Source organism: Legionella hackeliae (genome assembly GCF_000953655.1).
Taxonomy (GTDB): domain Bacteria; phylum Pseudomonadota; class Gammaproteobacteria; order Legionellales; family Legionellaceae; genus Tatlockia; species Tatlockia hackeliae.
The window spans coordinates 57672-115342 of the sequence record NZ_LN681225.1 but is presented as its reverse complement, the minus strand read 5'-3'; the positions used below and the strand labels follow the sequence as shown (position 1 = coordinate 115342).

Genomic DNA, 57671 nt, shown 5'->3' with positions numbered 1-57671 from the left:
TATATCAATAAAAAACAACAGCGCGGAGGTGTCTATGCCTAATCGTCGTTTATCAGAGCGCTTAAATAAAGAGTTAGATGTGATCGGAGTGCCCTCACTTTTATCAGAGCGGGTAAAAGCCTGCACTAAAATATTTAATCTACCTTCGGTTAAAACAGAAGCGGTTTTAAATGGAATTGAAGTTGACCCCAACGCGATGCAAACAATTGCTCAAGAATTGGAAGTCAGTGTGGATTGGCTTTTAGGTCGAAAAAATGAGAAAGGGAAAAACCACTAGAAGAAAGTCTTCTAGTGGTAAAAAATTAGCGTTTAGTGCCTGAACCTGAATGGCCACCTTTTTCACCTTGAGTTTGGCCCGGTTGTTGATTTTGCTTTTGACCACTTTGACCTGGAGCTTGTTTCCGTTCGTCGTTTTGCCCCATTCTTTGACCATTTTGATTAGCTGGTTGAGCGCGTTTGTCGTCATCCCTGTTCATTATGTTCTCCTTAAAATTGAGTTTACATAATGAGTATAGACCACTCAAATTTACTACTTTTACTATATTTTACAGGGAGTATTACTAAACTTTGGTGCTAACTATTTTGATTATTAGTATTATTTTTAGCGCACGTTTTTTCGATTTACCAAATCTTGCCGAAACCATCTTTTCTTTATTTTTACAGAAAACGACCTTCCAACAAGCACCCTACCTATATATCCGCCTACTTATGATATTGACTAATCATTCGATCTAAATGATTTGAGAAACTTTGAATTTCTTTAGCGCTTAGTTTGTCTAATCCCCCGCGGATCATACCGGTTTCCCTGAGTGACTCATTTAGATTACGTAGGCTAACTATCTGTTTTATATTATTTTCTGAATATAAACTGCCTCGTGGATTAAGTGCGAAGGCTTCTTTTGCAATCACGTGTTCGGCTAGCAGAATGTCTGCGGTAATGACCAGATCATGGAGTTGCAGTTGAGAGACAATGTAGGCATCTGCTCTGTCAAAACCTGCTTCCACCATCACGCGTTTAATGAAAGGGGACGGAGGAATTGCGACGAAGTGGTTTGCAACGATGAACACAGGAACACTACGCTTTGTGGCCGCACGAAAAATGATTTGTTTAATTGCCTTGGGGCAGGCATCGCCATCAATCCAAATATTCATTACTATTATTCAACATCAACCTATATAAAAAATTGTTATAACTTATATATAAACATTCAATTTTTAAACCCCAATTTCAGATCATATAATGAACTTCCTGAACACATTTTAATCATTTCTTGAGGGTTTAATCATGCATTTTAACTTAAAATTACCTAGAAATAATAATTTAGTAAAACCATTCACTACTCTTCCTTTTGGTATTTCTTTGCTTAACGTCAGTAATAATCAATTGGGAACAAGAGATTGTAGCGAATTACCGCAAGCGTTAGAGCGTGTACCATTAAGCGTTCATTCACTGAATTTTAATAATAATGGAATAGGACTTCTCTCTGGAGCTCTTCTTGTGACTTCGTTTGCGCGTCTACATCGTCGAGTAACCGTACTTAGTTTGGGAGGGAATCTCTTAGGCATGCAAACTGGTGCCATTTTAAGTCAACTTTTTGCTGGATTTAATCCTGCTTTAGCTGCTCTTAGTTTAGCGAATAATCGGTTATCGCGAAAAAAAGCGTCTGAATTAGCTGAAGCATTTAGTTTACTCCCAGCCAGCTTACAGAAGCTCGATTTAAGTAGAAACCTTTTAGGCAATCTTGATGATTCTGATTTTAGTCGTATCTTTGCAGCCCTGCCTAAAGAATTAATTGCACTGAATTTAGCGACTAACAGACTAGGTCGTAAAACTGTTGCTGAATTAAAAGAGGCCTTTGCCGCTATGCCCGGAAACATTAAGTTTCTTAATTTGGGTTGGAATGAATTCGGTCAAAAAAGTAGTGCCGAACTTGCAGAAATTCTTTCCGCTATTCCTGCCAACGTGACTTCACTTGATTTATCCGGTAATGGTTTGCACCTTAAAAGCGATGCTGAATTAGCCGAAATCTTTGCTGCTATTCCAAGAGGCGTAAATACGTTAAATCTATCGCATACTCGATTTAACCTAATGAATAGTGCAGATTTAGCCCGCGCTTTTGTTGCCCTTCCTAAGACCGTTACTGTTCTTGATTTGCGTTCTACAGGTATTGAACAACTCTCAATAGAAAATTTAGCGCAACTTAAAGACTCCTTAAAGCATGTACGAGTCCTTGCTTTAGAATACAAATCACTTAAAGCGATGTCGCAAGAACAGCGTCAGGCTTTGAAAGCCGCATTGCCTAATTTAGAAAAATATGCCTTTTTTGATGCAAAAGGACAACCCATTGATTTTTCTAAAACAGTAGAGTCAAGTAATCGGATTAGAAAATTTGGTTGTGATTCAGAGGTGCCGTCCTTACTCAACCAATCGGTTCAATTTTTCAAGAGGCGAAGAATTGAGACTCCAAATATACCGGTGGAATTAGAAGAGCGTATTCGATCTTTCAGATCGCCTCAAATTGACTAATCCCTATGAACTTGCTAAATGGGGTTGCAGTTTGCAACCCTGTTTTATATCAACCTCGCATGAGTTAATTTTATTCACACCGCTTTTTTGTTAAGCTGCCAAATAATTCAATATTAAACATACCTTATGAGAGATTGGCTGAAACGCTTTTCTGATGATAAATCTGCGACTTGCTTACTATTGCGATATCCACTGCGAAACTCGACTTGGTACAACAAGACTATCATCATCCCGCAAATTTTTTACACGTTCAAATATGCTAGCTTAATTGGAAGCTATTATTACTTTCATCAACAGTTAAATCAAACTTCACCTTTCCAGTATTATCATTGTCTTTAAAAAAATAATGAGAGTTCCTTTCTTCACACTGACTTTTTATAAAGGTATGTATACTAGAGAAGAATGCTTCCGGCACATCTGATTCCATAGAGTGATCCGCATGGGGAAATACAATAAAATGATTGTCTGGTATCTTGCCAGCCATGAATTCAGAATGTATTTTATCAGTAATCCAATCCTCTTCACCTACAAGGATTAGCGTTTTGCATGTTATTTCATGCAACCGCTCTTCATAATTGAATGTTCGTAAAAATCCTCTAAATCCCTGATTTAGAGGCTCGTAAGCAAACACATATTCTGGGGCCGGTCGAATTACAGGGATACCCTGTCTTTTTTTCCAGGAATACATGGAATCCATGACATCAAAGAAATTGTTCATTCCTCATGGTTTTTGAAACTTCCTTCCCATAATTGTTCACAAATTTTTTGTTGCTCGAGAGTACCTCTTTTTTCAACATTAAGGCGTGCAGTCTCAATATTTTTATAGCTTGGGGACCCTGCTGCCAGAACAAGACTAGAAACATGCTCTGGATAGGACAAAGTATATCCTAATGCGCACATTGCTCCGTAAGATTTACCCAATAATGTAATTTGCTCCAAATTGAGATATTTTCGAAGTGCATCAACATCTTCAATATAATTTTCCATTGTATAAAACGAAGGATCGTGTTTACTACTTAATCCGCATCCTCTGGGATCGATGAATACTATATTCCCTGCCGTACGTAGGCATTCATAATCTTTAGACTGTGAGTGGTTCGCACCAGGGCCGCCAGGAAGCATAAAAATATAGGGCCTTTTTTGGAGACTGTCTTCATTTTCACTCACTATTCTTATATGTAATCTGGCTTCTGGCGCATTATCTCGTGCAGGAATATCAATAAATTAATCCTTATAAAACACTATATCACTCCTGATTCATACTGCTTTATTGAGAAATTATATTTTTCTGGGTCAGTCGATTTTAGATATCTAATTAATTTTATGCAATACAACTAAAAGGTGGTATGTATTAGGAAATTCTAGAAGATTACCGTAAGTGGTGTTAGATATTTATTTGATAACCTGGATTGATATCAACACAGGTTATCTTGCTTCTATTAGAGCCAGTAGACAAAAATGAATAGGAAGAGCCAAACTACGTCTACAAAGTGCCAGTACCAAGCGACAGCTTCAAAACCAAAGTGACGCTCTGGTGTGAAATGTCCACGAATACAGCGGATTAGAATAACAATTAACATGATGGTACCAATTGTTACGTGTAATCCATGGAAACCTGTAAGCATGAAGAAGGTCGTTCCATAGATACCAGCATCAAGCGTTAAACCCATTTCAGTATAGGCTTCATGATACTCGAAAGACTGTAGAGTCAAGAAGAGCACGCCAAGCGCAATGGTGAAAAGCATGCCAACAGTCAGTTGTCTGCGCTTGTTTAACTTTAATGCCCAATGCGCCCACGTGATGGTGACCCCTGACGTTAATAAGATTAGGGTATTGATGGCTGCTAATCCCCAGGCTTCCATAGCTTTATGTGCACCCACAAATATTTGGTTATTAGGATTAATCAATAATGGCCAGTGAGCCTGAAAATCATTCCATAGGACAATATGAGTTATTGGGTGAATTTCACCTGCCAGTATTGGAATAGACCACCATCGCGTGAAGAAAAGAGCACCAAAAAACGCACCGAAAAAACATACTTCAGAGAAAATGAACCAGCACATTCCCCAGCGAAATGACCGGTCAACCTGCAAATCGTAGAGTCCTTTTTCGTTTTCATAGATGACTTGGCCGAACCAACCAAACATCATAAACACGAGGATTCCTAAACCGATTGTAAAAATGTAAGGTCCATACCAATCATGATGTAACCAAGAGGCCGCACCAACCAGAGTAGTGGTCAAGCCAATTGATCCCACTAAAGGCCAATGGCTGGGTTTGGGTATGTAATAAGCGCCATGTGCTCCCATTGTATACAATTCTCCTATCTTTTATCTCACAATACTGGGTTAGTGAGTTAATTAATTATTTTATCAGTTACATCAAACAGTGTGTAAGCCAAAGTAATTGTTTTAACATTTTCTGGCAAATCGGTATCTAGATGAAATAATAGCGGCATATCCATCGCTTCGTGCCCATTCAATGTTTGCTGAGTAAAACAAAAACACTCTGTTTTTTTCAGATACTTAGCAGCTATACCTGGTGTCACACTAGGAACAGCCTGCACCGTCATACGGTGATTTGATTTATTTTCTGCATAAAAAGCCAATTTGGCGATTTCCCCTGGATGAATCCTTACTCTCGTTGTCTTTGGATAAAATGCCCAAGGTAAATTACCATTATTTGTTGCCACAAATTCGACAATAATTTCTCTGTCGCTCACAATTTTGGCTGTCTTACTATTATAGTTAGACGCTTCCATACTTACTTTGCCATTGATTCCCAATGCTTTACAAAGACTGTTATAAATGGGCACTAGAGCGAAACCAAAAACAAACATTCCCAGAACCAGTCCAGCCAGAATAGCGATTAATTTTGTATGACTTTTCTGAGCCATCTTACTTCTCTCTCTCAAAAATTGTCATCTCATGTTCTGGATAACGATTAAAGCATTAAGCCTGAGAAGGCTTAATGCTAACTACTACTAATGAATTTCAGGCGGTGTTGTAAAACTGTGATAGGGAGGTGGTGATGACAAGGTCCACTCTAGACCATGAGCACCTTCCCAAACCTGTGCACTCGCCTTCTTACCACCACGAACAGTTGCAATCACATTGTAAAGGAATAACAACTGCGAAAGCCCGAAAATAAACGCACCAATGGTAATGACCATATTAAAATTGGTAAATTGTAAAGCATAATCAGGGATTCGACGCGGCATACCCGCAAGACCTAAGAAATGCATAGGGAAGAATGTCACATTCACTGAAATGACAGACAACCAGAAATGCCATTTACCCAAACGCTCGTTATACATATGGCCCGTCCACTTGGGTAGCCAGTAATACGTAGCTCCCTGGAGTGCGAAAATAACGCCAGGTACTAATACATAGTGGAAATGGCCAACAACGAAATAAGTGTCCTGATACTGATAATCAGCAGGAACCAAGGATAACATCAGACCAGTGAAGCCACCAATAGTAAATAGGAATACGAAAGCCACTGCAAAAAGCATGGGGGTTTCAAAAGTCATTGCCCCTTTAAACATCGTACTAACCCAGTTAAATACTTTCACGCCAGTAGGAACAGCGATAAGCATAGTGGTGTACATAAAGAATAATTCACCACCTAAAGGTATCCCTGTAGTGAACATGTGGTGCGCCCAAACAATGAATGATAAAAAGGCGATACTAACAGTCGCATAGACCATGAAATGATAACCGAATAGTGGTTTACGACTGAAGGTTGGGATGATTTCTGAAATCACACCAAACGCAGGAAGTATCAATACATAAACTTCAGGGTGACCAAAGAACCAAAATACGTGTTGGAATAACACAGGATCTCCGCCCCCAGCTGCTGTGAAAAAGCTTGTACCAAAATGCCTGTCTGCCAGCATCATGGTTACCGCTCCAGCAAGCACCGGCATAATGGCAATCAACAAAAATGCCGTTATTAACCAAGTCCAAACGAACATTGGCATTTTCATGAGCGTCATACCAGGCGCACGCATATTAAGAATAGTAGCGATAATATTGATTGACCCCATAATGGATGAGATTCCCATCATGTGAATGGCAAAAATCATAAAATCTGTGCTGGGTGGTGCGAACTTCGTTGACAGTGGCGCATACATTGTCCAACCAAAGTTAGGGCCACCGCCACTGTGAAACATTGTTGAACCTAATAATGCAAAAGCAAAAGGCAATATCCAGAAACTCCAGTTGTTTAAACGAGGTAAAGCCATATCAGGCGCCCCGATCATCATTGGAATTTGCCAGTTAGCCATACCGGTAAATGCGGGCATGACCACCCCGAACAACATGATTAAGCCGTGCAGCGTTGTCATCTGGTTGAAAAAATTCGGATCAACGAAACGATGACCAGGTTGAAAAAGCTCTGCTCGAATAACAAGAGCCATCGAACCTGCTACAAAGAAGCTTAACATAGCCAGCCATAGATATAGCGTGCCGATATCTTTATGGTTAGTTGTAAATAGCCATCTTTTAATAAAGCCGATTACGCCTTTACCTTGTTCAGGGCCATGATCGTGGGCGTCATGATCTAGATCGTGAGTTATCACTTGACTCATCGCAAACCTCCAGCTTGAGCTTTATTCACCTTAGTCGGTTGTTGATTATCGCCTTGACGTACTTTCGCAACATCAGCAGGCTGTACTTCATCATTGGTATTGTTTTCCCAGGCATTACGCTCATAGGTTGCAATTGCTGCTGTCTCAGCATCTGTTAATTGATCTTTAAATGCCTGCATTGCAGTGCCAGGTACACCATTTAAAATAATGCTAATATGACGCTCGATAGGTTTACCAACAGCGACAGAGCTTCCTTTTAAAGGTGGGTACATCGGCGGTAACCCTTTACCGTCTGGACGATGACAAGCCGCGCAAATTTGATCGTATTTTTGTTTTCCTAAAGTCATCAATTCAGTACGCGTCATTTTTGCTTGATCTTGAGGTTTTGCTTCAGTTTCTGAATATTGATCTCGCGCTTTAGTTTGCGTTGAAACCCATTGATCAAATTCTTCTTCAGTAACTGCCTTCACAACAATCGGCATGTAACCATGGTTAAGGCCACAAAGTTCCGCGCATTGTCCACGGTATACACCTGGCTTTTCGATGCGTGCCCAAGCTTCATGCATAAAACCTGGCATTGCATCACGCTTAACGCCAATCTCAGGTACCCACCAAGAGTGAATAACATCATTTGACGTCACCAGGAAGCGAATTTTCTTGTGTACTGGAACAATTACTGGATTATCAACTTCTAATAGATACCATTGACCCTTGGCTTCCTGGTTTTGAATTTGAGCAAAAGGAGTTGAGAGATTACTAAAAAAACTAATCCCTTGATCAAGGTATTGGTATTGCCATTTCCATTGATAACCGACCACTTTGATAGTGACATCTGATTCACTACTGTCTTCCAGTCGCATCAATACTTTCGTGGCAGGGATAGCAAGCCCGACAAGAATGAGGAACGGAATAATTGACCATATTATTTCTACACGCATGTTGTCGTGGAAACTGGCCGGTTTATATCCTCTTGATTTGCGATGATGTACTAAGGAGTAAATCATCACACCAAAAACTACAATTCCGATAATGCCACAAATAACCATAGCAATCATATGCAAATCATACATGTCCTTACTCAGAGGCGTTACCCCCTTATGCATATTCATTTGCCAATTATCTGCACCAGCCTTTGCAGCCTGGGCTAATCCCAGTCCCATCGCGCTAGCAAGCACCTTGCCTAGCTTAAACCCATTTCGCATCCCCATATCACCTCTTCAAATGGTCAGGTTTATTTAAGAATCATCTTGCTATCTACAAGATCATTCGGATGACAACCGTGACTGATCATCAATTAATTTTTGTAATAAATTCGAGTTCCAAGTATTACCACAATGAGTAATTTCCTTCAGATTTCGATTGGCTAACCATGTACTTAATTGCCTCGAGTATTTCACCAGTGGTGCACTCTTTACAGCCACCATTTTTAGGATGGTACGCTCCTGTCATTGTGTTCTCGACGAGTACATCGATATTTTTCTCGATAATTGGTGCCCATACTGCTTTGTCACCCAGTTTAGGCGCACCTTGCTTACCATCGTTATGGCACATCGCACAGTTCTCATTGTAAATATCCTTACCATTTGCAGGATATTTTGAAGCCCCGCCAGTTTCCAGATCTTGCCATTGAGAACGAGATAATGATGCATTCAAAATGTAATCCACTGCAGAGATAACGTCATTGTCCGAGCAAGTTACACAAGCCCCTCTCACCGGCATACTGTTAAAACCGTTAATTGCGTGGCGATAGAGACCCGTTAAGCCACGGGCTTTTAAGCGTTCATACCAACCTGCACCATTTCCAATGAGTGGTGCTCCCATTTCTCCGCGTTGATGGCAGATAATACATGCATTCACATACACTTGCTTACCGCGCTTAATGGTAGGCTGACTCTCTGATGCAGGAACACCAAGCGGTTCGTCACTGGTTACTGTTTTCAGATAAGTAGCAATTGCTAATCTATCCTCATCGGTCAGGTAGCTTAGGCTATTGTGGTTTACTTCCGCCATAGGGCCTGCAACAGGACCTGCGCGGTTAATCAATTGACCATGAGCAAATACATCAGCAACTTCATAGCGACTCACTGAACGCAAACCATATTTTGTGATATTGGGAGCCCAGTAACCATCAATAAAAGTACCTGTTAAATAGAAGCGACCTTTGGGGGCGCCAAATATATTCAGTGGTGTATGGCACATACTGCAATGGCCTAAGCTATCGACGATATATTTACCACGATTCCAAAGCGGTGATTTATCAGCCTCATAGACTACGGCGTTATCATCGGGAAAGAAGAACAGTAAATTCCATCCCCACAATGCAAAGCGAGACCCTGGCACATTGAATGGGAAAGGTAATGATTTATTTTTCTGATTTACAGGAGGAATGCTCATAAAATAAGCGTAAAGAGCACGCGCATCATCATCTGTCATTTTAGAAAAATAGATATAAGGAAATACTGGAAAATAATTACGTCCATGAGGATCACGTCCTTCTTTCAAAGCACGAATAAAATCTTCCTCTGTCCAGTTACCAATTCCAGTTTCTTTATCAGGCGTAATATTAGGACTATAAAACGTACCAAAGGGTGTGTTAATTGGCAAACCACCCGCAAAAGCAGGTGTACCTGCTTTAACATCAGTATGACAAGCAATACAATCACCCATCTTCGCCAGATACTCACCACGAGCTACTACCTCAGGATGAAAACCTGACACGGGTTTAGTGGGTGGATAAGCTGGGTAGTAACCATCAATTAATGGCTCAACCGGTCTGTTACTACTATCTACTGCTTTTAAGGTCGTAGGCTCTGTCGTAGTAGCGGGTGTCGTTGTTGTACTTGATACCGGAGTAACTGCAGTTGTTGTGCTGGTTGCTGCAGGGGCGGCAGTAGCGTTATTAGTTGCATTGCTACTTGCTGCACTGGTATTCGTAGTATCGGCTTTATCTGAAGTAGTTGCCGTGCCAGCTTGTTTAGTTTCGGGAGTTGTTTTCGGTGCGGAAACAGTATTAGTTTCCGAGCTAGTCTTCGCAGGGGTAGAGACTTTCGATTGCTTGGTTGTCTGCGACTTTTGAGTAGATTCTGTCTTGCTCGCAGCAATGGCAAAACCTGAAAACATGCTGTAGGTCAGCAAAAAAGCAGCAACAATTGCGTTTTTTTTCAACAAAGAGCCCACGCTCCCTCCTTTAACTTATTACCTGAGGTAATTTACACTGGCAGGAAAAATAATTTCGGCATTTTATACCCCTCTCCACGCAACTTCAACGTTGATCATGGAGAGAATTTACTAAAAATATACGAAGCTGGCTGACAACCTAAATCGGCACTGCTATTATGCGCCTTTCAATACAACTAGGACTGTTATGGTTTGGAAAATAGCTCTCGATTTAGCGAAACTTCAAGAAGCAGAACGCGAAACCCTAGTCATCGATAACCATAAGATCTTATTTATATGGCACAAAGAACAAGTTCACGCTATACAAGCGCAATGTTCTCACTTTAAGTTACCGCTTAGCAAAGGCAAAATCAATGATGATTGTGCTATCATTTGCCCTTTTCACAAAAGTGAATTTGATTTGACCACAGGAACTGTAAAATGCTGGACACCCTGGCCTAAAGCAATAGGGAATTTATTAGGGAAAGTTGTCAAACCTAAAAACCTGAAAATTTATCCAACGCGGATTGCTGAAGGCATGATCGAGGTTGAAATAGCTTAACCTCATAATAGGAAATGTTTAGCCCCCTGCTCTACTTTTTTAATAAACTGTTGGTATTGTTTGGCTGGCAATTGCCAATAATGCCAATACAGTGCCATTTGCCATCGCATATCTGGGAAGAGTTCTTGCAATTGGCCATTTTCCAATTCATTCGTGATATCTAAGCTCGGAATCCAACCATATCCATAACCTTGTAATGCAAATTGCTTGTAGGCTTGTACTGAAGGCACCCTATGATAGTGCCTGAGTTGAAGTGTTTTTTTAAAGAAATGATTAAGAAAATGTTCAGGTAATCGATCACGATTATCAAACACAATCGATGGTGCGCGCAGCAAATTCTCTTCTACAGTTCTTTTGTTGTTAAAATGACGATTAATAAAATCCGGTGACGCCACTAATAAGTAGGTCATATGTCCAAGTAAACTACATTCGCACCCAGGTAAAGCTCTGTCATAAGTCGTTACACAAGCCGATACCGATCCTTTACGGAAATAATCAATCGTGACCTCTTGATCATCGGTAATAATGTCAATGTTAATTTTTTCCAGAAAACCAAGTTTCGCTAACAAGCGGGTAAACCAGGTTTCCAAACTATCTCTGTTTAAAGCCACAGAAAGACGTGAAGGCAATTCTTGATGAATTTCTTGTAATAAATGTTCTTCTAACAGACGAGTACGACGCAATAAGCTCAATAACTTTTCACCTAAAGGAGTAGCCTGATAAGGCAAATGACGAATCAACAGGGGTTGTCCAAATTGATTTTCCATTTGCTTGATGCGTTGTGTCACCGCAGGCTGGGTAATAAATAATTGCTTGGCCGCCGCAGCGAAACTTTGTGTTTGAATAACTGCATCCAGAGCTTGTAATCCGCGTTGATCGATTCTCATAAGCAAAATTTATCAATCATAAAAATTATTAATTTTAATTATAATTTAAAATGATCAATAATTGCCACTCCTTAGTAAAGAGTGAGCAATATCATGACGGTATATTTCAATGGCTTGATATTAGGATTATCCTTGATTACAGCACTTGGCCCACAAAACGTATTTTTAATTCGCCAAGGTGCCATGCGTAAGCATGCCGTGCTTTCAGCAGCCATTTGTTTCCTATGTGATATTGTTTTAGTTTGTGCCAGTGTCGCAGGTCTTCATCATGTACTTGAACTGCATCCGACTTTACAAATTTGGATAACCTGGTTTGGCGTGGCATTTCTTTTTTATTATGGAGCTCATGCCTTAAAACGAGCCTTCACCCAGAAAACAGGTGAGGAGAATGCTGCACCTAATGTGAGTAACCGCTGGCAAATTGTTATGTTGGCTCTTGGTTTTAGCTTACTTAATCCTCATGCTATCATTGATAGCCTGGTTATTATTGGCGGTGGTAGTAGTCAATTTCCTGGTCATCAGCAAGTATTTTTGATGGGGGTAATTACATCAAGCCTCTTTTGGTTTTCATCCCTTACCTTTACCACCCACTATTTTTCAGAGGTTTTATCACGCGCCACCGTTTGGCGGCGCATTGAATTTGCAAGTGGTATGCTCATGATTTTTTTAAGCGTGAAACTTGCGCTTAGCTAATTTGGCTCAACTTACTTTCATCTTTTGATAGGCCTCAACCACTCGTGGAACACATTTTTGCACGGCACCTACTGCTAGTTCCTTAAGATAAGCGTTTGCAGCAGGGATTAAATTATCATTACCACCCTCACCATATACAGAAAACCAAATGCTTTGGGTTTGCTCTCCTTTTTCAAATTCTTTTAACTTGGCTTTGAAGTCCTTAGTTGGTTCCAGCGCTCGTGAAGCAAGAGTAGCACCGGCCAAATCACTATCTTCCCAAATAACAATAGTTTCTTTTTTTACCCATGGACCTAAGGTTAGAATCATCTCTTGAATACTTGGAACACCTATTTTGTACCAGGTATTGGTTTTACTGCCCATCGACCATGAATAAGCTTCAATTAAATCAGTTAATGCTTTGCGGTAAGACGTAACAAGCTCAGATTTCGCCCGCCCGCCTAAGAGATACCAACCATAGCTACCACTCGCTAATGACAGAGTCCAAAAAGGTAGTGGTAAAGGTAAGACGCCACCTGCCCAGCTCGCAGCACTAATTGCTAAAGAACCAAGAATTTGATTATCAAGGCTGTGTAAAGCAGCTTGTGCTTGCTTAAAGCGCACCAGGCGATTTTTGATAATTTCAATATGTTCTGGTTTGCGATAATCAAATGCAGCGGAAGAATCAATTTGAACAGAGGCGGGAACAGGGGTAGTTTTAAAAAAACTGGTTACATATCCAAAAGCACGATGCATAACTTCACTCCATGTGATTTTTTTGAATAATCTTTTTAACGTATGGTAGAAAAAAAAGCAAGATTAAAATATTTATGACAGGAGAAATAGAAAGGGCCAATCAGTGTGTCGCCAATTGACCCAGTGGAATGACACATAGCAAGTCCAACCTCGCAGCGGCAATATCTCATATTGAAAGGAAGATTGTCAATATTTTAGGCGAATTTAAGATTGTTGTTCTAGCGCTCCTGCGCTAGACTGCAAACATTGGTTCTATTCAGCAGATAATTGTATGTTCTACGGTGATGATGTTCAGGATACTCGACAACTTTTCTTTTCCAGTTGGCAAAAATATCGGGAAAAGCACCCCCTATTACCGTTAGAACAACAAATTGTCGATGTAATTCTGGTTCATCCCGAATACCATGGTCTATTGGAAGCCACCAAAAATAAAGAACAAGCTTATTTTCCTGAAATGGGACAAACCAATCCTTTTTTACATATGGGTTTACATCTTGCTATTCGCGATCAAATTAGCACGAATAGACCTGAGGGTATTAGTACGATTTATCAGCAATTGGTAAAAAAATTCAGGGATTCTTTGGCTGTAGAACACTTGATGATGGAGTATCTGGCAGAATGCTTATGGCAAGCGCAAAGAGATAACACTTATCCTGATGAAAGTAATTATCTGCAAGCCCTCACTCAATTATTAAACTAATTCTGCTCGGGCGCGGTTAATTTTTTGAGCGCGCCAGACTGCGAATAAGGGAAGCGCGATGCCACAAATACTACTGAAATACATAAAAAGTCCTCGTGAACTTAAAGCATGCATATAGTACGACGCCATAAATGGACCAACCATAGCACCCAAGCTGTATGCCAGTAATAAACTTTGAGTCCCAGCAACAATATCGCGTTCATGCAATTCGTCACAGGCGTAGCTAATGCTAATAGGATAGATGGTAAACGTTAGCCCCCCAAAAAATACCATTAAACTAAAAATCAACCAGGGATGATGGTATCCCATCAACAGTAGAATAGAGACCGTAATTGTCCCCACAGTTAACAGAATAAGCACCATACCGCGCTCAATAACATCAGATAATTTGCCGACAGGGTATTGCAATAACATCCCACCAAAAATAATAGCAAACATGTATTTCGCAACATCGGCCTTGTCATGAAAGAAATCATTTAAATAGGTCGGCATAAAACCATAAAGCCCCCCCATGATTAAACCTGAGAGAAGACAACCCACGAGCCCCGAAGGCGAAATACGTGCTAATGCTTGAAAGCTCAAGGTGGAAGGCTCGTTAAATTGTGGTGAACGCACATAAGACAACGATAAAGGAATAATTGATATAGAACACATCATGGAGGCAATCACATAAAGTAGAAGCGACTGAGTGTCTCCCAAATTTAAAAAGAAATGACCGAGACTCTGGGCCGCATAAAACGAGATCATATACAGTGAAAGTACTTGACCACGATTAACTCGAGTACTTTTACACAGTAACCAACTTTCAATGACAACAAATAAACCGGCCACTGTAAGCCCACCAATAAAACGTAAAGCCAGCCAGAAACTCACATTATAAAAAATGCCATGAAGCAAGTAGATCACTGCCAGTGCAGAAGCAAACACTGCATAGGCATTAACATGGCCTACCCGAGTGATAAATCGCTCAACACGAAATGAGCCCACTACCAGGCCTGCATAATAAATTCCGGTCATTGCACCAATTTCAACGGGTGATGCATGATTTAATGTCATGTTTAATGCGAGCAACGTAGAAAAGAAACCAGCCCCCAGTAAAAAGAAAAAAAGGCTCAACAAAGGCACAAAGGTTTCGAATAGGACCGCAATCATGAGGCACGCTCACTTCTACAGTAAAATGGGCTACAACGATAATGAATACAAGCTTACTCTAAAGCAATAGCAATTTTCCAGCTTCGTTTTTGTGACATGAAAAATGAGGCCACTGAAGGCCTCAAAAGAATGTATTATGGAATAAAATTACGAGCACAACGCGCATTACCGAAGCCGCCTTTGTTATACGCGCCCTGAGCACCATTGAAAAAAGATTGTCCCCAGGCTTGGAATGTCGGATTACCGCTAGATTCAGTAGAAGTCCAGTAAAAATTGCCAAAAGTGCCAAGAGAGCCCGAATTGATATAGATGCAGTTTAGCTGATCTCTGGCGGGTAAAAACCAATCTGAATAGCACGTGTTTTCAGGCAAACACGGGGTGTTATTTTGCGAATCAATTTCATAGTTATCACAAAGTTGAGCCGCATAAGGCACACCACCATTATTTCCTAAAAATGAAACAATCGCGTTGGTATTAAGAGCTCCATTGGCATCATCTTGAGCACCAGTTGCACCATTGCCACCCCATTGAATACTCGAACTAATATCTGTATCAGCAACAATCAAATCCAGTTGACCGCCATTCAAACATGCAATCTTTCCCCCCCCTGAGAGTTGGCCTATAGAGTTTGTGATATAGGTAAAACCATTAGTTAGTGTTGCGCCACCGGCTGGTGTATCAATTGTTACATCAACAAGGCCCATTGTATGGGCAGGCGTTACCGCAGTAACCATGGTAGAGCTTGCCACATAAACACTGGTAGCGGCCACTCCACCAAAACTTACACCAGTTGCCCCGGTTAGGCCTGTCCCGGTTAAGATAACGCCAGTTCCACCAGCCGTGGGCCCTGTACTCGGATTGATTCCTGTTAACGTGCTTCCCGATGCAATTGCAATAGCAGCCGTTACAGTATTTGTATTACTGCCCTTAATAGTAAAATTAGTTTGTGAGACAGCTGTAATTCCAGCGTATGTTATAGTGCAATTTCTTCCAGGCAGAACATTGGCACAAGTATTTGCGGTTTCAGTAACGATGTCATCAAGTGCCGTTCCCGTAAAATTAGAAGTGATATTCGTTGCTGCTACATCCATTGATTCATTACGAATTGTTAATTGCCCCGTTGTACCATTTGCTGTCAATGTCAATGGTGAACCACTCACAGAAATAGTAGCCCTCGTTACTGGCGGTTTCTGCGTGATACGCAAAATATATTCCATTTTTGGCTGATAGCACAAACTCCCCGAATTTTGTTGACAGACAATAGGCCCACCTACAATAGGCCTTGTTAACTGATTCCCATGCACTCTCAAGGACAAAATGCAAGAATCTTTTCCTCGCAAAATAAATACACCACGGCAAATACCAGGGCCAGCCGTTATTTGTGTAATTCCTCGAATTGACCTCATCCGTAAAACATGTAATCTGCTTGAACGATTAGTGATACGATACTGAATAATAGCTGTGCTATTAGAAGGTACGTTAACAGCAGTGGGGGTGAGCGGTTTAAATGTCCACAATGGGATGCCAGCCTGGGTAGGAAAAACTATTAATAAAACTAAAAGAACCAATAAGGCCCTATAAACTATTGTCCGTTTGCTTCGTTGCATTTTGTATCCTTATGTAAGTTAATAGAAGCTGAGAAAACCCCTTTAAAAAGTTTGGATTATGTCTTTTTCATTGGGTATCCGCGGCCAGATAGGTTAAGATAAGTCACCCGCGAATTTACAGCAACATCAATGACCGATAATGAAAAAAAAACCCATTTTGGCTTCGAATCGGTAGCCTGGGATGAAAAAGAGAAAAAAGTTGGCGCCGTTTTTAAATCAGTGGCTGAAAATTACGACTTAATGAATAATATTATGTCCATGGGCGTGCATCATCTGTGGAAGCGATTTACCATTGAGCTAAGCCAAGTGCGGCCAGGACAATTTGCACTCGATCTCGCTGGGGGGAGCGGCGATTTAACACGTTTATTAAGTAAAAAAGTAGGGGAGCAAGGAAAAGTCATTTTAGCGGATATCAATGCTGCCATGTTGGCCGTGGGTCGCGATCGTCTGCTTGATGAAGGATTACATGGGAACATTGAATTTTTACAAGCGAATGCTCAAGCATTACCGTTTAAAGATAATAGTTTTCATTGTATAACCATTGGTTTTGGTTTACGCAATGTGACGGATAAGGACGAAGCATTGCGCTCGATGTATCGAGTTTGTAAACCAGGAGGGAAGGTCATGGTATTAGAGTTTTCAAATCCGACCGTTCCCGGCTTAAAACCAATTTATGATTGGTATTCTTTTAATGTGTTGCCCAAACTTGGACAGCTTTTTGCGCAAGATGGGGACAGTTATAAATATCTTGCCGAATCAATCCGTATGCATCCTTCACAAGAAGGTTTAAAAGCTATGATTGAAAAAGCTGGTTTTGAAGATTGTCATTATCATAACTTAAGTGGTGGCATTGTTGCCTTGCACATAGCTTACAAATATTGAGGTATTATGATTAAAAAATATTCATTAAAAGCGCTGCAAAAAGCCATTAATCACGCACTAGCTCTTGATGAGTCGATGCCCACTAAACTTGGGGCATTGGATGGCAAAGTGCTTGAAATTATCGTTGCACCACTTGGCGTGAATTTTTTTATTTCGTTTGAGCAACAGCAATTGAAGCTACTTGCTGATTATGAGGGCAAACCAGATACCATTATTCATAGTAATCCTCTTGGTCTGATTCGTTTAAGTTTTCTGCCCGCCTCTAAAGCTCGCTCATTATTTAACGATAAAATCAGGCTCTCAGGTGATGTCGAATTAGGACAAGCCGTTAAAACTCTATTTGATGAGTTAGACATTGATTGGGAAGGTCATTTAGCTCACTTTACAGGTGATGTGATTGCTCACCAAGTTGGCTCTTTGTTTCGCCAGGGCCTTGCTTTTAAAAAACAATTGCAAAATTCCTTCCGTCACAATACGACCGATTACCTCCACGAAGAGTTACGTGTGTTTCCTTCTCGTGAAGAAATCGAAGATTTCTTTAATGACGTTGATGAATTGACGTTAGGGGTTGAACGTTTACAGGCTCATGTTAACCAACTTAAGGGTAAACATGAAATCGATTAAACAACTAATCAGGCTTCTTCATATTAATACGATTCTTGCCAGAAATGGTTTGGATCAAGTCATTGTATCCATACGACTTTTTTCACCTTTTCGTTTTATTGTCTATCTAAATCCATGGAACTGGTTTCGCCGCGAGAAACTCACACGTGGTGAAGCTTTGCGAAAAACCCTGGAAGAATTAGGTCCGATTTTTATTAAATTTGGTCAGGCTCTTTCCACCCGCCCTGATGTTTTACCCCCCGATATCGCCTTGGAATTGTGTAAATTGCAAGACGATGTTCCCCCTTTTGCTAGCGAGAAAGCATTAACCATTTTTGAACTAGCCTTTGGCCGCTCCCCTTTTGATGTGTTTGCAGAATTTGATCCTGTGCCTCTTGCTTCAGCCTCCATGGCACAGGTTCATGCTGCCAAATTAAAAACGGGTGAAGATGTAGTCGTAAAAATTTTGCGCCCCAACATGCGTAAAATTATTGAAAAAGATTTAAGTATTATGCACACCATTGCTAATCTGGCCGATCGCTACTGGTCAGAAAGCAAACGCTTAAAGCCTAAAGAAATTGTGCAAGAATTCGAACACAATTTGTTCGATGAACTGGACCTGCAGCGCGAAGCCGCTAATGCCGCCCAATTGCGAAGAAATTTTAACAAATCACCCCTACTTTATATTCCCGAAGTTTTCTGGGACTACACCCGTGAAAATATCATGGTCATGGAGCGCATCCATGGTATCCCGGTATCTGATGTAGCCTCCCTTAAAGAACATGGGGTTAATATCAAAAAACTCGCTGAACGTGGCGTTGAGATTTTTTTCACACAGGTCTTTAGAGACTGTTTTTTTCATGCAGACATGCATCCTGGTAATATTTTCGTCTCTCGACTACATCCGCATGATCCACAGTACATTTGCATCGATTTCGGAATCATCGGGACTTTAAGCGATAGTGATAAACACTATCTGGCAGAAAACTTATATGCTTTCTTTAATCGTGATTATCGCCGTGTTGCCGCCTTACACGTAGAATCAGGATGGGTTGCTCGTGATACCCGTGTTGAAGAATTTGAAAGTGCTATTCGAACAGTGTGCGAACCAATCTTTGAAAGGCCACTCAAAGAGATTTCCTTTGCCCAGGTTGTCTTGCGGCTTTTCCAGGTAGCCCGACGTTTTCAAATGGAAGTTCAACCGCAACTGGTTTTATTACAAAAGACGTTATTAGCAATAGAAGGTCTGGGACGCCAGCTGTATCCCGATCTTGATTTATGGGCCACGGCTAAACCATTCCTGGAAAAATGGATTAAAGAGCAAATAGGTCCGCGTGCTTTCCTAAAGCAGCTGCGTGAAAATCTACCTTTTCTCTCAGAACAGTTACCCCATATGCCCCGCCTTTTGAACGATGTTTTACAATTGGCGCGAGAAGAAAAAATACGAGCGTTAATCCGTGAACATGAACGGCTGAATAATGTTACACCGGTCCCCTGGTATAAAGGATTAGGAGTTGGCATTTTCGCGACTTTAGTCACGGTAGGCATGTTAGATGTTTTAAATCAGGATAAATTAGCAGCCATGGCCTTATCGGCTGCCATTGTTGGTGGTGTTTTAACTTTGTTTAACCGAACAACGAGGAGCTAACATGGGTTTAAGTGGGATCAGTCCTTTATCTTTATTGTTAATATTTCTAATTGTCATCGCTTTATTTGGTACTAACAAATTAAAAAATATAGGCTCAGATTTAGGTGCGGCTATTAAGAATTTTCGTCGCGCAATGAATGAAGATGACGATAAGAAAAATGAGTAGTGGGGAGCTTTTATTAATACTTCTTGTTGCCATTGTAGTCTTTGGACCAAATAAACTACCTATGTTGGCTGAGCATTTGGGTAAATTATTTCGTCATTTTAATCATTTTAAACAACGAGCAATGGTTTTTTGGCAAGAACAACTCAATGAGCAGCAGTTGCGTGAAAATACACGCAAAGCCGAAAAAGTTGATGCTCTTTATCAAATTAATAAAGAGAATACAGAAACATCACCAGACCCAGAGCGTCATAAAAAAGAAGACGAGTCAGTTGACTGACTTGTCTTCTTTTTTAATCTCAATTTACGAAAAAAATTTCTGCAAGAGAAATTTTGCCTAGGTTAAAACGATCTGGGTTATTTTTGTTAATGCTGTTTATCTTTCTCGTTTTTCAATCCTAATAACCAATCCGCACTTACTTCAAGTTCCTTGGCAATAGTTTGAATAGAGAGAGTATCAAGGATCATTCCGTTTAATACTGCTTCTGCTTTAAATTTAGGTAATTTAAACAGTTTAGAGCACACCTCAACTCGCTCGATCATCAATCCAGGAACACCCAGTGCATCTAACTCGTTATTCAAGCGTTCAGATAATTTCTTGTTAGACATGGTCATCTCCTCTTTGCTTTTTATCAGTGTAAAACACCTAAGCTTAAGGATTGATTAACTTTAAAAAATTTGTACTAGGTAATTATACCCATTTTTTGAATGGGCAATTTGTCTTAAAATTGGGCGAACCCGAAAACCTGATAAAAAAGGAATTTATGTCCATAACCATTCAATCAATCAGAACTTAAGATAAGTTCTCGTTGTTAGGGAGCAATCGATGAAAATTAGCGATTTATTAAACTTAACCGATCAACAACTCTCTAAATTAACTACCTTGGAGATAACTGATAAAAAGATAAAAGAATCCCAGCTTCAAGAGTTAATTCGTTTACTACCTAAACTAACTTCGTTAGAAATAATTACTTGCAAAGGAAATTTAAGAGGTAAATCATTTACCAAACTACTTCATGAATTACCGAAGTGTCCTTCTCTTTCTTATTTATTTTTCCCGAATAATAAACTCACTAATACTGAGCTCAACGGTTTAATCGATGTATTACCTAGGTTTAAACATTTAGTCGCAGTTGAATTAACCAATAATAAATTCAGCAAATTATCCCCCGATCGCCTTGCAAAACTTTTAGAACATATTAAACACTGCGGGAGCTTAGTCACTTTTGATATTTCTAGAAATAAATTTAGTGAAAATGCTTGTGCACAGATTAACAAAGCCCTGGCTTCAAACCGAACCAAAGCTGAGAAATTAATTGATGCTGTACGCCACGGTAATTTATTTGAGGTTCGTAAATTATTACTTGATGGAGCTAATGTTAATAGTCGCATCGTGCCAGAAAAAGCAAAAGATGGTGCTCTCCAGTCACCTCTTCGTGTAGCCGCCCAAAACGGGGATCTCAGTATGGTTAAATTTTTGGTTAAAAAGGGGGCCGAAATGTTACCCGATGGGTTAGGCTATACCCCTTTGAAGCGTGCCCAAGAAGATAGGGCCTTTTTGTCCAGAAACACAAAGAAGGCAGCACTCTCTGAAGCGCTTGGGAAAGTCATTGATTATCTTTCATCAGTAAACAATGAAGACAATGAGTATAAGCTTAACAAGCCACTGCAACTGTCTGTCAGTGAGAATGGTTTCTTTGGAGCGAAAGCACACCACATTAAATCGAAGAAAGATACTGTTGAGAAAGAGCTGTTACCCCTTTCACAATCGTTTTCTGTGCTCAATTAAATATCTTTAGTAAGAGCTTAAAAATCTCTTGCTTTGCTTGTGTTAATCAATAAGTGCTCTCTCTAGTGCACTGTATTAGTGCAAGCAAAGCAGACCTTTTATTTCTAACCAAATCTTGGTTCAGGGCGGTGACAGTAAGGCGCTTTAGCATGCTTTGCGTAGTAATTTTGATGATAACCCTCTGCGGGCCAAAAAGTTTGAACTTCCAATAAGCGTGTTGCGACGTCATAGCCACGATTTTTTAACATTTGAATAAGCGTCTGAGCCTCTTCTCGTTGTTCATCATCGTAATAGAAAACAGCACTTTTATATTGCGGTCCTATATCCGGTCCTTGACCAGAGCGTTGCGTAGGATCATGAATTTCAAAAAAACGCTTAAGAACAGTATGGTAATCTGTTTTAGCAATATCATAGACAACCCTGGCCACTTCATAGTGCCCTGTATCTCCATTACAAACTTGTTCATAGGTTGGGTCCATAACCACTCCACCTGAGTAGCCGACCTCAACTTTTAAGACCCCCGGCAACAGTCGCAAAAAATGATCTACCCCCCAAAAACAACCACCCGCCACGATGGTTTCTTCCGTATCCAAGACCTGACTATCAGGCACATAATCAATAGAGGCAGAATTAACGCAGTGACGAAGATTCGACTGAGTAAAATTTTCACCTACGAATACATGACCTAAATGCGCATGACAGCGGCCACAAAGAATTTCTGTTCGTTGTCCGTCCCTGTCAGGTATTTGTAATACCGCTTGTACAATATCATTGTCGAAACTTGGCCAACCACAGCCTGAATGAAATTGACTTTTTGCACGAAAAAGAGCTAATCCACAACGGCGGCAAAGATAACTACCTTCTTTGGTAACCGAATTATACTCGCCGGTAAATGGATATTCAGTCGCCTTATCGCATATAATTCGCTTTGCTGTTGGTGTTAAGCTGGCAGTTTTATCAAGGTAATTATCCATAATGCTCTCCTAATAAGCTCTATTGCAATTTTAGCCTTTTATTAGAATGAGAGGTAATCTGAAAACTTGATGTCACAAGGACATCAAGTTCCTTATTGAAGTTATTTTACGCGATTACAAATTTTATCGGCCATATAACCAATCGCACCGGCATAATATATAGAATTATTGTAGCGCAAAATCATCTTGTAGTTAGGATAGGCTAAAAATACTGGCCCACCATTTGGTTGAACAATACTTGCTGATAATTCGGGATAAGGTAATGGCTCCCCTGTTTCAGTACGAACGCCCAACGCAGTCCACTCACTTACAGGCTTAGTGATCGCCTTGCCTTCCAATTTCATGTCAAATTTAGGTGGCAATTTTACATGAATAGCCCAGGGCTGACCTGTTTGCCAACCATTCTTCTTCATATAATTAGCGATTGAAGCAAACACATCCGCTTTCGATTCCCAAATGTCTTTACGGCCATCACCGTCATAATCCACAGCGAATTCTACCCAACTTGATGGTAAAAATTGTGGTTGTCCTGAGGCACCTGCCCACTCCCCTTTGAAATGATCCAAGCTAACATGACCATCATTCAAAATGCGTAGAGCTAAAAATAATTCTTTACGGAAGAAATCACGGCGATTGGAATCATAAGCCAAGGTTGCCAAAGATTTAACTACTGGGAAATTTCCCATATAAGAACCATAACTACTTTCCATACCCCAGAAGGAAACAATAAAGCAGGGATCTACGCCGAAATGTTGTCCAACAGCCTCCAACAATTCCTTATTCTTTGCATAGTGTTTACGTCCCATGACAATGCGATAATTATCTGCCCGAGAATGCAGATATTTATTAAATGTTAACCGATGTTCAGGCTGCGAACGTGCCAATCCTTTTACTTGACGACTTGGTTCACGAATACCAGCAAATGCTTCATCAAAAACATTAGAAGAAATACCTTGTTCCAAAGCTTGCTGTCTTACTTCTGCGACAAAGCTATTCCAGCTTTGCTGATTTGCCATTACAACGTGGTACGGTAATATCAGCATGGCGCTGATAATTAGATTACGACCCCAATTTTTCATGACCACCTCTTTTTGTTGTTTCAAAACGATACAAACTATTTTTAATTGTATCGACTTTACTAACACTTATTTTACGTAACAAATTACATAAGCAGAAATTATGCCTTCCATGATAACTTGAAAATTGGTGAAAGACTAATCGTCATAATAGTTAATACAAATATGTAGTTTATATGACAATGAAAAGCCACAACATGTAAAGAATACTCACTTAATATTTATTTAATACTTCTTGGGTAAAATTATATCTTTTTTTAAAGAGCTATCTCATTGTCATTATTCTGTACATTCCTTTTGAAAGACAAAATGCCGGTAATTTACCTAGTGAAGCAAATATATGGAAAAAAAATCATTTTTTAAATTCTTCAGTGGAACTTGAGATCGTCTATTATGGTGACCTCTTACCAGACAGTTATCATGAAAAATTGATTACTGTTTTTGTTTTAGCACACGGTCATTTGACTGATCCAACCATTGTTGCAAGCCACGCTAAGCCAAAACATGCTACTGTAATTAGTATTGATACCTTGGCAACCCGTTTTACCTGTGACTTTACACTTGTTTCTTCTAACCTGGTAGACATCCACCTTTACTGCTGTGGTGAAAATAAAAAAAATGAAGTTTTAGCGACCTCATTTCAGCAATCGCTATTGCCTTTACAGAGGAATAGAATTCAATATTATGAAGGTATAATTTACGCGCCTGATAGACAAGGGAAATTTTGGTCCGTAACAAATAACGGCAACAAAGTTCCGGTTATTGGCAAGTTATTGCAATCAAAACCGGATGTGACTATCGAAAACAAGGAAAACACCAGGACACATGTGAAAGGCATGACTGTCAGAACAAGTTATCAGCTCGATAAAGAAAACAGAAAAAAGTCTTGTGTATCATCGCCGAAAAATAAGAGAAGAAGCTACGCGCATAAATAGAGGGTTTTGTTCCCCCTCATCACCAAGTTTTTTTATCTCCCAAAACTCTACTGATTCTGACGCAGAAGAGAATAAAGTTATGCAGATGGAACTCATTTAATTCAAAACTAACTTTGTTGGTAGACAAGAGTCCCCACAAAAATAGTATTAATCACTTTTAAATTGTATTTTTAGGAAATCATCGACAACTAAAATTAGGATGGCGAGCGATTTTTGTACTATTTTTATAATAATTACATGGTTAATAAAGGATGTAGCCATGGCTAATGCTTCAAAAAAGAAAGCCCCTGTTGAAGAGGCGGCAATTATGTCTCAGTTCGCTCCAGTCTTAAGGAGCCCTCTTCATTGCGATATTTGTGATACCCCTATTACCTCGGAAGAACTGGACAATTTTTTTGAATTGCTGGACAAGGTATATCAAGCGTCCATCGCTAAAATGACAGCTGGAATTAGTCCCGCAGCTTTGGCCACTGCCTGTTTTTCCTGGCTCTCTCAATTGTCGTTATGTCCTGGGCGAATGCTTGAGCTTTCTCTTTATCCTGCTTTCCATACACAAGACTGCACCACGAAAATCCTTTGTCATTTAAGGCCCGGCGATAGTAGGGATGTTCGCTTTCACACGGACAGTTGGCAATCATGGCCCTGGGAATTTTATGCCGAAAATTTCCTGCAATTTGAAGATTGGTGGCGACGAGCCACTTCTGATGTACCCGGTGTTCCAGCCCACGTTGAGCGCACTGTTTCCTTCTGTGCTCGCCAGATTATTGATGCTTTGTCACCCTCAAATTTTGTGTTGACTAACCCTGATCTATTTCAAGAGACAATTGCTACATTAGGACTTAACTTATTTCATGGCACCAAATTGGCAATTCAAGACAGACTTGAGAGGATATTTGGCATCCCCCCAGCCGGTGTAGAAAATTTCATTCCCGGGAAGCATGTGGCGGTTACTCCCGGCAAAGTTGTATTTTGCAATCATTTGATTGAATTAATACAATATGAAGCGACAACAAAAACCGTTTATAAAGAACCCGTTTTAATTTTGCCAGCCTGGATCATGAAATATTATATCCTTGATCTGTCACCTCATAATTCTCTGGTTAAATGGCTTGTATCGCAGGGACATACTGTTTTTATTGTTTCCTGGCGGAACCCTCAAGGTAGCGATCGCGATTATGGACTTGATGACTATCACCGACGTGGTGCTATGGCGGCCATTAATGCTGTATCAAGACGAATACCTAATACAAAAATCAATTTAATGGGATATTGTTTAGGGGGAACTCTGGCCTTAATTTCAGCAGCATTTATGGCTAGAGAAGGGGATGATCGTCTCAATACATTGTCCCTGTTGGCAGCACAAGGCGATTTTAGTGAGGCCGGTGAATTGATGTTATTTATCACCGAAAGTGAAGTCACTTTTCTTAAAAATATGATGTGGGAAAAAGGATATCTGGACACCAAACAAATGGCTGGATCCTTTCAGATGTTACGCACTTACGATCTGATTTGGTCTAAGATGGTTCATGATTATATGAGTGGTCAGCAACGCGGCATGATTGATTTGCTGGCATGGAATTCTGACGCGACTCGAATGCCTTATAAAATGCATAGTGAATACCTGGAAAAGCTTTTTCTTAATAATGATTTTGCCTCAGGTCGCTTTTCTATTGAAGATAAACCGATTGTTGCCGAAAATATCCATTTGCCAACTTTCGCGGTAAGTACAGAAAAGGATCACGTAGCACCCTGGCGTTCTGTTTATAAAATTCATCTAATGATGAACAATGACATCACGTTCGTCTTAACTGCAGGTGGCCATAATGCAGGGATTGTGAGCGAACCGGGACACAAAGGTCGCTCTTATCGCATCCGAGAACGTAAAAAAGATTCTACTTTTGTTGATGCAGATCATTGGCTTCGATTAGCGAGAAAAAGAAATGGCTCCTGGTGGATTGCCTGGCATCAATGGCTCGTCCGAAAGTCCTCAAAAGAACGGGTTTCACCACCAAAATTAGAACCGTCACTTTTATCTGCACCGGGTACTTACGTATTGCAAAAATAATGAGAATTGGCAGACCAAACAAAATTTAATTTTTAGACTATTTAACCACAAAGGTTATCGCTTTAAGTTGAGACAGTTCTTCTTCAGTCGCCTCCTCGGTATCGCCACTCGTTTTTTCGACTGTGCGATTGACTATTTTATCCATTTCTTTCTCAACCGCATCGCTGTCCAAATTATTTTGCGAGTTATCAAAGAATAAAGGACGATTATTTTTGCTGTAAGAAGGAGGGTAAGCTGACACGCGAATACCAGCAATAAATCGACGATCTTTTGTATCTACAGACAACACATAATTAAAGCCTTTGATGGAGATGACTCTATTAAGCTTGGCCGCTATAACCATGTCCACAATTGTTTTAAGCAAACTTACTTTAAGTTTTGGATATTCTTGTTCATCAATGATTATGTGATTGAAAAAATTATAAAATTGTTTAAGTGCTTTGTAGTTAGGATTAGTCTTGCTATAAGGATTTTCTTGCATAGCAATTCTATAAAACGCTACGAACTGTTTCCTTTCCAAGGGCTCGCTACCTAGTCCCCCACGAATAGTAACAATATCGTCTGCATTTGCAGGAAATGGCAGTCTTTTTTCATTTGGAAAAATTACTTTGTGAAGTTTAGTAAATTGAGTATCCGTTAATGTAACCCGAGAGGTTTTAACTGCAGTCCCATCCTGACTTAGATAAAACAAAGTGTACTTGTCTTTTAGTTTTACTAAAACAAATGCATGTTCATTCCTTAACCCCTCTAAGATTAACCTGGATTTATTGTCATCAGGCTCTGAAGACATCAATACCAAGCCACAAGGTGCAATCACCTCATTTTTACTTCGTTTAACCAGTCTTTGATTGATTTCTTTTTCTTTTTCTAACACCTTTGCCTTTACTGAGTTGCAGGTCAAAAGAGTAACACGATTTATATTAGGATATTCTTTTAGAAGTTCTATGATTTCTTTGGGAGAAAATCCACCTATTTTTCTTTCTCCATCAAACATTGGATCATGACCCAATAGAACCAGGTCAATGCTTTTATTATTACGCAACCGATCAAGACAAGTCGCGGCCAATGACGCATCAACATGTAGAGTCTTTTTAAACCGCTTGCTGGCATTCGCATAGACTAAATAGGAGTCCTGTATTTCGGCATCATTCCCCAGAGCACCTTCTTTTGTCACGACCAAATGTTCACACCCGCCTAAAACCTGTTGAATAGTTTGGTGATAAGCCTTATTAGAATCGAGCAAGGGAAAAATCATAAAATCATTAGCAAGAATATTGTCCAAACCAATACTGTTGATGACCTCTTGGCGAAGACGAGAGGGAAGGTTAGCAAGCGCAGTACTAGATTGACGCACCCATGCAATACACACATCCGTCAATAATTTCTGAGGTAAATGTTCAAGTAAATCTGGTTTCTTGGTTAAAGCGGTAAGACAGATTGCAATGTTATTATATTGTTCAGGGACAGTAGGGAGTAAGCTCGCATTTTCCTTTACAGCGATAAAATACAATGACTGCATATCAAAAGGCTCGGGGAAAACTATTTGTTGAGTACGCCAAACTTCTTTTAATGCTGCCAAAATTTCAGGATCACTTCTTCGCGCTTCGGGAATATAGAAAAAAGCACACCAATTTTGTTTGATGCCTGCAAGATAGACAATTTTATAATTGTCTCCATCAGGGACTTCGTCCATGTATCGCCAGTGTCTTTTTATCACTTTAAGACAGACTTCCGGTGTTTTTAACCAAGGAGGAACATACTCTAACTCATCGACAAGATTTGCTACGACTTGAATCAGTTTTGGGGTGGCATATTTTGCAGGAATTTCTTGAATATAATCATGCGATTGCTCTATGCAAGCAATGAAAATGTCATCATTCATGAAACTATCAGGAACATCGTAAATAACTGACCAATCTTTTTGTACAGCGAAAAGACACAATCGCTGCTTTTGTTCAAAATTTAATGAATCTTGGGTTAAAATTTCTTCCAGTTGCTTTGGATTTTCACTAATTGCAGAAGCAGCCAAGTCATAAGCTACATTTAAATCATGCTCAGGTGTACTCACAAATGTACTCGCTTAAAGCAATAAACTCCTTTAAATATAGAACAAGAATCTTACCGCTTTCTTAAATTATTCATCTTTGATTGAATCAAAGGATAAAAGTCCCTGTCATACATATTATGAATTGAACTAAACCATGCAACCACCATCTAGTCCAGAAAAGGACAATTTTTGGTAAATTTTCGTTATTTTCCTGAAGATTGGCCTAATCAGCTTTGGTGGTCCTATTGCTCACCTTGGTTATTTTAGAGAAGAGTTTGTTCACAAACATCAATGGCTCAATGATCATGCGTATAGCGATTTAGTAGCCCTGTGCCAATTTCTTTCCGGACCAGCCAGCAGTCAAGTTGGCATGGCACTTGTATTTGGTGGTGGGCATGTTGTTTTACCTCTACTGCAATCAGTGATTGTACCGAGCGGCTGGGTTAGTAATACCGAGTTTTTAGCAGGTTATGGCGCAGCACAAGCGGTTCCGGGTCCTTTATTTACTTTTGCCGCATATATAGGGACTATTTCCAATATCCCGCAAGCTGGTTAGGTGGATTCATTGCTCTTGTTGCTATTTTCTTACCATCCTTTCTCCTTATACTGGGTGCTTTACCACTTTGGGAAACTATAAAAAAGCATGTGGCTATTCAACGGGCCATGCTTGGTATCAATGCTGCTGTAGTCGGTATTTTATTAGCCGCTTTTTATAATCCAGTGTGGACAAGTGCGATAATGACTGTCAGGGATTTTTCTTTGGCGGTATTGTGTTATCTACTATTGGTTTTCTGGAAAATTCCACCCTGGGCGGTCTTTGTGTTTGCAGCCTTGATAGCTTGCGGGAGCTTTTAAAAAATTAAGCCAGGCTCTGGCCTGGCTTAACACAATTATTAATCAAGATTGATGGTATAAGAGTATGAATTGAAACCATCGTAGCTAATACCCTTGTAACGCATTCCATTACAAGAAGCATTAATAGAAGGATGCATCATGTAAGGGCCATCTTTGATATCCAGAACACACCAATTGTAAGCATCATAAGCAACAGTAACATGGGCATAACCGTCTCTGCATTGTTGCGTATCTCTGATTTCAAAGCTTCTAGGGCTAATGACTTGCATGTAAATATCTGGAGTATGGTTAGCACTCACAATGAAAACTCCAGGATGTATTTTGTCATCAAGATGAAAATAATCGCGATAACCACACAACGATTCCCTTGCCTGAGCACTCACGACAAATAAGCTTGCTACTAAAAACAAAACAACTTTTTTCATGACTTAAAACTTTCCTTAGGTGTGAGAGGAAACAGAATTATAGGGAAAGGGAGTTCATGAAACAACAGTTAATTGAACAATGCTAATTAAATTTGCTCAATTGGCACGGATCGCAGCGATAACTGAATAACAACTTTTTGTAATTCATCGAAATTTAAAGAAACTTTTTAGTGCACTCTCTTTTTTCTGTTCTTTCGTTTTAGATTCAGCTTCAGGTTTAATTTTAAGTAATAATAATCCTTGAATGATGGACTCATAAGGCCCTTTTTCTTTCTTTAAGGTTGCTTTCATTTCTTTGTTTATTTTTTGTATTTCCATCAGCGAGGATGAAAGCGGTAATTGTTGTGTACTATCTTTAATGTCAATTTCGCGACTTACTTCTGCTGACTCTGATCTTAAGCATTGTTGAAGAAGTTCTTGTTTTTCTTCCGTCGTGGTAAAAAACTGCATATTCTTCGTTAAGATGACTGTATTGCCATTGATGCAGGCAATTGAATTGTACCCTTCCGGAAAGCTAATACGGCCCACTTCTTTACTTTTTAATTCTAAAGCAATCCCACCGGCAAGAATGGGGGCTTTTGTCTTGCTGTTTACTACGTTTGGATTTTGGATCACTGCAAGTAAATCAGCACCGCCTCCTTCTTCTATACTCGTTAAAAACTTACCTGAGCCCCCTTCTCTATCGAAACCAGCACTATTGGCGTGATTGAGTACAAATTGATTATCAACCTTGCGTTTGCCGACAACTGGGTTGCAAGGACCAAAACTTGTTGAAAAGACATTTTTTCCCGTACGAGTTCCGGTTATCTGCGCTTCATTACCACGTTCTCCTTCCAAACGAATAAAACGAATGGTACGAGCGAGAAAAGTAGGATCATTCTCTTCTACACTGACTTTGCCATGTTGTCCTGGATGCAATTCTTTAAGTCTTTTTCTGGTACTCTCTGACAATGTTGAAGGCCTGGGATCTAATTGTCCCTGTTCTATAAAATAAGCCTTTATTTCTGTCGAGTTACCAACAAGAACGATTGCATGTTGCTCACTTTCTTGAATGGTATGCAACTTGGTGGTGATATTTTCTGCATCAACCCAATAAAGAGTATAGGGAGGTGCAATCAACGCTTGCTGAACCAGTACAGTGGGTATATACATTACTGTTATGGACTCTGAAGTACCAATAGTCAGTGTTTTTCCTTCCTGATCCTCACATTGAACTTCATCAGTATTTGTTGGGGACAAGACGATTAACGTCGGTAATTGTTGAGGTTTCACAATATTTGTCTTTAATTTACAAATTGTATATTTAATTATATATCAGACTAATAATCAAACAACATTCTCGCAAAAAAAATTCAATAACAACAATCTTTTAGCCATAAATTTTTTTTGCCTGGACTATAATAAAGTTACTGGGTAATCATTGGATGATGACTATGAATAAATGTAAATTAAGCCCTGTTGCTCTGGGACTCAGTTTGGGGGTTATTTGGGGCATTTCGATATTAATCCTGGGATTAATCGCCACTTATTATTCCTATGCAAAACCCTTTGTATCGGCCATGGGCGCTTTATATGTCGGTTATGAGCCAACCGTCATAGGTAGTTTGCTCGGTGGGCTAATTGCATTCATTGATTTTTTTATCTTTGGTTTTCTTATTGGCTGGCTTTATAACTTATTTGCCTGCTGTGGTTGCCACAAAAAAGACGAATAAAATTTTAGCCTCTACCGAGGCTAAAAGCTTCGTAGCCCTGTAAATGTAGCACTTTGAATTTCACAGTCAATGAGATTGAAAGCTTGCTTAAATTCTTCCGTTTCCAGGTATAGTTTTGTTTTTTGATAACTCTCCGTCGCTAACTGACTATAGGCTGTTGGGTCACAAGCATTTGCTTTATTGGCAAGTTGAGTCCATGACCAAATGGTATACCACCAGCCAATCACAGGTTTATATAAATTAAACCATGCTAATAAGTTCTCGTCGCAATATCCAAAATAACTTTGTACGAATAGTTCAACATGCTTGGGGCATAAATCACCATCCCAAATAAAATAAGCTAAATCAGTAGCAAGATCACCACTTGCTGAATATTCATAATCGAGCATTTTAACAAACTTTTGTAACGTTTCAGGATCCTGAGAAACTAAAAAATTACTGAGAGTGGCATCATTATGGCAGGGAGACAGAGGGATTTTGTAATGAGCGATTAGAGCCTCAATTTCATCCATTCTTGCCTCAATCGCCTTAAAATCATTGGGGAGAATTTTAGGATGTGTGTTTTTTAGGAGGTCGAGTAACTGTTTGTTGCGTGTAAATAGATTAATTGTGTTGGGAAAAAGGGCAGAGGTGTGGAGACGCTTTAAGACCTCAGCCACGGCTATTAATATCAATGGATTTTCTTGTAATTCTTCTTTTACTGTTTTGCTTTCAAGATAACGGGTTAATTGTAAGCCATCGTTTTTATCAAAAAAATCAATCGTCACATTGATTTGCAAATCACTCGCTTGCCTGGCATTATTATCTTCCATTTTTCTATCCACAAATGCAGTAGCACCGTCACCCGGCACTCGTAGAACCCATTTTGTCTTTTTGCGCAATCTAATTTTAAACGTACAATTGGTCATCCCCCCTGACATGGGATAAATTCCTAACTGTCCGAGATCATAGGATTTTAAAAGTGGGATTCGTTTAATTGCTGGCATTAGTTCCATACAATGTTTTGTTTTTTCAGCAAGCGCTTTCCATGTGGTATTGACCAATGACACTTTACTTAACTGATTTGGATTGAGGAAACTTAAAATATGAAGACAAATTCGTTCAGGGATTTTAGGAGTTCTATTCTTCGCAGTTGATTCAGAGTTTTCTGAGTCAAAAAAACTTATCTTCATAGTGCTCTCCCTATCGATGTTATTTTCCTGTTTACTGACAGGATCTTATAAGTCCCTTAAGTCTTAGATAAAAACATTCTCCGCTTAATCTAATGTGAAGTCGCAGCTATCTTAATAGCATTATTTTGCAACAGTAATTTTAAAATAAGGCCATAAAGAGGTAAAAATGAAATCAAACTTATTAACAGCTTAAACACTAAGTCAACTGTCGCAATTTCCATCCAGTGCGCACTTAAAAAAACATCACTGCTCTGGTAAAAAGCAATAAAAAAGAAGCAATAGGTATCAAAAACATTACCAAATATGTTGGAAACACCAGGGGCAACCCACCATTTGGTTTGGTTTCTTAGTTTTTGAAACACAGTAATGTCTAATAGTTGGCCAAATACATAGGCTAAAAAGCTTGCGAATGCAATGCGTAGTGCAACTTCATTATAGGACAAGAGAGCATTTTGAGCATAGGCATTCGATATTAGATAAGAACATACAAGCCCAGGTAACATGGCAAAATAAACAACTTTCTTTGCTATTTTCTGCCCAAGTAAGCGCACTGTTAAATCAGTTAAAATAAAAATTAAAGGATAACTAAACGCCCCCCAGGTTGTTTTAAAGCCAAGAAACGTAAAAGGATACTGAACCAACGTATTTGACAACGCAATGATAGTGATATGCGCCATAATCAAACAAAATTTTTGTTTAGAATTTATCACATTGCACCCAGTTTCCTGCCAAACGATTAATTTTTTAGTGGCTTGCATTTTCTACGAACACTCAGAAATTGTCTAGAAGTTCTGCAGTCATTCAATTAGTGACTTAGTTAAAAAGTAGAGACGATATCTCAAAGATACCATCAAACGCTTCAAATAACTCCTGAATATAACAGCCAGTAATCAGAGCAAAACTTCGTATTGAAAAAGGAAGATAGGAGTTTTCAGTGTATTCTCTATCTTCTAACTCACTTATTTGATTAGCAATATAGCTTTGCAACGCCTCGACCATGGGTAAACGACGGCTTACTTCGCCCCGCTCATCTTTCCAAACTTCAATTGCTGCCATTAACTCCTGTAATCCTTTGACTCTGTCTATGATGATACTGTTAGAGAACCAATGGATTGCTTTATCCAGTTCTTGTGTGGCAGTTGAGCGTCGACAAAACCATCCCAGTTTGCTCATCGCTTTCCACCATTGATATAAATGCTGGTCAGAAATCTCAACACCAGCATAGGGGTTTTCTTTGCGTTCGATTTGAAATGCTGATTCTTTCCCAAGCTGGTCTTTAAGCCAGGAAGCAAGGACTTCCACTTGCGCCTTTCTATCACTATCCTGGCGTTTGATAATATGCATATGTTGCCAATTGCATACTTGCAGGTAAAGTTTTTGCAAGGCTTTTAGCCGTTCTTGGGCTCGCTCAATTTGATAATTTTCAATAAGCCTGGATAACTTGGCTATGCTTGCATCTAATTGCTTGGTTTGATGACTATATAAGAAACTCCATGCATTTTTATCACGCGCTACTTGCCACCACGCCTGCAAATCTGGCTTTTTCTTTAATAAATTATGCAAAGCGTTTAACGAATCAGTCGAATTTGAAGCCCTAAAAAAATACATGGATATCAATAGTTGCAAATTTCGGACAAATATAACACAGACATTAATAATATTACAAATTTTAACACTTTCGTTACAATAAAGCCGTTACCATTTTAAGGTAAAATTGGAATTCTAGGACTTTCGGTAAAATCACACTGTCATCAAGGAGGATGTATGCCTGAGATTATTACAAAGTACCCCGAAAAAGTGATTAAAGTATTAAATGGCGCCCATATTCATTGTGGCATTGGCGATAAGCAAGCCATTCTGCGAGGCTGTCCTCAAGATAAATTTTGCGCAACACCGACTGGGGAACTTTGTATTTATGGTCTTAACGACATCACTCAGATGAATCAAATCCATTCGCTTGAATTATGTCGCAACATGGACGTCCTGATGCCTCTAGTTGGTTTATTGTTGGTATCTTTTGCTTTAGGAATGCTTGCAGGAATAAAAATAAGTCAAAATCCCAAAAGCATTCCTAAATCATAATGATACTTGAAAGCGCGCTGTACTCACATCAAAACCCGGTAAATTTTCCTTAGCAGCCAGGCTTAAGAATTCATTCACGCTTTTCGGTTCTGCCCAGAAATGGAGAGGATGACGCTTTATGTGACAAATAGCTAACGCTTCCTTGATATAACTAGAAAACTCTCTGTCGTTAGCATCTTTTTGCAATAGTTGCTCTTGTAATTCACTTAAACGGCTTACCTTATGAGAGCCAAAACCTGAAGTTTTGCGATCGGTCGCTCTTTCAATATTAGTGATAATTTGTTCAAGAATTAGAAATAATTTAATTTTTTCACTACTGCACTCTTTAGACAAAGCTTGCAGAACAACTTCCAGGCACGGTTTATTATGTTGCAATAGCGATACAAGGGTTTTACCTTGTCCATTTTTTTCCTTAATGGCTTGTAGACGTTCATTCTCTGGGATAGCCTGTAAAATCATAGACAATGCTTGTCTATCAAAGGCTGCTTCGTGAAGAACTGTATCGCCGTACAAATTTTTTTGTTTAATAATGTCAAAGGAATAATGCTGTGATAGAGACTTTAAAAGAATTTCTAAAGACACTTTTTGGCGAACAGCTAAATGCAAAACCGTGTCTTTCCTTTGGTTTAATACAAAAAAAACCTTGGTAAACTCATCAGCAGGCAACTTCTGGCGAATAAGCTCTAATGTCTCAGGGAAACCAATCGCGTCATGTAGGGTACAGTTACCTTCGCTATTGAGGCGACTGAGTACATCTAAACATTTTTCCTCTTCAACACTCTGAAGTATTTGATGAAATAATTTCGTTGAGGAAATAGTAAAGTTCAATACATTACTTATGCCCAATTTTTCTTTATTCTTAAAGACAGCTTCCTCGAAAATTACCTGTTGCTGTTGTCGTTCATCCATGGCAATGAGGAGAGATACGTATACATTAAAGGAGAGCGGTAAAAAAATCTGTACCTCTTCTAATAAAGACGCATAAAGCTCAGGAGGGCAAATCATTACCAGAGTTAAAAAATCTTCTATAGTTCGAATTTCAAGATGACTTAAAATTTGTTCTACATAATAAGTCGGTAAAACTTCCTGTATTTCATTTTCTTTTATTGTCTCTAAGGGAGTTTTGTACTGCTGATTTAATTCTTTAATTGCTGGCAAAGGATAACTATCCAAAATGTCTTTTTTTTCAGGGTTGTCTAAAATACTTTGCAAATCACTAGAAGCTGTTTCAACACAGCCACCGGCATATAATTCGTTTAAAACATCTTGCAGACTGATTCCTCGCCTGTTTTTTGCTGCAAGTAAATTTTCCTTAAAGGGGGAAGGTAATGCCTCCACATAACTTATTAAACGCTTGTGGAAAGCATGATTTGCCCCTGCAGTTGCATAAAAAGCACCGGTAGTGGTTTCACTACCTATATTAAAATAGGCAATCACCGTAGAAATCACCTCTCTTGGGGTATCTCCTAATCCCCCTATTAACCATAATCTTTCATACAAAACCGCTAACGCAGGATTATGCTCATAAAGCCTTGTAACCAATGCAGGGTAGTATTGTTCGAAGGTTTGATTAAAAATGCGATGCAAAGAAAAATTAAAATTTGCTATTTGTCTAACATCAAAAACAAGGGATTTATAAGTTACAAAATTTGCCAAGTCGTCAACATCAGCCTTTGTTTTTAATTCAGAAATTGGCACTTCCTGAAAGCAAAAATTGGTGTTCTGAATACTCAGTTTCTTTGTAAGATCAACACGCACAGGTTCAACATCAATAAATTTTATTGCAGGTTGTAGGATGGCAAGCATTTCCCCCATGGTATTAAGCTCTGGAAATATCAATTTAGTCATTTTCCAGTACAGTTGATTACAAGCACCGGTGGGATTTGCAATGAAACTTAAACCCGAATTTGCATTACGAGCTGCACGCTTAAGACAACGTTTTTTAAAGTGGTTAGAGAAATCTTGCTCTTCCTTAGCTAAAAGAGCTGTAAGGAACTCCACTTCATCAGCAAACTCCATTGCCAGGATATAGTCCTTTGCATTGGAACATTCAAGCGAGATACTCCCTTTCAAAGCAACAAAGGTTTCTGCTTCAACAAGCAATTCCTTAATTTTATCGAACATGTCCATCTCTATTATGAAAATGAGCTAAATAGTAATGGATTAGTCAATTTTTATAAAGAGCGGTTTAAAAATAATCTATAAGGGCATCCTTCCAGCGCTACTCTATTGAAGGAAAGATTTGGCTCTGCTTTGCTCGAAACCAATTTAAGGCAATGAGTGTTGCGCCATCCATTATTCTCATCTCATCCATCAATTGATAAACATCGTTACGGCCAATTAGAGAGGTTTTGATTTCCTCTTCATCACCTAAACCATAAAGTCCTGTGGGTGGTACCCCACCGACCTCTGCATAATAGAGATGACATTTTTCGGTCAAAATGCCAGGACTTTTGTATGCGACAGCTATTTTAATGAGATTTGATACTTTGACTCCTGTTTCTTCATACACTTCTTTGCTGGCAGTATTATCAGGATGATCATGTTTACCGACAGTCCCCGAGACACATTCCAAAATAAAGGGATCGTCCTGACCTGGGTTTAAACAGACACCAAGACGAAACTCCTGACATAAAAGAAAGCTGTCGACATCGGGTACATAAAGAAGCACAAGAATAGAATCCGCTTGACTCACTAATTCACGATTTGTGGCTTTAACTACTTTCTTTGTCGGATTGAAACTGGGGAACTCCAGATCATAACTAGCAACGTTTAAGTAGCCTTCATGGCAGACTTTCTTTAAGATACACTTGGTTTTTTTGGCCATGCTTGTCATTTATTCCTTTAAAAAGATGAGTATAGATTAGCTCATTTTGCAAGAAATTTATTAAAACCACTATCTATTTTATTGAAATGAGGTCATCGTGTGGCACGCTAAATACGTTAAATATCCACTTTTTTTCTTGCTGAGTATTCTGGGATTTGCAGAAAATGCTTACTGTCTTTGCCCTTCAAACATCAATGAGATTCAAACGGTTATTGATTTTGATCGTTTGAAATATAACATCCCAGGAATTGAGGCCAGTATCAGTTGTCGTGATGGTGAATCACCTCATGATTTCGTCAGTGGTACAACAACGCTTGACAAAGAAACTCCGGTTAATGCTGCACATTTATTCCAAGTTGGTAGCGAGACCAAATCTTTTATTGCCACCATTCTTTTACAAATGGAAAGTGAGGGTTTACTTTCCATCCACGATCATCTCAGCAACTATTTTGAAAATTTACCGGAAACCTGGCAAGCAATTACTATTGAGCAATTGCTTAACCATAGCAGTGGTCTATTTAATTATACCGATGTACTGGAAGAAATGGGGCGGGATAGCAATTTTGATTTTTCCAAGGATTGGTCTAGCCAGGAATTGATTGAACTTGTCATTGATAAACCGCTTTACTTCCCACCAGGCGGTGGTTGGCATTATTCGAATACCAATTATGTCTTAGCGGGTCTTATTATTGAAAAAGTGACTGGACACTCTTTGAATGAGGCTATTGAATCCAGGCTAACCTCACCTCTTCAATTAACCAACACTTACTATCTGCCAACGGTCTATAATCGAGACATTTTAGACCGTATGGCTCATGGTTATTCCGTAAGAGGATACTTTCCGGATGAGCCCAGAGATATCACCTACACCAGTACCTCCTGGGCAAATGCAGCGGGAGCCATTGTTGCTACTTCCCACGATATGGCTATTTGGTTTAGGCATTTAATGCAGGGTTCTTTGTTAGCCCCGCAACAAATGAGAGAACTCACGACGACTGTTGAGGGAACTCTGCCGCGTAGCACACAAAAAATAGGTTACGGCTTAGGCGTTATGTATGATGAAGAAAGTTTTGGTGAACAAGCCTGGTGGCATAGTGGTGGAACCTTAGGTTACAGCGCTTTGATGGTTTGGTTGAAAAATCGTGACATCGTTATTACCGTCAATATTAATCATGTTTCTGCAACAAAAGATATTTACGGTCTCATGAAAGATCTTGCCAAGTTTATTCAGGACTCACAGCCAGGAATGTCATAGATTTCTATCTCTTTCCTCTACGTCCCGCGGGCAAGCCGCAGGACCTAGGAAGCAATGCCACACACAAGCTAAATTACCTCGCTTAAATAACGTTGTGCCTTCTGTGCATACTCTAGAGGAGGTGCTTTCGCAGGATCTTGCTCTGCTTCAACAATCATCCAGCCTTGATAATTTTGTTGCTTTAACGCTTCTATCATGGGATAGAAATCCAAATCACCATCACCTGGGACGGTAAAAACGCCCTCACGAACAGCATCCATAAAATTGATATGCTCCGTACGCACTTTATACAACACTGACAGCCTGATATCTTTTAAATGAACATAGCGAATTCGTTGTTGATACTTATGAATTAAATGCATAGCATCGATACCAGCAAAAGCAGCATGACCTGTATCCAGTAGCAAGCCAAGTAAGGAGGGGCTTGTATTTAGCATGAGAAAATCGATCTCCTCTTCAGTAAAAACTCCTGTGCCAGCATGATAGTGATAAACGGCTTGCATACCAAAATCATGAGCAATTCTACCCAAAGCATGTAAACCTTGAATGAGTCGCTGCCATTGCTGGTCATTAAATTGGGGCTTTGTTGCCCCTAAAATAGCCTGCTTTGTTTGTTGAATAGCATGGCCGCATTCAGAAACATTAACAAACTGTGCCCCGGCAGAGCGCATAAAACTTAGATGAGTGAGAAAGCGAGACAAGGTTGTTTCATACTGGTCTTCTTCAGTAAAAAATGTACTAAACCACGCACTTGTTAATTCCAAACCTTTATCAGCCAGGCGCTGCTTCAAATCAAAAGCATTACGGGGGTATTTATTCCCCATCTCAGTACCTTTATAACCCGCCAAAGACATCTCATCAATACATTGTTCAAAACTAATGTCTTGTCCAAGGGTAGGATCATCATCGTTACACCAATTAATCGGTGCAATTCCTAATTTAATAGCCATAAATCGTTCTCTCTTAATAAGCTTTAACTTGCTCTATCTGTTGGCACATTTTTTCATGGGCTTGCATTACTGCTATCGATTGAGATTTTTCCGCAATCCCGACTCGCCACCAGGTTTGATAGCCCATAGACATCGTTTTAGGGAGAATCGGTAATACGATAACAGAGGTAAAGGCCTGCTCTTTAGCGTTATTTAACGCCGCTTCAAACCTTTCATAACTGTCGGCATAACTTGTGTGCGCGCCTAAGGCTGCAGCGTATTGGCAAAAATCAATTGCCAAATAGTCACCCTCCAAACGGTTGCTTTGAGGCAAGCGATAGCGAAATTCATTACCAAAGCCTTGACTACCATGTGCTTCTTGTAGATTACGAATGCATTGATAACCGTGATTATCGAATAAAATAATCGTAATTTTTTTATTTTCCTGAATGGAAGTAAGCAATTCTGAGTGAAGCATGATGAAGCTACCATCACCTACCAGTACATAGACTTCTCCTGGTTCTTGCTGCTTAGCCAAGCGAATACCTAATCCTGCAGACACTTCATAACCCATACAGGAATAAGCATATTCGAGATGATAATCTTTAGGCTGTTTAGATTGCCAAAGGCGATGTAAATCACCAGGCAAACTTCCCGCTGCACTGACGATCACATCATTTGCATTGACGAACTGATTCAAAAGACCAAGTACTACAGTTTGATGTAACCCATCTCTTGTTTCTGATCGAACATTACAAACACGACTTACTTCATTAAGCCATTCTTTTTTATAATCTTGAACTAATGTTTGATAGGATGAAGTCGTCTTGTAACTCCCCAGTTCTTGCGATAATTGTTGCAGTCCGAATTTAGCATCGCCGGTTAATGCCAGGCTATCCATTTTTAAAGCATCATAACGACTCACATTAAGATGGATAAATTGACATGCCGCATTTTTAAAAGCCCATTTTGATGCTGTCGTAAAATCCTGAAGTCTTGAACCCACGACCAAAATGACATCTGCAAGTCCTGCAATACAATTTGCAGCCTCTGAACCAGTTACGCCTATGCCACCCACATTGAAAGGATGACTGGCAGGTAGAGCACTTTTGCCCGCTTGAGTTTCAGCAACAGGAATGCCATGCTTGGTTGCAAAATCGGCCAAAGCAGTTGTAGCAAAGGAATAATGAACGCCCCCCCCAGCAATAATTAAAGGGGATTTTGCCTGCCGCAAAAAAGCTGCTGCTTGTTTTATTTTCTCGTCATTAACCTGAGGGCGTTCAACAGTCCACTGTCTTTTGGCAAAAAAAGCGTCTGGATAATCATAACACTCTGACTGCACATCTTGAGGTAAACACAAAGTCACAGCCCCTGTGTCGACTGGATCAGTTAACACCCGAAACGCATTAAGACAGGCTGTCATTAATTGCTCAGGACGAGAAATTCTATCCCAATACTTACTGACTGGTTTTAAGCAATCATTGACAGAAATCGTGTAATCATGGGGGACTTCTAATTGCTGAAGCACAGGATCAGGTTGTCTGCAGCTGAAAATATCTCCAGGCAACAGCAATAAAGGAATGCGATTGGTGGTTGCCGTAGCCGCTGCAGTAACCATATTGGTTGCACCAGGTCCAATCGACGATGTGCAAGCAAAAATCCGCAAACGATTATTTTGTTTGGCAAACGCTGTGGCTGTATGCGCCATACCCTGCTCATTATGACCTTGATAATAAGTTAAGCCACAAGAATCATACTCTAGCGCCTCACCAATTCCGGTTACATTGCCATGACCAAATATACCAAATATTCCTTCAACAAAGCGCTGTTCTTTGTCATCAATTATAATGTACTGATTTGCTAAAAAGCGCACGAGTGCCTGTGCCATCGTCAAACGAATTTTATTCATTTTTTACTCCTTGAATTTCATTGGCTGCCAAACACGCTTGATTGCTTGAGGTTTACGAGTCCATTCATGCTCTTCACAAAATGTCGGTGTGATATAAGGATTATTCTGTTGATGCCTAATAAACCATAAGGTATACATCGCATAACCCGGAGCCACACAATGCGCATGTTCCTGTCCAAGGGCAATTTTAAAGGTATCATTGTGTTCAATACGCAAAACGTCTTTGCCATTCTCACCAAAAGCAAATCCTTGCGGCTCAGAGAAACGATAATGATAAACTTCTGGCTGTGCATGATGATGGGAAGGATAACTAGACCACCTCCCTTGGAAAGTGATGATTTCACCCAATACGAGATTTGATTGCGGTCGATTGCGTTTATCAAAGACTGTTTTTACTAAACGGTAAGACGTATCTTCCAGTAAATCTTTCCCACGATGATCAAACTCTACCAAATTATGTTGGCCAAACAACATCGGTGAAAAAGTCTGAGTATTTTCTGTTTCAATGATTAAAATTTCGCAGTCAGTCAGGGCTTCAACCTGTGCCGCTAATTGAGCAGAACAATGCAATACAATCGGCGCCTCATTAAAATAGTCGGCACGTTCACAGGTTACTTCTTCTTGCTGATAGCTAAAAATTACACGCCCCGTCATTAATACTGCCGCAAATTCATAGTGCAGCCCAAAAGCAAATTTTTGTCCTGCTTTTAATTTCAACGCACTAAAATTCATGTCGACGTTCACACCGGTATCGTGCAGGCGGACAATAGAATTTAAACCATCACTAAAACCGTTGCGACGTTTAATGAGAGTGTCAGCTGCTTCATACGCTTGAGGTTTCTCATGCAACTTTGCGAGAGCCTCACTTTGCCAGACATTAGGGTTGCTATCATAATTTTTTAAAAAATAATTTAACTCATCCCAGTAGGGAATGGCGGGTGCACAACCATGGCGCGTAACAACTAAAGCACCGCAGGCATTACCATAGGTCATTGCAGTTTCCATTGATTCGCCTCGTAATAAGCCTCGAAGCAAGCCCGCCATGAAACCATCCCCCGCACCTAAAACATTCAATACAGGAACTGGAAACGATTTCGAAGACAGAAGTTCAGTTGGATTTTCTAAACAAATTTTACAGCCTTGTGCCCCCATTTTAATGACAATAGGCGCTGCCGTTTTAGAACGAATAACTGTTAATGATGTCTCTAAATTGCTGCTACCACCGGCAATACAAATTTCCTCTTCCGTGCCCACGATTAAATCGCAATCTGGTAACAATTCTTGATAGGAGCGGCTTACTTCTTCATTACTGATAAAACGCGTCTCACCATTGCCAGCATGAGTCAACCCCCAAAGTACAGGGCGATAATCCAAATCTAAAATAACCAAGGTCTGACATTGTCTCGCACGTTTGCTAATCGCATGAGTGGTGGAACGCATGTTTGGTGTGGATAAGCCTGTGCCTGTTAGTAAGAGTGCCTTGGCATTTTTTAATGCGTCATCACTTAAAAACTGAGACTGTATTTGCATATCAGCACAGTCATTTCGATAGAACATTAAAGGAAAATCATGAGGGGGTTTAATACCTAATAACACCAAGCCAGTAAGATGCTTGTTTGTTTCCTGCAATAAATCAATGCCTACACCCTCATGAAGAAGAGTTTGCTTAATAAACTCCCCCATTTCATCCTGGCCTACGCAGGAAAACATCTTCGTTGCTAAACCTAACCGCGCGGAACCGACAGCAATATTGCCTGCACATCCCCCTAAATATTTGCGAAAACTTTTGGCCTCGGCAAGCGTACTGCCAATTTGCTCGGCATACAAATCAACTGCAACTCGACCCATTGCAATTAAATCAACAGGTCTCTCATGAAGAATAGATAAATCAAGCGAAGAGTTAGACATGATTAATCCAAATAAACCGGTAAGTGAGTTTCTAGTGATTGTTTTGCTGCTTTGGCAATTTGTAAAGCGGCCAAAGCATCCCAGCCGGAAACAGGGCTTTGCGTATGGTTTAGCCAAGCTTCATGAAAGGCTCGCAATTCAGCAAGAAAAGCCTGTTGATAACGCTCCAAAAAGAAATATTTAGGATTTGCCTGATTCGTGGTAGTTTGTGAAAAACCTTTTACACCATGGTTAAGTTGATTGTCTGCAAGCAACATCCCTTTGGAACCAAATACCTCCACGCGCTGATCATAGCCATAAACAGCTTGACGACTATTATCAATAACGCCTAAAGCACCATTGGCAAATCGCAGTTGCACAATAGCAGTATCAACATCGTTGTAACTTTCAAATTCAGGATTAATGAGCACAGCGCCACTGGCATAGACTTCAACGACCTTGGAATCCATTAAAAATCTTGCCATATCAAAATCATGAATGGTCATATCCATAAATATTCCACCTGAAGTAGCACAATAACTTTTAGGAGGACATTGGGGATCTCGTGAGGTAATGCGCAATAGTTGTGGTGAGCCTATCTCACCCCTTTTAATCCGCTCTTTGATATTGGCAAAGTTAGTATCAAAGCGTCGATTAAAACCTAATTGCAAAAGAGTTTTGTGATTATCAACTTCTTGTAATGCGCCATGGATATCATCCTCTGGCAAACCGACAGGTTTCTCACAAAAAATGGCTTTGCCTGCTTCACTAGCCGCTTTAATTTGCGCAACATGCAAATGTGACGGGGATGCCACCAGAACAGCATCAATTTGTGGATGCTCAATAATTTCTTCACTCCGTTGACTAACCGTCGGAATTTGCAAAGAGGCGGCCCACTCCTTATCGATAGCAGGATCAGCAATACCTACCAAATTGAATTGTGGTAAATGATGTTTAATATTCTCAGCATGTAATTTACCAATACGCCCCGCCCCTAAAATTCCTATCTGACAAATCTGATTTTTCATAGTACTTTCCATTCATTAAGAGTTACTCAAAATACTGTCTTTCCCCAGCTCAGCTGTTATTGGCAAATTGGTTGTCACTTCCTTACTGACAGGTTGGCCTATGTCTCGTAAGCGTTTGCCAGTTTTTAAATTACGTTCAATTTTTTCCAAAGAAACTCCGGCTGTTTCTGGTACAAAGAAATAGGTCACAATAAATGCAAAAAAACACACTAATGCAAAACTGATAAACATGGTCATTTCACCTAAAGTTTCATAAAGCTTTAGAAATGAAATCGAAACGAAGAAATTAGCAATCCAATGGGTAAGTGATGCAATACTCATCGCTAACCCTCGTATTTCATTTGGATAAATTTCAGCGATTAATACCCAGAATAAAGACCCCAGGCTGATGCAATAACCAATTACATAAAACGTCATGAAAAACAATAACCATAACTGATGACCATCTAGGTAATAAAATACAAAACTAATGCCTAGCAAACTTACCCCGGCAATGAGTGTTCCGATTAACATCATAAACCGTCGCCCCAGGCGATCAACGAATAGCGAGGTAAATACCGTTAATAAGAAGTTCAGTAAACTAATCCAAAATGTCGCAAGAATGGCATTTTTAATTGAAAAAAAGCCTGCTGACATGAAAATCATGGGACCATAAAACATAATGACGTTGATGCCTGAGAATTGTTGAAAAATGCCAAGTGCCATCCCCAGCAGTAATACGAAAATGATGGGTTTTTTTAAAATCAGTCCCCATTGTGGTTTGGCTTGATGAATAGCCTCTTTAATTTCATCAAGTTCAGCATGGATATTTGCATTCTTGGGACGAATTTTGTGTAAAACATTCAAGGCTTCAGCACTACCATATTTTTTCATAAGCCATCGAGGTGAATGGGGTACTAAAAACATGCCGACAAATAAACCTAAAGCCGGAGTTACCCCTAGCCACAAGAGAAGTCGCCAACTCGTAAAATACCAATCATGTAGCGCATACCCCACTAAATAGGCCGCTGCTTGACCAAAGGTAATTGCCAACCCATTAATAAGTAACAGAGTGCCACGCTTTCGTGGGGGTGCAATTTCTGAAATAAAAAGAGGGGCAGCATAAGAAGCAACGCCAATACAAATGCCAATGAGGAAGCGACCACCTAATAAAGAAGAAAAATCAGTCGCTCGAGCACAGAATGCAGTTCCAACAATAAAACCTATAGCAACCAGTTTTAACAAAGTCCGTCGACTTAATTTATCGGCAATCAGACCGGTAAAAGGAATACCGACTATTGAGCCTAAGAGACTAAAACTAACGACTTGCGACCACTGCCAATTTGATAAAAAGAGCTGCTTTGTTACCTGATCTTGAATATCAGCAATCACACAAGAGTCAAATCCAAATAAAAAGCCACCCAAGCCAGCTATGAAGGCCACTACTAATACAAAGCGGTTCAATCCATTGTCCATGAAAATCATCATCCTGAATACTTTTCTGCGGCAGCCATGTTATCACTGTCCAATACAGTTTGTAAGAGTATTTGACATGCTTACCCTTGCATTCACAATTTAGCTGCTATACTTAATAAAATGGATACCCAAAAGGAAAGCAGGCAATGAAAAAGCAGCCCCGTGAACCATTGCCTTCCCTAGAGCAATCCAACCTTTTGTTGGAAACTTATGCTCGTGATGCAATGAAATTTTTGATGCTCCGGCAACAGAATCAGTATCTATCCTCCATGCAAAAGCTCGCTGAAGTCTGCTCCAATCTGATTAAACACCACAATCAACCCGTCGAAAATGTTATTAAACTCATTGAAACAGTAATGTCAAACGCCTATGAAAATAACCGGCAAAGTGTTTTGGAAAGAATTTCGCAGTACCAACAAATACGCGGCACTATTAATTTAAATATGCTGTTTGGTGAGCGCGACGATGATAGACTTGTTGCTCAAATCGATGCTTTAAATCGCTATAAGGATACATCTCTTGGTGAAATTATTTTTAATGTGATAACCGACTCACTGATGAGAGCGCAGCAAGATTATGACACTGTAGTTGAGCATCAAGATTTTCATATCTTTGATTACAATCCGACAATGAGTAAAGGCTCATAACAAATGGCCTGAGATTAAAGTACAGAGCCCTAACCTCATGCCATTAACAAATAGTTAACCTTCGAGACGCAAATTTTCCGCCTCTTCCTGCTTTTCAGGTTCTAGATAACTTCGTCCTACAATACTACAGAGCGCTTTCTTATCAGCGACTGATAAATACGCAGCTACAGCTTCTGGAGAGTCGGTATCCTCGATTTCCCAACTATCAACCACGGCTATATAAATACAATTAAGAAAAGATTGGGCATTTTTTATTTTTTGCAGTAATGCCGCTTCATTAGCATCTCTTGGTGCTGACAGCAGGGATAAAAAATACCCATACCATCCACTTATTTTTTCTCCTTCTTTTTTATTAGTTATCTTTGAAAAGGCCCCGTAGGTTTGACGAATCTCATCAATTAAACGGTGCCGACTACTGTTATAAGCTTCCTCTAACTCGGCATTAATAAAAAGCCATTCTAACCGCTGTAAACGTGAGACCAGCGACTTCACTTGCGAACGGTAATCTTCCGGTATTTGTAATAGATTGGTAGTTGCTGGAGATAACACTTCAAGTTCTTGAGGAGGCAACGTCCAATAAAGTTTGACCCCTTCGTCTTTAAGATCGCGATAATAAACCTCTTCGCCAGAGTGTTTGGTATGCTTTCGCAGTGGTCCGCTGCTGTGTAAAAAAATAGTCTCTGTCTTACCGCTATATCTTGGAACAGCACGATGCTTACCATTGACGGTCAATTGGCTAAGTTGTTTAGGTGTTAAAATACCTTCGAGTAATGACACTGCTTGTGATTTGCAAGTAAATGATTGATTTAGATCGGGCCCCCAAAATGTCATTGATAGATTGAACTCGAAAGGTTTTAATCGGGATGGACGTCCTTCCTGTTTTGCTCGTTCTTTTTCCAGAGCAAATATATGAGTTGAGAATTTTTCATGGGAATAAATTCGCGTTTCGTTATCGCTCTTCCCTTTAAGTCCCAAAGGCTCCACAATTTCTCGAATCGCATTTTCCTGATCTCTTGCCATATCAGCACATCGCTTTTGCAGAGTTCTAAAATTTTCTTCGCTCAACTCAAAGGTCGTACCGTGCAAACCACGCCCCATATCTAGAAAACGAATTTCTTCATGACGCAGCATGCCATGATTACCTTGCAAATCCACATCTAATCCCAAGGTAATTTTTAATTGACCTGTAAAGGAGTTTCTGTCGCCAGTTGTGGGAACCCCATAAAACCCCCATTGGTCTATAACTTCTATTTTTCCATCTGCTTCATCTAATTGGGACAACAAAATACAACTATGTCCCAGAGGATTACTGCCAACTTGCCGATCTAAAACACAGTGAGTGACAAAAAATTTCATAGCCTCATCCTTGTTATTGGTGAAATTTATTAAGCACTATTCAAATCTGTTTCTGTATCTGCAGCAAAACTATTTTTCTATTCCTTTATCATTATTCTTTTAAATCAATTTGTTTGGCAATACTCCTATTCATTGATTATTTATACATTCACTATTTTTCATATAATTCAATGGGCAAATTATCTGGATCAAAAATAAAGGTAAATCGCTTTTGCGTCATTTCATCTACTCTAACAGGCTCTACAGTAATATCCATTTCCTGTAAGTCTTCAATAATTTGAGACAGATTCTCAACCTCAAAAGCCAAATGTCGTAAGCCTGTAGCCTCTGGTCTAGACAGGCGTGGAGGGGGTGTTGGGAAAGAAAACAACTCAATAATATAGTCGCCATTTAAGGCTAAATCTAATTTGTAGGATTGCCGCTCTTCCCTAAAGGTTTCGCGAATAATGTCTAGTTTCAAAATATTGGTATAAAAAAATTTTGATTTTTCATAATCAGAACAAATGATAGCAATGTGATGGATGCGACTCAGCATAAATAGGGATCGATGCGATAAAAATAAGTTTACTATATTGGTGTGATCTGAAATAAGCAAATTTAAACGCTAAGGCTATAACAACGTGGCCAAGGGCAGGGAGAGGACATTCGATGGCTAGTTTAAATCATTTAATCATGGCCGCCATTTGTGGCTTTCTATTGTGGTTTTTAAATTTATTTATTTTAAGTCCGTTAATTAATCTAGGACTCAATTGCTTATTATTGATTATGCTCATTATCTACCTCATGCAATTTTTAGGAGTTATTAGAGAACTCCTGCCTGCTATTAAATTGTTTTGAGCCTATACCCGCTGAGGTTGGCAAAGGTTTGCCACCTTGATTGAGGGTTTCAAAATTTTGGCCATCTACAAGTATATAGCCATCCACTGAATGTTTTATCGTTTCGAATGTTTTCATCCCATCTTTTTTGATATGGGCTAAATAAACAGTCGACACATAGCGACCTGTGGTTAGATAACGATTTTTGGCCCGATCTATGGCAACCTTCAAAGGTGTTTCTACATAAACAATATAAGTTTGATATCCCATGTCTTTGAATTGATGAATTAAATGTTGATAATTAGCTAAATTTGCCATGGTAGAGTCATAAACCACATTGTATTTACATGGTTTTCCCAAGGGCTCAAGAAGGGCCTGGACAATATCACTGACTTCAGATTGGGTATTCTCGGCGTTCCATCCTTTATATTCCGGGAGCTTGGCACGAATCGCATCTGCATCAATAAAAATAAACGTTTTTTCATTAACCCAGGGCAATTTTTCCTGTAAATACGTACTCTTCCCAGCCCCTGGAAAACCACCCGTAAAAATGACAATCGGTTTTTCGACCTGACACGGTTTATTGGCTAATATGTCGGCAATAATCTGCTGATGTAATTGCTGTCGTTGAGGCGTATATTGATGGATTTGGTTATTAAAAAACAAAGACTTGGTTTCTGGGGCTTGCTGAATGCATTGCTCAAGAATTTGGATGGCTTGTGAATCAATTCGGAGCTGACCTTGGCTATCTCGTGGAGGACAAATAAGTTGTAGGGCAAATAGAGGGGCGCTAAAAATAAGCCATTGCAAAAATATGATTCGTTTTAATATGGACAGCATTTCCATCCCCAAGTAGTTTTTCCTCACAGACAATCGCAACACCAGCTAAAACCTTCGTTGCGAACACAGTGTAGCAATCTACATTAAGGTCGCCTCACTGTGTTTGGAATAACTTTCAACTATTTTACCTGAGCAAACCACAAATTAATGCCCTCAACCAAGGTTGGATGAGCAAACATGACATCGCGCAGCTTTTGATAAGGCATCCCCATTTCCATAGCTAATTGCACAGCACCAAGAATTTCACCGGCCTCCGCGCAAAAAATAGAGACACCGAGGATTTTGTCAGTTTTCGCATCAATCACTGCTTTTAATAGACCTACCGTTTCTCCTTGGGTTTTTGCTCGCGGTATTACGGCTGCAGGAATTTTTGCAACTTTAATAGCATGACCTTGTGTTATTGCTTGTGCTTCTGTCATTCCAATTCTTGCGAGCTCAGGATCTAGAAACACTGTATAGGGAATCAAACGACCTTGTGAGGATTGTTTATTGGTAGGGTTCATTAAATTATGCTTCAACAAGCGGTAATCATCTAAAGAAAGGTGAGTAAACTGCGCCCCCCCTTTTACATCTCCTAAAGCCCAAATACCAGGAACAGAAGTCTCCAAAAATTCATTAACTTTGATAAAGCCTCTTTCATCAAGGCTCACCGCCGTTTTGTCTAAATCCAGATCTTTCGTATTGGCTACTCGTCCTACAGCCATCAAAACATCACTACCCTTTAAAACTTCGGTTTGCCCATTGCGTTGAATTTCAATAGCAACCCCTTCTTTCTCGTCAAGAAATCGGTTAATTTTGCTATCTAATGTCACCTGAATACCTTCTTGAGTTAAGACTTGCCAAACCTGCTCAGCAATGTCGCGGTCTTCACGGTTTAAAAATTCATTACTTGTTTCGATAACAGTAACTTTAGCCCCCAAACGTCGGAAAATTTGTGCAAACTCCAAACCGATATAACCCCCACCTACAATTAATAAATGCCGGGGAACTTCATCAATATTCAATAAACTATCATTGGTGTGATACTTTATTTTTTCGATCCCAGGAATAGAGGGGACAAAAGGCAAGGCACCGGTATTGATAATAATTTTATCCGCTGTGATTTCTAGTGTTTGCTGACCATCTCGAGGTGTTGATAAATTAACTTCAATGGTTTTATGCCCAGTAAAACGCCCACGACCTAACATTAAATCCATTCCCGAATCCAGAAACTGCTTTAGATTCGCGTCCCGCATGGTCTCCACAACACTGTTTTTTCGTGAGCGAATGGATTTAAAATCGATGGGTTCTAACTGAGCCTTTAGACCATATTTTTCAGCAGTACGACAATAATGTGCGATTTTTGCAGACTGCACGAGAGTTTTGGTAGGGATGCAAGCAACGTTAATACAAGTACCACCAATCTGGTTATCCTCAATCATAGCCACACGTTGCCCGTTTTTAGCAAGATCCATTGCTAGTGTTTTCCCACCTTTACCACCCCCTAAAATAATAGCATCATAATGTGAGGCCATGTACAATCTCCGGTTTTTTTTTTGATAAAGTAAATCTAAGTGATGAATGAGTTAACTATAGCATTCTTCTTGCATGTAACAACTTTAATTAGATCTAAATGTTTATCATTCCAGAATGTGCATTTCCATGTACTATTTGACCAATGATTTGACATTTTGTTTTTTGGATTTATCATACACAAAATGCGCAATTATTCTCAACTTTTGAGTTGCTTTGATTGCCCTACTTTAACTGATTACTAGGAAATTGATTATGCTTATTCTCCATACACTGGATTTTGATGAGACAATTACCAAAAACCACACGGCTCAAAAGCCTCAAGATTTTAAACCTGAAAACAATATCAAAGATGGTTTGAAAGGTCGTTTTGTCCACAATAATGAATCGTTACTCGCCATAGCAACCTATCATTCACAACCTACCTATGTTTTATCTTATTTATTGTATCTTTTGGAAAAAACCGAAGAGGATATTGTAAAGACGGAAGAGGTTATCATTGATAATCATCATCAGTTATTTAAGGTGTTCTTGGCAGATTGTACTCATCCTTTAATTATTGCTACCCCAAGAAAGGATAACTACAATTCGCATCTTCATGCGTTGAGCATCAATGGAAAAAACGATTTACTGCATTCTATTGTCGCCCATTTACCAGCTTGCCATGAAAAGCATTATTATGAAGACAAAGAACTTTATTTCGACTATGCAGCTTGCTTACCAGAATTTCATCGTCATCATGTGCAGGCAACAAATCCCAGTTTTAGCTTTCATAATGAAAAAGCACCAGGGGCTCTCTTTAGTTTAAGGTCTATGCTTGCAGCCGACTTAGCAGAACTTACCAAGGATGCCAAGAAAGAAACTCAACCAAGCTCACATGTTAGCCTATCTCTTTTTTCTATATCTGCAAATAATAGTACTCTTCCTGATAGCAGTGTTGGGCTAGTAAGTAATGTGAGCACTAGCACCCCTTCTGCTGAAGAAACAATCAACGCCCTTTGTGATCTGATAAATTTCATTGATTTTAAAGTGCAAACCATTGAATCGAATACTCTGGCTGTGTTAGCAAATGGTTCCTTTAAGGACACTCTGGCCTATTGGGAAATGCAAACTAAAGAAAAAATTACTAAGTTCATTCCTGAGGTTTTGCAAAAACGCGAAGAGGTTGCGAAATTGGAATCAACTTATAATTACGACAGTGATGAAAATACAGGCTTGGGTTATTAACCACTACTCGCTTCGCAAAGAAATTATAGGCTCTAATTTTGCTGCGCGTCTTGCAGGATAAAAACCAAAAAAAATACCTGTCGCCACGGAAACTGCGAAACCTGCAAGCGGAGGCATCCATAACAAAATAAAAACCCAGTGGCTGAAATAAGCCACTACCCAGGTAAAGATCAAACCTAGAAGAACACCTAAGACTCCACCGAAACAGGACAACAAAACCGACTCAGCCAGAAAGAGTCGCTGGATTTCGCTATTTCTAGCACCTACTGCTTTACGAATACCAATTTCTTTTCTACGCTCACTGACTGACACCAACATGACATTCATCACCCCTATCCCGCCCACTAATAAGGAAATACCACCAATCACCGCTAAAAGTAGAGTAAAAATGCGCCCCTGACTTTCCATGCTTGCAATAATTTGTTTGGCGCTGCGTGAGAACATACTTAATTTAGGTGTCTGAGCATGAATAATTTGTTTAATTTGCTCAATCACATCGTCAATCGGGCTATCCTCTTTCAGTTGCATGACAGCATTGTTTATCTTGCTGTCTTTACTCACTAAAGCAACTCCGGCGATAGGAATGATAGCCGCTTGATTGATATCTTCATTAAAAAAGGCATTTTCTTTCCAAGGTTTTGCCACGCCGATGATGGTATATAGCGTTTGACCAATCCGTAATTGTTTGCCAATCGGATCATCCATACTAATCTCTTGAAATTGACGGGCAAGTCCTGAACCAATCACGCAAAAATGCTCAAAAGACTCTACAAAAGAGACGAAATGGCCACGCTCCAGTTCAATATGAATAATACTGGCCAATGATTCATCTGCACCAATTATCGCTCCCTGTAATGTCTTACCCTCAAAACTCATGGGTTGATAAGTCGTGGTATATGGCGCTATTTTTTCGACCGCCCGCACCCTTTCTGGTATGTTTCGCCATACACTAAGCGGTAATTGATCCTCACCACTACTTAATTTTCCAGGCGCTTGTTGAAAAATAGAGACGGCCAATAAATCAGTACCTAGCGCTTTGAACTCTTCCAAGGCTTTTTCTGTTGCTAACTGACCACAACTAATTAGAGCAACAACGGCAGCGGTACCCACAAGAATCCCTAAAACAGCGAGCAAAGATCGAAGTTTAGACGCTGCTAAATTAACCAACGCTTGTTCAAAATGGCGAAGTAGAATCATTAAGACATCTCCCCAACTATTTCACCATCGGCTAAAGTAATTCGCCGTGCACATTGAGCCGCAATTTGTTCATCATGGGTGACCATGATAATGGTACGACCCTCGCGGTGCAGGTTTAAAAATAAGTTCATCACCTCTGCCCCTGTACGCGAATCGAGAGCGCCCGTTGGTTCATCGGCTAAAATAACTCGAGGTTCTCCAACTAAGGCGCGAGCGATAGCAACACGTTGTTGCTGGCCACCGGACAATTGCGTCGGCTTATGTTTAGCAAAATTAGCCATCCCCACACGGCCTAAAGCACTCATCACCCGCTCTTTAATATCTGCTGGTGTCATAGAGCGATAGGTTAGGGGTAAACCGACATTTTGCTCCGCATTAAATCGAGGTAATAAATTAAATTGCTGGAATACAAATCCAATACTCTCATTGCGAAGATTGGCTAACTCATCTTCATTTAATCCTGCTGTATTGCGACCACTTAAAAAATATTCCCCGCTATCGGCTTTATCAAGCAAACCTATAATATTCATCAATGTGGACTTACCTGAGCCGGACGTTCCGACAATAGCGAGTAGATCACTTTCATTAACCTCAAGCGATATTCCTTTCAAAACCTTAGATTGCACACCACCAATCTGATAAGTTTTGGCAATTTTTTGCAGACGAATTAAAGCATTATTCACTATAAGCCACCACATCCCCTGGCTTTAAACCTGAGGCAATAATTACTTTATCGGCAAGCGACGCCCCTGTCGAAACCACCCGAGTACTCATAGAGCCATCATTGGTTTTTACGGTCACAATACTATTGCCCTTTTGCTGTTTTACAGCGGCAATAGGCACTAACAATTGATTTTGCGAATTAATATCGATAGCAATCGAAGCACTCATTCCTACTTTAATCCACGGACGTTGTGCTTCTGATAAATTCTTCACTTCTATCACGGCACTAAACGAAGGTAATCCACCATTTCCACTATTTGTTGCTTGTGCATTAACAGCAACGACCTGACCTTGAAGAGCTTGTTTGCCCAGAGCCACACCAGTAACAACTGCAGGCATACCTGTATGAATTTTATCAATATCCACCTCAGGAATATCGATTTCAACACTAACACCGGTTAAATCCCCCACCAAAGCAATCACTTGATTTGATTTAACCGCAGCCCCGACATTTAGTTTGCCAGATTTGTCATCGCTTGATTTAGGAGGGTAGAGTAATACGCCGGCTGAAGGGGCTTTCAGACGGATTAAATGGTGATTCGTTGTTAACGCTTGCCTTACCTTATCAAACTCCGCAATATTTAAGGAGGACAGATTCTGTGTAGAACCATCGTCCATTTTTTCAAGCATTTCAGTAAGTTTGCGAGTAGCTTGCATTAAGGTCATTTGTGCAGTTGCCAAGCTTGATTTTTCACTCAAGAAATTATTTTTTGATAGTAACCCCGCATCCCATAATTCTTGTGTACCTGTAAATTTAGCCTTGGCGATGGTGTAATTGTCTTTTGCCTTTAAATAATCGGTAAGCGTTTCATTGTATTGCCGTTGTAATTCATTCGAATTTAAGGTCATAACCACATCACCCTTTTTTACAAATTGTCCATAGTGGTAATGCATTGTCTCCACCACTGCGTCCATGGGACTAGTTATTGCGCTCTCGTGCAAAGGAGAAATAGTTCCTGTGAAGAATAAGGTTTTATGGACAGGCTCAGGCTTGACCACATAAGTTTGTAGAGCCTTTTTCGGCGCTTCTTTATTACCACATGCGACCAGCAAACTGGCGAATAACACATACATAACTACAATTAATTTTGATTTCATTTGCCATACCTAAGTTTAATTTGCCAATAATCAAGTGTTGTTCCCAATAAACGTTGAAGCGCTGACAATTGGTTGAGATAAGCTACTTTTGCGCTGATTAAATTAGCCTGCGCCTGGATTAGTTGATTTTGTGTATTGTTTACATCGAGTGCCGTTGCAATTCCTGCGGCCAATTTTTTCTTTTCCAATTCATAGGATTGAGCTGCTAATTTCACCTGCTTTCGGGCAAGCTCATAACGTTTTGCCAAGCTTTTTATATTATTGACAATATTGGTAATATTCGTTTCCAAGGCACGTTTTGCAGCTATCAAATTAAGTCGGTCTTTCTCTAGCGCGACCTTTGCTGTTATCAATTGATTGCGACGGCTAATATCGTTAATGGGTATTGTCAATGTCACTTGAGCTGACTCTGTTAAATTTTGGCCATTATAAATGTTGCGTATCCCATTATTGCCATCAACATCACTTACCCGACCACTTTGAACGTTAGCGCCTACATCAAGCTGCCACAATTGCTGATTCTTAGCCACCTTGTAGGCGCGCTCATCGGCACGTACCAGCATTTTTTGCGCAAGAAACTGAGTATTATGATTCAAAGCTATTTCTATGGATTCTTTTAAATCAGGAATAATAATTTTATCGAGCGCCACATCACTTGGCACCGATAATCGCATTTGCGGATCCAGTCCAATTGTTTGCAAGAGATCTTGAGCTGCTGTTTTAAAATCATTCTCCGCCTGCTCTACCATCAAACTTAACGATTCAATTTGATAGGATTGTTGAATATTGCCTGTGGGTTCAAGTTGACCTGCTTCAATCTTTTTTTCATTCATTTCATAGGTTTTTTGCGCCTCTTTTAATTGTAAGCGCTGATTTTCCAGATTATTTCCACTTAGGATCAACGATCGATAGGCAACAATCACTTGCGTTATCTGATCACTCACTGCTTGTTGCAAATTGAGTTTGTTTAACCATTCATTATCAATAGCATTCCGTAAATTAGCTTCATTAACGTCTTTGCCAAAACCTCGTAACAAAGGTTGTGTAAATGAAAAATTAAGTACTGGCGTATAACTATTATAGTTGGAAACATTATTATCCAGATTTAAACCGATTTGCCCCCCTGTTTTAGTTTTTAAATTAAATTCAGGCGTTGCCAAGGCGCTGCTATTATTCGTGCTGCCCACACCACTAAAACGCGTTCTTTGAGCAACCGCTGAACCTGCCAGAGCATACTGTAACTCAAACTCATTGTTAGCGAGTCGTAACTGGTAGCGTTGAATAATGCGATCCAATTCCGCATTTTGGATATTCGGGTTATAACGCAACGCTAAAAGTATGGCTTCGCGCAAGGTTAATCGTTGTGGTTTTTTATGGCGTACATCAGGTGCAGTAGGTAGATCAACCCAAGAATCCAGCAGATACTCAGGATTTACAATGGCCTGTCGTAGACGCTCCTCTGCTTCTAAAACGCGTGCCGCTTCTTCGTGGGGAGCATTTGTCCACCCATAGAGAGAAGCTGCCGGTGCAGGGGGAGCAGGTGTAGGTGTTGCGGAAAATACTAAAGGCGTATTTAACGCAACAGCGAGAAGTAGCTTAACTCGCCATATCATTCGAGGTGACACCAAACCCTAACCTTGTAAACATTCATGTTTAAAATTAAACCACATATTGAGTCAAGACAGAAGAGATTTGGTGATTTTATCCTTGTTCTAGGTAAAATAACTCAGACTCAGCTGAAATTGTTGGGTGTATAGATGATTAATGCCATAGCTTGAACCGGCTATTTGGTTAGGTGCTAAACCAAGTTCAATTTTACCCCAATCAGCGAACTCATAACCTAGTCCCATACGCCAATTGGAAGAAATTAGATATTCTATTCCAACACCCGCGGTATAGGTAAATGTTGATGTATTTGAATCAGTAT

58 protein-coding genes and 1 pseudogene (1 of these 59 only partly in view) are annotated in these 57671 nt (G+C 39.8%); 21 read left to right on the top strand and 38 right to left on the bottom strand.

Annotated features, from left to right (window positions below):
- Window positions 1-34 precede the first annotated feature (34 nt).
- Window positions 35-277: a hypothetical protein gene (locus tag LHA_RS00550; RefSeq protein ID WP_045104811.1), complete on the top strand. Its 243-nt coding sequence runs from the start codon at window positions 35-37 to the stop codon at window positions 275-277.
- Between the two features lie 25 nt (window positions 278-302).
- Here the strand turns inward: LHA_RS00550 and LHA_RS16850 are convergent, their stop codons facing one another.
- Together LHA_RS16850 and LHA_RS00545 are read right to left on the bottom strand one after the other, a co-directional pair.
- Window positions 303-476, bottom strand: a complete 174-nt coding sequence (locus tag LHA_RS16850; RefSeq protein ID WP_156413555.1) for a hypothetical protein — start codon at window positions 474-476, stop codon at window positions 303-305.
- A gap of 226 nt (window positions 477-702) precedes the next feature.
- Window positions 703-1152: a YaiI/YqxD family protein gene (locus LHA_RS00545; protein ID WP_045104810.1), complete on the bottom strand. Its 450-nt coding sequence runs from the start codon at window positions 1150-1152 to the stop codon at window positions 703-705.
- Window positions 1153-1285: 133 nt separating this feature from the next.
- On the opposite strand from LHA_RS00545, the gene LHA_RS00540 reads away from it, so the two are divergent.
- Window positions 1286-2527, top strand: coding sequence for a leucine-rich repeat domain-containing protein (locus LHA_RS00540; protein ID WP_052673537.1), 1242 nt, complete (start codon window positions 1286-1288; stop codon window positions 2525-2527).
- A gap of 259 nt (window positions 2528-2786) precedes the next feature.
- On the opposite strand, the gene LHA_RS17200 is transcribed toward LHA_RS00540, so the two are convergent.
- The 7 genes from LHA_RS17200 to LHA_RS00510 form a co-directional block, all read right to left on the bottom strand.
- Entirely contained in the window at window positions 2787-3245 is a 459-nt protein-coding gene (locus LHA_RS17200; protein WP_231861953.1) for an alpha/beta fold hydrolase, read from the bottom strand.
- Window positions 3242-3694: an alpha/beta fold hydrolase gene (locus LHA_RS17195; RefSeq protein WP_231861952.1), complete on the bottom strand. Its 453-nt coding sequence runs from the start codon at window positions 3692-3694 to the stop codon at window positions 3242-3244. Before LHA_RS17195 ends, LHA_RS17200 begins: the two co-directional genes overlap by 4 nt.
- A 272-nt stretch (window positions 3695-3966) precedes the next feature.
- Window positions 3967-4836, bottom strand: coding sequence for a cytochrome c oxidase subunit 3 (locus tag LHA_RS00530; protein ID WP_045104809.1), 870 nt, complete (start codon window positions 4834-4836; stop codon window positions 3967-3969).
- Window positions 4837-4883: 47 nt separating this feature from the next.
- The gene (locus tag LHA_RS00525; RefSeq protein WP_045104808.1) at window positions 4884-5423 is read right to left on the bottom strand and encodes a cytochrome c oxidase assembly protein; all 540 of its coding nucleotides are present in this window, start codon (window positions 5421-5423) and stop codon (window positions 4884-4886) included.
- An 87-nt stretch (window positions 5424-5510) separates the two neighbouring features.
- Window positions 5511-7118: a cytochrome c oxidase subunit I gene (gene ctaD / locus LHA_RS00520; protein WP_045104807.1), complete on the bottom strand. Its 1608-nt coding sequence runs from the start codon at window positions 7116-7118 to the stop codon at window positions 5511-5513.
- On the bottom strand, window positions 7115-8278 hold the full coding sequence (coxB, locus tag LHA_RS00515) for a cytochrome c oxidase subunit II (protein WP_407927333.1): 1164 nt from the start codon (window positions 8276-8278) through the stop codon (window positions 7115-7117). Before coxB ends, ctaD begins: the two co-directional genes overlap by 4 nt.
- 166 nt (window positions 8279-8444) lie before the next feature.
- Complete coding sequence (locus LHA_RS00510) at window positions 8445-10295, bottom strand: c-type cytochrome (protein ID WP_231861951.1); 1851 nt, start codon at window positions 10293-10295, stop codon at window positions 8445-8447.
- 187 nt (window positions 10296-10482) lie between these two features.
- Here LHA_RS00510 and LHA_RS00505 point away from each other — a divergent pair, with 187 nt between their 5' ends.
- The gene (locus tag LHA_RS00505; RefSeq protein ID WP_045104806.1) at window positions 10483-10836 is read left to right on the top strand and encodes a Rieske (2Fe-2S) protein; all 354 of its coding nucleotides are present in this window, start codon (window positions 10483-10485) and stop codon (window positions 10834-10836) included.
- A 2-nt stretch (window positions 10837-10838) separates the two neighbouring features.
- Here the strand turns inward: LHA_RS00505 and LHA_RS00500 are convergent, their stop codons facing one another.
- Window positions 10839-11723 carry an ArgP/LysG family DNA-binding transcriptional regulator gene (locus LHA_RS00500; protein ID WP_045104805.1) on the bottom strand — a complete coding sequence of 295 codons (885 nt, stop codon included), beginning with the start codon at window positions 11721-11723 and terminating at the stop codon, window positions 10839-10841.
- A gap of 93 nt (window positions 11724-11816) precedes the next feature.
- On the opposite strand from LHA_RS00500, the gene LHA_RS00495 reads away from it, so the two are divergent.
- On the top strand, window positions 11817-12416 hold the full coding sequence (locus LHA_RS00495) for a LysE/ArgO family amino acid transporter (protein ID WP_045104804.1): 600 nt from the start codon (window positions 11817-11819) through the stop codon (window positions 12414-12416).
- Between the two features lie 6 nt (window positions 12417-12422).
- Here the strand turns inward: LHA_RS00495 and LHA_RS00490 are convergent, their stop codons facing one another.
- Complete coding sequence (locus LHA_RS00490) at window positions 12423-13151, bottom strand: hypothetical protein (RefSeq protein WP_045104803.1); 729 nt, start codon at window positions 13149-13151, stop codon at window positions 12423-12425.
- Window positions 13152-13422: 271 nt separating this feature from the next.
- On the opposite strand from LHA_RS00490, the gene LHA_RS00485 reads away from it, so the two are divergent.
- A complete protein-coding gene (locus tag LHA_RS00485) occupies window positions 13423-13851 on the top strand; it encodes a DUF1841 family protein (protein ID WP_045104802.1) in 429 nt (142 codons plus the stop codon).
- Here LHA_RS00485 and LHA_RS00480 read toward each other — a convergent pair.
- Both LHA_RS00480 and LHA_RS00475 read right to left on the bottom strand, forming a co-directional pair.
- Window positions 13843-15003, bottom strand: coding sequence for an MFS transporter (locus LHA_RS00480; RefSeq protein WP_082060246.1), 1161 nt, complete (start codon window positions 15001-15003; stop codon window positions 13843-13845). The two genes, LHA_RS00485 and LHA_RS00480, sit on opposite strands and share 9 nt — an antisense overlap.
- A gap of 134 nt (window positions 15004-15137) precedes the next feature.
- Entirely contained in the window at window positions 15138-16610 is a 1473-nt protein-coding gene (locus LHA_RS00475) for an IPT/TIG domain-containing protein (RefSeq protein WP_231861950.1), read from the bottom strand.
- A gap of 129 nt (window positions 16611-16739) precedes the next feature.
- Between LHA_RS00475 and ubiE the strand changes: the two genes are divergently transcribed.
- From ubiE to LHA_RS00450, 5 genes are read left to right on the top strand one after another with little or no spacing between them, the layout of a single operon-like run.
- Window positions 16740-17492 carry a bifunctional demethylmenaquinone methyltransferase/2-methoxy-6-polyprenyl-1,4-benzoquinol methylase UbiE gene (gene ubiE, locus LHA_RS00470; RefSeq protein ID WP_045104801.1) on the top strand — a complete coding sequence of 251 codons (753 nt, stop codon included), beginning with the start codon at window positions 16740-16742 and terminating at the stop codon, window positions 17490-17492.
- A 6-nt stretch (window positions 17493-17498) separates the two neighbouring features.
- Complete coding sequence (locus LHA_RS00465) at window positions 17499-18116, top strand: ubiquinone biosynthesis accessory factor UbiJ (protein WP_045104800.1); 618 nt, start codon at window positions 17499-17501, stop codon at window positions 18114-18116.
- Window positions 18103-19743 (top strand): ubiquinone biosynthesis regulatory protein kinase UbiB, encoded by a 1641-nt coding sequence (gene ubiB / locus LHA_RS00460; protein ID WP_045104799.1) that lies wholly within the window; start codon window positions 18103-18105, stop codon window positions 19741-19743. The genes LHA_RS00465 and ubiB overlap by 14 nt, the downstream gene beginning before the upstream one ends.
- 1 nt (window position 19744) lies before the next feature.
- Window positions 19745-19909 carry a twin-arginine translocase TatA/TatE family subunit gene (gene tatA, locus LHA_RS00455; RefSeq protein ID WP_045104798.1) on the top strand — a complete coding sequence of 55 codons (165 nt, stop codon included), beginning with the start codon at window positions 19745-19747 and terminating at the stop codon, window positions 19907-19909.
- The gene (locus LHA_RS00450) at window positions 19887-20186 is read left to right on the top strand and encodes a Sec-independent protein translocase subunit TatA/TatB (RefSeq protein ID WP_370447935.1); all 300 of its coding nucleotides are present in this window, start codon (window positions 19887-19889) and stop codon (window positions 20184-20186) included. The genes tatA and LHA_RS00450 overlap by 23 nt, the downstream gene beginning before the upstream one ends.
- An 86-nt stretch (window positions 20187-20272) precedes the next feature.
- Here the strand turns inward: LHA_RS00450 and LHA_RS00445 are convergent, their stop codons facing one another.
- A complete protein-coding gene (locus tag LHA_RS00445) occupies window positions 20273-20515 on the bottom strand; it encodes a hypothetical protein (RefSeq protein WP_045104796.1) in 243 nt (80 codons plus the stop codon).
- A 217-nt stretch (window positions 20516-20732) separates the two neighbouring features.
- Between LHA_RS00445 and LHA_RS00440 the strand changes: the two genes are divergently transcribed.
- Window positions 20733-21695 carry an ankyrin repeat domain-containing protein gene (locus tag LHA_RS00440; protein ID WP_045104795.1) on the top strand — a complete coding sequence of 321 codons (963 nt, stop codon included), beginning with the start codon at window positions 20733-20735 and terminating at the stop codon, window positions 21693-21695.
- Window positions 21696-21799: 104 nt separating this feature from the next.
- Here LHA_RS00440 and LHA_RS00435 read toward each other — a convergent pair whose 3' ends face one another.
- Both LHA_RS00435 and LHA_RS00430 read right to left on the bottom strand, forming a co-directional pair.
- Complete coding sequence (locus LHA_RS00435; protein WP_045104794.1) at window positions 21800-22669, bottom strand: bifunctional methionine sulfoxide reductase B/A protein; 870 nt, start codon at window positions 22667-22669, stop codon at window positions 21800-21802.
- Between the two features lie 101 nt (window positions 22670-22770).
- A complete protein-coding gene (locus LHA_RS00430) occupies window positions 22771-23748 on the bottom strand; it encodes a lytic murein transglycosylase (protein ID WP_045104793.1) in 978 nt (325 codons plus the stop codon).
- A 368-nt stretch (window positions 23749-24116) separates the two neighbouring features.
- Here LHA_RS00430 and LHA_RS00425 point away from each other — a divergent pair, with 368 nt between their 5' ends.
- Both LHA_RS00425 and LHA_RS00420 read left to right on the top strand, forming a co-directional pair.
- Window positions 24117-24680 carry a hypothetical protein gene (locus tag LHA_RS00425; RefSeq protein ID WP_045104792.1) on the top strand — a complete coding sequence of 188 codons (564 nt, stop codon included), beginning with the start codon at window positions 24117-24119 and terminating at the stop codon, window positions 24678-24680.
- Between the two features lie 307 nt (window positions 24681-24987).
- Window positions 24988-26745 (top strand): PHA/PHB synthase family protein, encoded by a 1758-nt coding sequence (locus LHA_RS00420; RefSeq protein WP_082060379.1) that lies wholly within the window; start codon window positions 24988-24990, stop codon window positions 26743-26745.
- 37 nt (window positions 26746-26782) lie between these two features.
- Here LHA_RS00420 and LHA_RS00415 read toward each other — a convergent pair whose 3' ends face one another.
- The gene (locus LHA_RS00415) at window positions 26783-28813 is read right to left on the bottom strand and encodes a hypothetical protein (protein ID WP_045104791.1); all 2031 of its coding nucleotides are present in this window, start codon (window positions 28811-28813) and stop codon (window positions 26783-26785) included.
- 175 nt (window positions 28814-28988) lie between these two features.
- On the opposite strand from LHA_RS00415, the pseudogene LHA_RS17720 reads away from it, so the two are divergent.
- The 3 genes and pseudogenes from LHA_RS17720 to LHA_RS17710 all read left to right on the top strand — a co-directional run.
- Window positions 28989-29108: pseudogene (locus LHA_RS17720) on the top strand (chromate transporter); the annotation flags it as partial.
- A 54-nt stretch (window positions 29109-29162) separates the two neighbouring features.
- Window positions 29163-29348: a chromate transporter gene (locus tag LHA_RS17715; protein WP_045104790.1), complete on the top strand. Its 186-nt coding sequence runs from the start codon at window positions 29163-29165 to the stop codon at window positions 29346-29348.
- Window positions 29294-29647 carry a chromate transporter gene (locus tag LHA_RS17710; protein ID WP_440589933.1) on the top strand — a complete coding sequence of 118 codons (354 nt, stop codon included), beginning with the start codon at window positions 29294-29296 and terminating at the stop codon, window positions 29645-29647. Before LHA_RS17715 ends, LHA_RS17710 begins: the two co-directional genes overlap by 55 nt.
- A 38-nt stretch (window positions 29648-29685) precedes the next feature.
- Here the strand turns inward: LHA_RS17710 and LHA_RS00400 are convergent, their stop codons facing one another.
- Both LHA_RS00400 and LHA_RS00395 read right to left on the bottom strand, forming a co-directional pair.
- Window positions 29686-30072: a hypothetical protein gene (locus LHA_RS00400; protein ID WP_045104788.1), complete on the bottom strand. Its 387-nt coding sequence runs from the start codon at window positions 30070-30072 to the stop codon at window positions 29686-29688.
- Between the two features lie 144 nt (window positions 30073-30216).
- Window positions 30217-31344, bottom strand: coding sequence for a hypothetical protein (locus LHA_RS00395; protein ID WP_045104787.1), 1128 nt, complete (start codon window positions 31342-31344; stop codon window positions 30217-30219).
- A gap of 161 nt (window positions 31345-31505) precedes the next feature.
- On the opposite strand from LHA_RS00395, the gene LHA_RS00390 reads away from it, so the two are divergent.
- The gene (locus LHA_RS00390) at window positions 31506-31784 is read left to right on the top strand and encodes a bacteriophage holin (protein WP_045104786.1); all 279 of its coding nucleotides are present in this window, start codon (window positions 31506-31508) and stop codon (window positions 31782-31784) included.
- Between the two features lie 20 nt (window positions 31785-31804).
- On the opposite strand, the gene LHA_RS00385 is transcribed toward LHA_RS00390, so the two are convergent.
- The 3 genes from LHA_RS00385 to LHA_RS00375 form a co-directional block, all read right to left on the bottom strand.
- Window positions 31805-32956 carry a phosphotransferase family protein gene (locus tag LHA_RS00385; RefSeq protein ID WP_045104785.1) on the bottom strand — a complete coding sequence of 384 codons (1152 nt, stop codon included), beginning with the start codon at window positions 32954-32956 and terminating at the stop codon, window positions 31805-31807.
- Between the two features lie 89 nt (window positions 32957-33045).
- A complete protein-coding gene (locus tag LHA_RS00380) occupies window positions 33046-33666 on the bottom strand; it encodes a 7-cyano-7-deazaguanine/7-aminomethyl-7-deazaguanine transporter (RefSeq protein WP_231861949.1) in 621 nt (206 codons plus the stop codon).
- A gap of 103 nt (window positions 33667-33769) precedes the next feature.
- Window positions 33770-34564, bottom strand: a complete 795-nt coding sequence (locus tag LHA_RS00375; protein ID WP_045104784.1) for a hypothetical protein — start codon at window positions 34562-34564, stop codon at window positions 33770-33772.
- A 156-nt stretch (window positions 34565-34720) separates the two neighbouring features.
- Between LHA_RS00375 and LHA_RS00370 the strand changes: the two genes are divergently transcribed.
- Entirely contained in the window at window positions 34721-35038 is a 318-nt protein-coding gene (locus LHA_RS00370; protein ID WP_045104783.1) for a hypothetical protein, read from the top strand.
- Here LHA_RS00370 and LHA_RS00365 read toward each other — a convergent pair.
- Window positions 35033-37162 (bottom strand): hypothetical protein, encoded by a 2130-nt coding sequence (locus LHA_RS00365; protein ID WP_045104782.1) that lies wholly within the window; start codon window positions 37160-37162, stop codon window positions 35033-35035. The genes LHA_RS00370 and LHA_RS00365 overlap by 6 nt on opposite strands.
- A gap of 97 nt (window positions 37163-37259) precedes the next feature.
- Window positions 37260-37865 (bottom strand): NUDIX domain-containing protein, encoded by a 606-nt coding sequence (locus tag LHA_RS00360; RefSeq protein WP_158644236.1) that lies wholly within the window; start codon window positions 37863-37865, stop codon window positions 37260-37262.
- 97 nt (window positions 37866-37962) lie between these two features.
- Here LHA_RS00360 and LHA_RS00355 point away from each other — a divergent pair, with 97 nt between their 5' ends.
- Complete coding sequence (locus LHA_RS00355) at window positions 37963-39120, top strand: serine hydrolase domain-containing protein (RefSeq protein ID WP_045104780.1); 1158 nt, start codon at window positions 37963-37965, stop codon at window positions 39118-39120.
- A gap of 68 nt (window positions 39121-39188) precedes the next feature.
- On the opposite strand, the gene iolE is transcribed toward LHA_RS00355, so the two are convergent.
- Genes iolE through LHA_RS00330 form a run of 5 tightly spaced genes read right to left on the bottom strand, consistent with a single transcriptional unit; the run spans window position 39189 to window position 46328 of the window.
- Window positions 39189-40070, bottom strand: coding sequence for a myo-inosose-2 dehydratase (gene iolE, locus LHA_RS00350; protein ID WP_045104779.1), 882 nt, complete (start codon window positions 40068-40070; stop codon window positions 39189-39191).
- Between the two features lie 13 nt (window positions 40071-40083).
- Window positions 40084-41958, bottom strand: coding sequence for a 3D-(3,5/4)-trihydroxycyclohexane-1,2-dione acylhydrolase (decyclizing) (iolD, locus tag LHA_RS00345; RefSeq protein WP_045104778.1), 1875 nt, complete (start codon window positions 41956-41958; stop codon window positions 40084-40086).
- A gap of 3 nt (window positions 41959-41961) precedes the next feature.
- Window positions 41962-43866, bottom strand: a complete 1905-nt coding sequence (gene iolC, locus LHA_RS00340) for a 5-dehydro-2-deoxygluconokinase (protein WP_045104777.1) — start codon at window positions 43864-43866, stop codon at window positions 41962-41964.
- A 2-nt stretch (window positions 43867-43868) separates the two neighbouring features.
- Window positions 43869-44873, bottom strand: coding sequence for an inositol 2-dehydrogenase (gene iolG, locus LHA_RS00335; RefSeq protein ID WP_102046618.1), 1005 nt, complete (start codon window positions 44871-44873; stop codon window positions 43869-43871).
- A gap of 15 nt (window positions 44874-44888) precedes the next feature.
- On the bottom strand, window positions 44889-46328 hold the full coding sequence (locus LHA_RS00330) for a sugar porter family MFS transporter (protein WP_045104775.1): 1440 nt from the start codon (window positions 46326-46328) through the stop codon (window positions 44889-44891).
- 146 nt (window positions 46329-46474) lie between these two features.
- On the opposite strand from LHA_RS00330, the gene LHA_RS00325 reads away from it, so the two are divergent.
- A complete protein-coding gene (locus tag LHA_RS00325) occupies window positions 46475-46975 on the top strand; it encodes a hypothetical protein (protein WP_045104774.1) in 501 nt (166 codons plus the stop codon).
- A gap of 54 nt (window positions 46976-47029) precedes the next feature.
- Here LHA_RS00325 and LHA_RS00320 read toward each other — a convergent pair whose 3' ends face one another.
- From LHA_RS00320 to LHA_RS00305, 4 genes are all read right to left on the bottom strand, one after another.
- Complete coding sequence (locus LHA_RS00320) at window positions 47030-48331, bottom strand: hypothetical protein (protein ID WP_045104773.1); 1302 nt, start codon at window positions 48329-48331, stop codon at window positions 47030-47032.
- Between the two features lie 151 nt (window positions 48332-48482).
- Window positions 48483-48866 (bottom strand): SMU1112c/YaeR family gloxylase I-like metalloprotein, encoded by a 384-nt coding sequence (gene gloA2 / locus LHA_RS00315; RefSeq protein WP_045104772.1) that lies wholly within the window; start codon window positions 48864-48866, stop codon window positions 48483-48485.
- 257 nt (window positions 48867-49123) lie between these two features.
- Window positions 49124-49987 carry a zeta toxin family protein gene (locus LHA_RS00310; protein WP_045104771.1) on the bottom strand — a complete coding sequence of 288 codons (864 nt, stop codon included), beginning with the start codon at window positions 49985-49987 and terminating at the stop codon, window positions 49124-49126.
- A gap of 119 nt (window positions 49988-50106) precedes the next feature.
- Window positions 50107-51501, bottom strand: coding sequence for a dihydrolipoyl dehydrogenase family protein (locus LHA_RS00305; protein ID WP_045104770.1), 1395 nt, complete (start codon window positions 51499-51501; stop codon window positions 50107-50109).
- Window positions 51502-51754: 253 nt separating this feature from the next.
- Between LHA_RS00305 and LHA_RS00300 the strand changes: the two genes are divergently transcribed.
- Window positions 51755-52726 (top strand): hypothetical protein, encoded by a 972-nt coding sequence (locus LHA_RS00300; RefSeq protein WP_045104769.1) that lies wholly within the window; start codon window positions 51755-51757, stop codon window positions 52724-52726.
- Between the two features lie 3 nt (window positions 52727-52729).
- Here the strand turns inward: LHA_RS00300 and LHA_RS00295 are convergent, their stop codons facing one another.
- From LHA_RS00295 to LHA_RS00275, 5 genes are all read right to left on the bottom strand, one after another.
- Entirely contained in the window at window positions 52730-53923 is a 1194-nt protein-coding gene (locus tag LHA_RS00295; protein ID WP_045104768.1) for an ABC transporter permease, read from the bottom strand.
- Window positions 53923-54609 (bottom strand): ABC transporter ATP-binding protein, encoded by a 687-nt coding sequence (locus tag LHA_RS00290; protein ID WP_269447707.1) that lies wholly within the window; start codon window positions 54607-54609, stop codon window positions 53923-53925. Before LHA_RS00290 ends, LHA_RS00295 begins: the two co-directional genes overlap by 1 nt.
- Complete coding sequence (locus tag LHA_RS00285; RefSeq protein ID WP_045104767.1) at window positions 54599-55744, bottom strand: efflux RND transporter periplasmic adaptor subunit; 1146 nt, start codon at window positions 55742-55744, stop codon at window positions 54599-54601. Before LHA_RS00285 ends, LHA_RS00290 begins: the two co-directional genes overlap by 11 nt.
- Entirely contained in the window at window positions 55741-57357 is a 1617-nt protein-coding gene (locus LHA_RS00280) for a TolC family protein (RefSeq protein WP_045104766.1), read from the bottom strand. The genes LHA_RS00285 and LHA_RS00280 overlap by 4 nt, the downstream gene beginning before the upstream one ends.
- A 99-nt stretch (window positions 57358-57456) precedes the next feature.
- Window positions 57457-57671, bottom strand: the 3' portion of a protein-coding gene (locus LHA_RS00275) for an outer membrane protein (RefSeq protein WP_045104765.1). 532 nt of this gene lie beyond the right edge of the window; 215 of the gene's 747 nt are visible here — the last part of the coding sequence; the start codon falls outside the window, past its right edge — the gene reads right to left on this strand; its stop codon occupies window positions 57457-57459.

Excerpts from the sequence above, each read along its gene's own strand:
- LHA_RS00550 (WP_045104811.1), top strand. The coding sequence starts at position 35 with ATGCCTAATCGTCGTTTATCAGAGCGCTTAAATAAAGAGTTAGATGTG.
- LHA_RS16850 (WP_156413555.1), bottom strand. The coding sequence starts at position 476 with ATGAACAGGGATGACGACAAACGCGCTCAACCAGCTAATCAAAATGGT.
- LHA_RS00545 (WP_045104810.1), bottom strand. The coding sequence starts at position 1,152 with ATGAATATTTGGATTGATGGCGATGCCTGCCCCAAGGCAATTAAACAA.
- LHA_RS00540 (WP_052673537.1), top strand. The coding sequence starts at position 1,286 with ATGCATTTTAACTTAAAATTACCTAGAAATAATAATTTAGTAAAACCA.
- LHA_RS17200 (WP_231861953.1), bottom strand. The coding sequence starts at position 3,245 with ATGAACAATTTCTTTGATGTCATGGATTCCATGTATTCCTGGAAAAAA.
- LHA_RS00530 (WP_045104809.1), bottom strand. The coding sequence starts at position 4,836 with ATGGGAGCACATGGCGCTTATTACATACCCAAACCCAGCCATTGGCCT.
- LHA_RS00525 (WP_045104808.1), bottom strand. The coding sequence starts at position 5,423 with ATGGCTCAGAAAAGTCATACAAAATTAATCGCTATTCTGGCTGGACTG.
- ctaD (WP_045104807.1), bottom strand. The coding sequence starts at position 7,118 with ATGAGTCAAGTGATAACTCACGATCTAGATCATGACGCCCACGATCAT.
- coxB (WP_407927333.1), bottom strand. The coding sequence starts at position 8,278 with ATGGGACTGGGATTAGCCCAGGCTGCAAAGGCTGGTGCAGATAATTGG.
- LHA_RS00505 (WP_045104806.1), top strand. The coding sequence starts at position 10,483 with ATGGTTTGGAAAATAGCTCTCGATTTAGCGAAACTTCAAGAAGCAGAA.
- LHA_RS00500 (WP_045104805.1), bottom strand. The coding sequence starts at position 11,723 with ATGAGAATCGATCAACGCGGATTACAAGCTCTGGATGCAGTTATTCAA.
- LHA_RS00495 (WP_045104804.1), top strand. The coding sequence starts at position 11,817 with ATGACGGTATATTTCAATGGCTTGATATTAGGATTATCCTTGATTACA.
- LHA_RS00490 (WP_045104803.1), bottom strand. The coding sequence starts at position 13,151 with ATGCATCGTGCTTTTGGATATGTAACCAGTTTTTTTAAAACTACCCCT.
- LHA_RS00485 (WP_045104802.1), top strand. The coding sequence starts at position 13,423 with ATGTTCTACGGTGATGATGTTCAGGATACTCGACAACTTTTCTTTTCC.
- LHA_RS00480 (WP_082060246.1), bottom strand. The coding sequence starts at position 15,003 with ATGATTGCGGTCCTATTCGAAACCTTTGTGCCTTTGTTGAGCCTTTTT.
- LHA_RS00475 (WP_231861950.1), bottom strand. The coding sequence starts at position 16,610 with ATGCAACGAAGCAAACGGACAATAGTTTATAGGGCCTTATTGGTTCTT.
- ubiE (WP_045104801.1), top strand. The coding sequence starts at position 16,740 with ATGACCGATAATGAAAAAAAAACCCATTTTGGCTTCGAATCGGTAGCC.
- LHA_RS00465 (WP_045104800.1), top strand. The coding sequence starts at position 17,499 with ATGATTAAAAAATATTCATTAAAAGCGCTGCAAAAAGCCATTAATCAC.
- ubiB (WP_045104799.1), top strand. The coding sequence starts at position 18,103 with ATGAAATCGATTAAACAACTAATCAGGCTTCTTCATATTAATACGATT.
- tatA (WP_045104798.1), top strand. The coding sequence starts at position 19,745 with ATGGGTTTAAGTGGGATCAGTCCTTTATCTTTATTGTTAATATTTCTA.
- LHA_RS00450 (WP_370447935.1), top strand. The coding sequence starts at position 19,887 with ATGACGATAAGAAAAATGAGTAGTGGGGAGCTTTTATTAATACTTCTT.
- LHA_RS00445 (WP_045104796.1), bottom strand. The coding sequence starts at position 20,515 with ATGTCTAACAAGAAATTATCTGAACGCTTGAATAACGAGTTAGATGCA.
- LHA_RS00440 (WP_045104795.1), top strand. The coding sequence starts at position 20,733 with ATGAAAATTAGCGATTTATTAAACTTAACCGATCAACAACTCTCTAAA.
- LHA_RS00435 (WP_045104794.1), bottom strand. The coding sequence starts at position 22,669 with ATGGATAATTACCTTGATAAAACTGCCAGCTTAACACCAACAGCAAAG.
- LHA_RS00430 (WP_045104793.1), bottom strand. The coding sequence starts at position 23,748 with ATGAAAAATTGGGGTCGTAATCTAATTATCAGCGCCATGCTGATATTA.
- LHA_RS00420 (WP_082060379.1), top strand. The coding sequence starts at position 24,988 with ATGTCTCAGTTCGCTCCAGTCTTAAGGAGCCCTCTTCATTGCGATATT.
- LHA_RS17715 (WP_045104790.1), top strand. The coding sequence starts at position 29,163 with ATGGCACTTGTATTTGGTGGTGGGCATGTTGTTTTACCTCTACTGCAA.
- LHA_RS00400 (WP_045104788.1), bottom strand. The coding sequence starts at position 30,072 with ATGAAAAAAGTTGTTTTGTTTTTAGTAGCAAGCTTATTTGTCGTGAGT.
- LHA_RS00390 (WP_045104786.1), top strand. The coding sequence starts at position 31,506 with ATGAATAAATGTAAATTAAGCCCTGTTGCTCTGGGACTCAGTTTGGGG.
- LHA_RS00385 (WP_045104785.1), bottom strand. The coding sequence starts at position 32,956 with ATGAAGATAAGTTTTTTTGACTCAGAAAACTCTGAATCAACTGCGAAG.
- LHA_RS00375 (WP_045104784.1), bottom strand. The coding sequence starts at position 34,564 with ATGTATTTTTTTAGGGCTTCAAATTCGACTGATTCGTTAAACGCTTTG.
- LHA_RS00370 (WP_045104783.1), top strand. The coding sequence starts at position 34,721 with ATGCCTGAGATTATTACAAAGTACCCCGAAAAAGTGATTAAAGTATTA.
- LHA_RS00365 (WP_045104782.1), bottom strand. The coding sequence starts at position 37,162 with ATGTTCGATAAAATTAAGGAATTGCTTGTTGAAGCAGAAACCTTTGTT.
- LHA_RS00360 (WP_158644236.1), bottom strand. The coding sequence starts at position 37,865 with ATGGCCAAAAAAACCAAGTGTATCTTAAAGAAAGTCTGCCATGAAGGC.
- iolE (WP_045104779.1), bottom strand. The coding sequence starts at position 40,070 with ATGGCTATTAAATTAGGAATTGCACCGATTAATTGGTGTAACGATGAT.
- iolD (WP_045104778.1), bottom strand. The coding sequence starts at position 41,958 with ATGAATAAAATTCGTTTGACGATGGCACAGGCACTCGTGCGCTTTTTA.
- iolC (WP_045104777.1), bottom strand. The coding sequence starts at position 43,866 with ATGTCTAACTCTTCGCTTGATTTATCTATTCTTCATGAGAGACCTGTT.
- iolG (WP_102046618.1), bottom strand. The coding sequence starts at position 44,873 with ATGAAAAATCAGATTTGTCAGATAGGAATTTTAGGGGCGGGGCGTATT.
- LHA_RS00330 (WP_045104775.1), bottom strand. The coding sequence starts at position 46,328 with ATGGACAATGGATTGAACCGCTTTGTATTAGTAGTGGCCTTCATAGCT.
- LHA_RS00325 (WP_045104774.1), top strand. The coding sequence starts at position 46,475 with ATGAAAAAGCAGCCCCGTGAACCATTGCCTTCCCTAGAGCAATCCAAC.
- LHA_RS00320 (WP_045104773.1), bottom strand. The coding sequence starts at position 48,331 with ATGAAATTTTTTGTCACTCACTGTGTTTTAGATCGGCAAGTTGGCAGT.
- gloA2 (WP_045104772.1), bottom strand. The coding sequence starts at position 48,866 with ATGCTGAGTCGCATCCATCACATTGCTATCATTTGTTCTGATTATGAA.
- LHA_RS00310 (WP_045104771.1), bottom strand. The coding sequence starts at position 49,987 with ATGCTGTCCATATTAAAACGAATCATATTTTTGCAATGGCTTATTTTT.
- LHA_RS00305 (WP_045104770.1), bottom strand. The coding sequence starts at position 51,501 with ATGGCCTCACATTATGATGCTATTATTTTAGGGGGTGGTAAAGGTGGG.
- LHA_RS00300 (WP_045104769.1), top strand. The coding sequence starts at position 51,755 with ATGCTTATTCTCCATACACTGGATTTTGATGAGACAATTACCAAAAAC.
- LHA_RS00295 (WP_045104768.1), bottom strand. The coding sequence starts at position 53,923 with ATGATTCTACTTCGCCATTTTGAACAAGCGTTGGTTAATTTAGCAGCG.
- LHA_RS00285 (WP_045104767.1), bottom strand. The coding sequence starts at position 55,744 with ATGAAATCAAAATTAATTGTAGTTATGTATGTGTTATTCGCCAGTTTG.
- LHA_RS00280 (WP_045104766.1), bottom strand. The coding sequence starts at position 57,357 with ATGATATGGCGAGTTAAGCTACTTCTCGCTGTTGCGTTAAATACGCCT.